The following is a 41,604-nucleotide window of genomic DNA, read 5'->3' as shown; positions in this document are numbered from 1 at the left end:
GCCTGCCGCCAGCGTTCAATCTGAGCCATGATCAAACTCTTCACTTTAATGATTCGTTTGAAGTTGTAGCTTTAAACTAAGCTACTAAGTATGTGGCTAAACTCAAAGTCCTTAACTAAAGAACTCACACAGATTGTCTGTACTTATCAATTTTCAAAGAACTACAAAGCGCTTGGCTTTGTTTACCGAATCGCTTAGTGCGTTTCAGTGATGACGTATTTTAGCGATCCAAAATCTTAGGTCAACACTTTTTTAAAACTTTTTTTAAGCGCGGATCTACAATTCTACTTAAATAACACTTAAAGACCAGCATATACATCGCATTTTGTGAAGCAAATCACGCCAAAAACTTTTTATTAAACACCGCTATTAATATGGTCTTAACAACCTATTTGCAATAGTTTTAACACCATATTTTACAAATTAGCAGCAATTGCTTTGATTCAAATCAGCCAAAATTCCACCAAAATAAGACTTTGTCATCCTCAGACAATCCACTTCACCACATACAACCACATAACTATGCATATTGTGACCAAGCAATGCTGCATAACCTTTATATGTGGGATCGAACTTCAGAGTACAGTCAATCTAGCTAAAAGCTCTCAATCACAAGCAGCCTAACTCTTATATACAAATAGCCACGAAGCTACATGCACTTAAATAGATGAAACAACCTTCCAGTTCCATCTACATCACTTGCAGCAAACGTGGCTATGAGCACTAATGGGTTTTACCTTGCGATGATCTAAAAGTAGCCTTTAATGTGCCGTAGTGTTGGTTGTGCAAACCTTTTACAGGCAATTGTTCCGTGAAGTTCTGTAACAGCTGATTTGCTTAAGATGCTACTTTAGATGAAAGTAGCTAACGATCTTAGATTGTTGACCACTCAAGTGCAGTGAAGTTAATAAAGTCTCTGTACAGAGCGACTGCAGCTTTGGCACCCTCCTTTCCTTTCATTAGAGGCTTAACTTGTCTAATTAGCTTTTTGAATGAGTCACGCAATGCCTTTGTTTCTAAGACTAAGTCATGTGCATCGCCAACGTGATTGCTTTCATCGATCTTAACTTGTGCTTGTTCTTTATCTAAAACAGCAAGCAACTTATCGGTACTGCCTAGTAAGGCAGTCTTGTACCCTCTTGTGCAGTATCGTGTAAAAGGCTCGTTTATTGCCGATAACTTGCCTGCAAGTGCGAGTACTTCCTCTAGTTGAGCTCTATCTATTTGCTTAGCAAAAAGAACGCGTCTTAAGTTCTTACCCTCAATTGCATTTAGCAAGTTCTCAATCTCGGCATCTTCTATATCTGTAGCTGACGGTGCTATAAGATCTGCCCTTTTATCCTTAGCAGTCTTCTCAAACTTGCTTTTGTAATAAGCCTCTAACTCTTCTTTAGTAAGATATTGCAGCATCAACCACTGAGCATAGTGGTTTGCAAAGTCTTTGCTAGCGTTGTAGCACTGTCTTACGAGCATGAAATCATTCCACTCTTTGGTCTTTTGACAAATGGCTCCAAGTGCACTGATCCAGTACTCGTAGTAATACTTGCCCTTAAGATCCCAAGGCTCAGTTTTTAGATCACCAAGCTGCTTAAGCGCATCTGTATTATTTGTATCTGAGCTATTTGCTTCTAATAAAGGTTCACCAGCTTGTGACTTCATATATGAAGGAACCTTAAGGGCTAACTTTTCACCCAAGTAATAAATAACATTATCTTGGTAGAGCTCATCAGATATGAACGAAAGCTTTGTCTTGAGCATGGTAATCCCTCATTGTCTTAATAGTGTGGGGCCTGAATTTGTATACGCTTACAGATTCAAACTAAGGTCTAGCATTTAAGATCTCTATTAATCCTAGCTACACTGTGAACGTCGAGATCTAGCGCTTTTTTGTGTATGTGTCTGTTAACTAAGCTTGAGTACGATTTGACTTATTTGACTGGGTTAAAAAAATCCTTATAAAGAGGACTACATCGGAAGATATAAATACCACTCAAGTGCGGAGAAATTTACAAACCTGTTGTACAAAGTTTCAATACGCTCTTGGGCGTGTTGTTCGGGCATTAAAAACTTGGCCTCACTCAGTAAATCCTTGTATACATTTCGTACTTCTTCATTTAGCCTATACTCAAGGCGTACTGTTTTTTCAAAATTTCTAAAAAAGTCGAAATGAGGACCATGTGAGCGCTTCCACCAACGTACATATGCCTCCTCATCAACTTTCTTCATAACACTTTTGAACCCTCTCTTAACGTAAAGCTCTTTCTCTCTAGGCCAATCGTTTGGTGAGCTAAAGTGATACTGAAAGTTACGGTTATAGCGACAAATCTCAAAATAGCTAGTTCGGATATTACGATCATTAGCAATTGAGATAATTTCAGTGTTAAGAAAACTCAGATCTTCATCTAGCTGCTCTTTTTCAGGTGCAGAGGCTTCATTTAGTGATTTCTTAAGCCTACGCATATGCCTGTTTAGCTTTTGTATGTCTGAATCTTTGTAATATGGCTCAAGAGACCATTTAACAAAAGCTGATGCAAACGCGTTAGCGGCATGAAGCAGATCTTGATACTGTTGCTCATCACATTGAAAGTATTGGCAAAATAGCTTTTCAGTTATGTCTTCTGGTAGTTCGTTAAGCGCAATCACTTTAAGCCAGTACTCAAGTTCAAATTTAGCTGATTTATAGGAACAGTCGTCACAATCACTTGTATACAAACTTACCTCACAGTCTCTATCAGTTGCTTTGATACAACCACCTCTAGCACTTGTATTTGTCTTTTCAGCACTAAACAAGTCTGCAATAGGTGAACCTGCAAAATGGAAAGCGGGGTCTAAGAAGCCGAACACACACCCAAGATCTTTGAAAAAAGGCCCCTCGGATAAGTTAGATACGCTCTTGTGAACCACAGACTGATGCTCCTTGAAAGATCATGGCTTATGCCTAAATTTTATTGCCTATGATTAGCCACTATACATGATCATCTGTTGCCATGATCGACTATTGCGATCTAAAAGTATGAGCCATTATCTTTATCGTTTTTCACCTGAATATGTCACTCGCTTTGACCTTACTTGAGTAAAGATGTTACGGCCAGGGGTCTTTCTTTTTCTTTAAAGTGCCGCGCTTAATATTGCTTAAGAGTGCATCTTGTTCTGACGATTTGATTATTGGTTTGGTAGCAGCGATTGCTGTGGCCATGATCTTTTGTGGCGTGCTATTGGCTTTGGATATGATCTTTTTGGGGGCGTGCTGTTGGCTGTGCATTATGTTTTTTGGGGCATGTAAGAAAGATCGTGTTGATAGTCTTGTAGTGCGACATACAGCAAAGAACAGAGCTAGAAAACTTGCTGTTTCACTTAACTTAATTGTGCAAATCAGGCATACTTATGCAAATTGGCGGTAAACTAACAATTTATTACTTGCTTTGAGCTTGGGGCAAATTAACAGATGCCCAATAGCCTTAAGCTTGTGCCAAATGTGTGGTGTGAGTATTAAGCACTATGTGCTAGAGGCGGAAGTATCACTTCTAAGCCAAGCTTAATCTTTTTGCTAGCTATGCTTTTTATCTTGGCAGGTATTTATTGCATTGCTCTTATGTCCTGCTAGAAAGGATAGATCATTACTTCATCTATTTTAAGAGCTTTTGGTTGACTAAGTTTTGTTCAATGCCGATCACTAAGACAATGTGGCAGTATTCATATGAGGCATTCAAATATTGGTCTTAAACCACCTTGCTAGCATTGAGCCGTATTATGGCTTGTACGTACATGCTTATAGAGCATCTTTGTTAGTACTTTTGCTTGAGCTACGCTTAGAGTGACTATATTAAGAGAGGTTGTCGATGATTTTTAGAGAGTCAGGCATGGCAAGACGTGCTTTGCGTTATGCAACTATCACGCTCTTCTTACCTCTTATCTTTCTGCTGATCTTCACCTGGGCTTTCTGGAGCAACGTGCATCTCAATCAAGAGAAGCTGGTGCAAAACAATGTTGCTCAGCTTTTTAATAAAGAGCTTGATAATGCTTTCATCTTTAATCAGATCTCACGTCACTCAAGCCTTACATTAGTGCGTAATGAACTGCAGCGTTTGCACCGCATGGTAGATATCTCTATTTACGACATGTTAGATGAGAGCACAGCATCTGACAGCGGATCATTGCTCAAAAACTTATCTACCTCGCTACGCAATATTCAAGAGCGCAATGCCGCTGCACCAAAGAATACGCTTGATACCTTTAATACCAAGAGTGAAGATAATGTCTCTGGATCTTCTTCACAGCAGAGCATTACATACAATCAAGATGTGCAGGATGTACTAAATAAAGACAGAGCAAAGTCTGCCTTTGTGGTTGATGCTGCTATCAATCCAACTAACAATGCTACCCCAAACATCGCATCTGAAGATGATGCTGCTGAGCTTGAAAGAAGGTATTCAAGAACCGAGTCTGCCACCACAACTCGTGATGATCTTTCTTTAATTAATGCTGCTTTAGATAAACGAAACGCTGTTGATGGTGTCTCAGGTGCAAGCAAGAGTACTCAAGCTAGCGGTCAATCAAACAGCTTAGCTGTAGATCAAAACCATGGCATTGCATCTCATGATGCGGCCTCTACTATTATTGAGAAAAGCTCAGCATATAAAAAGGCTCAAGATAACCCAAAAATTCCTAGTACCAACGCTGCTAATGCATCTAAGGAAAGTGAAGATGCATCAGTAAAAGAACTCATTGCATATGCTAGTGGTGATGTTTCAAGCACACCTGAAGCGCTCTTGGGTAAAGTTTTATCAGACGAATATCTTGAAGATGAAAATAAAAAACACGCTGATACTGTTACAGAGAATAAGCGCAACCTTACTAATGTAAACAAGCGCAACTATAAATTATTACAAGAACATCTGAAGCCAACTTATAACCATTCTTCTAAGAGCAATGGTCAGAGAGAATCGCTTTTCTTTGCCGAGTCTAACCCTCATGCCTATTTAGATCATGACTATCAAGACAATACTCATGCTAAAGCACAAGATCAGAAGCTTTATAAGTGGATTCACATGCATCTAGAAGAGCTCCATCGCTTAGGCTTTGAAGCATTTGTTATCAATAAGAACAATCCATCTGAGGATGTTTTCTTAGATGACTCACATCGTTACATGCTCTCTGAGCTATATAACCAAGGGTCTAAGCGCAACCTCTTTAGTTTTATTGTTGATGCATCTGACAAGAAAACCGATAGTTTCTCGGTTATGTACCGTGACATCTCAGATCAAGAGTATGAGATGTTTATGCAGTCATATAAAAAGAACCATGATCTTAGGATTCTTGAAAATGTTCAAAATGAGCAATCAATCGAGGATAACGATAAACATGATTTTATAGCCTCTGAACATAAGTTGTATGTAGACGCCATGACCGCAGCATCAGCTTTAGCTACACGCGATCATAAAGAGGCTCAATACGTGGATGCGCAGCATATTCATACTGCTCATGTAATACAGCCACGGCCACCAGCAAGCATTGCTCCAGGCAACTCCTCTCCTATTGTTCATGATGAGATCAATATCAATAAGAGCGATGTAACTCGTCGTGCTGCCTACTTAGTTTCTGCCTCACCTCTGAGCAATTTAGGTAACCTGCAGCTAGTACTTATTAGTGATATCTCTAGACTGCACAAGCAGGACATTGTCTTAAAGCGTTTGATCGCCTATAGCATCAATGAGACAGTTAAGTATGCTTCCGAATCTACATCTTTACAGATCTTACTTATTGACTCTGACTACAATTCATTAACCGATACAGCGATCCCGGATGAACTCATTCGCTCTATCCCTGAGAATGTGTTAAATGATGCAAAGGTCACTGGCATCTCACAGCATTTCGATCCGAATATTGATGGATACATTACGATTAGACACTTTGCTCCTGCAAATTGGTTCATCATAGTAACTGGTGGAGATAATAACAACCATACTAATCTGACTCATTATCTGCTTATCACTGGTCTAGTTGGCTTATTACTATGTTTTACTGGTCTGGCGCTGTTCTTAAAGCACTCTAAGAAGGATGCTGCCGATATTGAGACCATTAATAACAAGCTCAGACACATGGCTGGCCTGCTTCAAGATAGCGATCTATTGGATCGTATCTCTAAAGATCTGCCAGAGCGTAATGATGAGATTGGAACACTCTCAAAGCGCGTCTTGCTCATGACCAAGTCTCTCTATCAGTACACTCAGTCGCTGCAGAATGTCTCTGGTGACAAGCTTAAGACTTCAATTAAAGAGCTTAAGTTACAAAAGGTACAAAATGAGTCTGAGAATAACTTAAACAAACTTAAGTTAAAGCTGCCTGAGAACATGGCTATTTATAGCAGGCGTGCAGATAGCTACACTGGTGACTACTTTGACTACTTTAAGCTAAGCAATGACTTTAGCGCGGTTGTGATCGGTACGGTTAACCGTACGGGTAAGATCGCTTACGATGCAGCTAGCCTCAATCTTATGCTTACAAGTCAGCTAGTGGAGCTGTGCTCACGCAAGCTCATTAACTTAGGCGAGGCTGTTACTATCCTTAACAAGCAGCTCTTTAGTAAGTATGAGGGTAAGACTCTATCTTCAATGTGTATCATGCTCATTGATAAGAACACTAACTGCGTATCCTTACTCAACGCAGGTCATACACTGCCAGTAATCAAGCGCAAGGATGAGACCTTTGGGTACATCGATATCCGCTCTGATGTCGTTTTAGGCAGCGATAAAAACCAGTGCTACTCAAGCTACGACATCTATATTGATGAAGGCGATAGCATCTTGCTCTACACTGACGGTATCCTCGACTTCGTTAACCACCATGGTAAGAAGCTTGGTGGAGAAGGCTTTGAGGAAATGCTTTCAGACGAGAGCTTTGATAGCGCTAAGGACACTGTCCATAATTTAAAGAAGAAGCTATTAAGCTTTGCCAATGACGTTAAGCAAGAGAATGATTGCACCATCATTTGTTGTAAGTTCTAAAGCTTAATCAATACTTAGATATGCTGCCTGAAATTACAAAAAAGTAAGGCAGCTTATCAAGCTCAAGCCTTAAGTAGCTACTATGTCTACTTGCAATTTTTACTGCCTAAAATGGCGCTTTCAGTCAAGACTCCCTTTGATTTGCCCTACTCTAAGCGCATTGTATCTTGCTTTCTTTAGCACACTCTAAGCGCAGCGTATTTTGCTTTCTTTAGCCTACTCTAAGCTCACTTTATCTTGCGGTGGGGTGGCATTTTCGTCGTTTTTTTGTCTGTTTTGCTTAATGGGGTGAGGGTGCATCTTCTCTTGCTAGATCAGATGGTGGCTGCTAAGGCGGGTAATAAAGAGGCAGGATCGCATTTAGGATCATGGCTCGTATCAGATCGCGTATAAACGCAGCTCTGATACGAGAGGGGTGTCAGGTGCACAAGAGCGTCTTGTGCATTTTAGTGGAAGTAGTCGCTAATCTGTTCTCTTTCTAAAGGAGGCAGACCTAAACGAGCACGCTCTTGATTGAGCATATTGTCTTCCTCGTTCTCTAAATCGATACGCAGCATAAAGCCTTTTTCATCAAAAGCCTTTATCAGATCTTCAGCTGTGATCTTTTGTAACTTACGCTCTTTATGGAGCTTAAACACCATAACAAACTCAGGAGCGCCAAAAGCATCCATTAAACCTGATGGGATATGAGAGAACACATCCTTCTCAGGTATATACAGATAAGTGCGCAACTTCTTGCGGCTTTTGTATACGTAAGCCAAACGTTCCATTTAATAATCCTCTAGTTGTGCCACGAAACATTAGGCACGTATGTTTGCACTAGCTGTGCAAGATATCTAGGCTAAGATTAACGCTATAAAGGAGCCTCTTTAGCCTAAAGCATGGCCGAAAATCTTATGCTAAAGACTCTTTGCAATCAAGCTTATATCTTTCAAGCCGTGACAACTGCCATATACCTAAACAAAGCTAAGTTCACTTAAATGCATTACTCTCTATTGTATTGATACCGTTTTGTAGTCGCTATGCAAGCATACTGTTCTTGATAATCTAAGAGATCGTTTCTTTAGTATAAATTGATGCACAACATGGCACTAAATGTTTTAAACCAATGCACAGTTGACTTTATTCTTATAAAGAGCTTGCTCATATTAATGATTATGCTTAGTGCTCAGAGTAAATGCTGACATTCATAGTTACGGATGACATATCATTTGCGGTGCTTTTGCTAATAAGAATCAGCTTATGTGTTAGAATTGTCAGGTTAATAGTTTTTCGTGGCGATGAGTTAATTAAATCGATCAGCAATCTAGTGCAACCATAGTATGTTCAAGTGCTCTATCGATTAGCAATTCTGGCAATCAATTTCACTAACAAGCGCTTGTAATAGCTAATAGCGTTTGCTTAATTGCTTATGGCAATCTCAAAGCTGATCGCTCATCAGTCAAAAAAGGACCTGAAGAATGGATTCGGCACCACAAGTGCAGCACAATTCTTTGCCCGTCGGCGATATTTCTCATACGGGCTTTTCTTTGGCCGCAATTAAGATTCAAAGTGGATCGGTCGAAGAGTTAGAGCAGATCCTATCTTCTAAAGTTGATCGTGCTCATGACGCATATAAGCATACATCTGTAGTACTTAACGTTGAAAATGTAGGAAATCTCAACTCCTTTGATTTCCTTAAGCTTCAGGATGTTTGCCGTGCTCACGATTTGTTTTTAGTTGGCGTCACTGGCGTCATCAATGAAGATCGATATGAGGCTTTAGTTCGACGTCGTATTCCGGTGGTTAATTCCAACCGCTATGCGCGAATTAGAGAGGAGAATCTCAAGCCAAAGATCATCACCAAATTTATTGAGGTCAAAGTGCCTGTACAGATCCCGGTACCTTACGAAGTTAAAGTACCGTATGAGATCCCTGTACCTGCTCCTGTTCGTATTGTGCGCCGCAATGTCCGCTCAGGCGAAAAGATTAATGGTGACAATGCCTCAATTGCAATCTATGGTTCTGTAAGTACGCATGCACGTGTTGTTGCATCTCACCATGTTTTTGTCTTCGGCAACGTCAATGGTGCAGATATCTTTGCAGGCGCACCAAAGAACGATCAAGATCCTGGTTTAGAAGATGCGATTATTCACGTGCAAGGAAACTTTAATCCTGGCGTGATCTCCATTGCCGGTAACTACCGTACCGGTGAAGATCTTGATAACGATAAAGAACTATCGAAAGTTTGTGCGAAGAAAGAAGGGCTTGTAATTACCCTCAACGATGGCAATTTGAATTATTCAACCTTGCCTGACTTCCGCAACTAAAGAAAAGTTTTACTTATCAATGAACTAGAACTCTAGAGTATTGATAGTCACGCTGTCTAAACAAGATTATTGAAGGTTTAACAAGAACTTTAATATATTTTGTCATGGCAGATACAAAATTTACCGCTACAGTCGGTTTACCCCAAACACGCAAGTTTAATGCTCAGCATACTGACTGGCAAAGGTTACAATCATGGCCCGTAAAAAGACTACATCAGCTAGCAAGACTACTAAAACCACAGCTGCTGCTGATAACAAAGAAAAGTTAATTAAGAGCGATGAGGTTGAGACCTCTAAGAGCGAAGAGAAGATAAGCACTAATGAGACTTCTTCAGATTGCTCTACAGAGACTCAAGTTGACGCTAATGCCAAGGTAGATAGCTCAGAGTGCACAGACAAAAAAGAGTCTAATGAAGAGTCTAAGGATGAGTGCACTTCTGATAAGAGCAATGAAGAATCAAGCGCTAAGGACGAAAAGTCTGAAGCATCTAAAGAACAACCATCACAAGAGAAGCTGGATCAAGTGGCTAAGAAAGATACATCCGACAAGTCAAAAGCAGCTGATGTTAGTGCTGCTTCCGAAGAGGAAGTAAAGAGCAGCTCTGTTGAGCAAGAAAACAGCACTGAAAAGTCAGAAAGCAAAGACAACATTGAGACCAACGAACAGGAAGCTAATGCTGCAGACGTAGCAACTAGAAATGACGAGGAAGATAAGCCTGTTGATGATATCTTCAAGGCTCACATCATCGTTGTTACCTCAGGTAAGGGCGGTGTAGGCAAGACTACCACTGCTGCTTCTATTTCAACTGGTCTGGCACAAAAGGGTCACAAGACTTGCGTTATCGACTTCGACGTCGGTCTGCGTAATCTTGACCTCATCATGGGTTGTGAGCGTCGTGTTGTTTATGACTTCATCAATGTATTACACGGTGAGGCTCGTTTAAACCAGGCTCTGATTCGTGATAAGAACACTGAAGGTGGCAACCTTTACGTTTTAGCTGCCTCTCAGACTAAGGACAAAGACTCCCTTACTTATTCAGGCGTAGGCCGTGTGCTTAAGGAGCTGTCTGACATGGGCTTTGAGTACATCGTCTGCGACAGCCCAGCTGGTATTGAGTCAGGTGCTTTAATTGCCCTGTACTATGCTGATACTGCAATCGTTACTACCAACCCAGAGATTTCATCAGTTCGTGACTCTGACCGTATCATTGGTATTCTCGATGCTAAGTCACGTCGTGCCGAAAATGGTTGGAAGCCAGTAGATCACCGCTTATTACTCACCCGCTACGTGCCATCTCGTGTACGTAAGGATGAGATGTTATCTCTTGATGACATTCACGAGTTACTTACCATTCCTCTTTTAGGCGTAATTCCTGAGTCTGCTGATGTCTTAAAGGCATCTAACAAGGGTCTGCCTATCATCATGTTTGATAAGTCTGAGGCTGGTATGGCATACAAGGATGCCGTCGAACGTCTCCTCGGTGATGACGTTCCATTACGCTTCATGACAGAAAACAAGGGCTGGTTCTCCAAGCTCTTTGGTAAATAGTTCTTACCCTAGCCTTAATTTAGCTTGCAGTTAATAAGGTCTAAGAGCACTTTTACTCATACTCTTGAAATAAATCTACTCTCGTAACTTGATTAATAGGCTTTTAGCACAAAGTGCCTAAGCCTCATTTAACATGTGCTTGTTTGCTCGATGAATCTCATCAATACATGCACATAATAATGCTTATTCAAAAGCTACAAGCTGCAGCTACAACACGAGATGTGGGCTTAAAAAGATAGTTCGTGCATAAACGAACACAGCGGCAATGCTCAACAGGACTGCTGCGCTATCTAAAAAGGATATGAGACTCAACAGATTTTGATGCTGTTATTGGACTTTAGTCTACTAACACAAGATAGGACGAATATATGTCTTTAATGTCTTCGTTAATGAAAATCATTAACTCAGATAAAGAAGAGCAGAGCAGTAGCGAAACAGCTAAGCAAAGACTGCGTATCTTGCTCATTAATGATAGAGCTGGTATCAACAGCCCAGATTTTTTACCTCAGCTCAACGACGAGATCTTAGCTGTTCTGAGAAAGTATATTCCTCAGGCAACTCAAGAAAATGTCGAAGTGAAGTACGCTAACACTAATGAAGCACACATCATTGAAATGTCAGTTTCATTAGACGCTGAAGAGTACCGCGATCTGCAGCTTGCTGACGTTAAGCCAGCTGACGACAAATAAGTATGGTGCCCTGACATAACGCCCATGCTTTATGTTCATGCACATACTTACGCTCAAGGCCGCTACTGCGGCCTTTGCTTTTTGCGCCCCATTAAGCCTCTTAGCGCCTACGCCAAAAGCGCCACCACTGCCCACCTCATCTCATAGCATAGAGCATAAGATCATGAGCAAGGACAAGTAGCATACGCTCGAATAAGATCGCCAGCGTAAGCATTGCTAGGCATATAAAGATATGCAGCGAAAGCGGCAAGGCTTACAAGCAATGGCCAAAATGCTTATGCAAAGATCAAAGCTTAGCCGAAGGCTTATGCCTACTCTTCAAAAATCTCTATCTTTGCTTTTGTAAAACTCTTCAACACAGCCACAGATATTGGCTATTAAGCCCTCAAAAGTTAAGATTATTAGCATTCATACCATCAGACGCAAAGACAAACAAACGGCTTAAATATCAGCATCTTACATACTCTTATGATCTTTTTTACAAAAAGTTCATTTAGATGCTTGCATAGGATGTGAAAATCCTTATAATGAGCCACGTTGTCAGCGACCTGATAACAATAAAAATTGATTGCCCAGGTGGTGAAATTGGTAGACACAAGGGACTTAAAATCCCTCGGACTAAACATCCGTGCCGGTTCGACCCCGGCCCTGGGCACCAATTACAAGAAAGATGCGTAAGCATCTTTTTTTGTTTCTGGGCTATGCAAAATCTCACCTTATGCCCAGTAGCTGTTCAGCACCTTCTTGCTAATACCACAAAAAGCTTCTTAGCATCACGTTAACCCCCCTCAAAACCACAGCAACCAATCCTTTTTCTACAGGCTTCTTCTCCGTGCCTTGTACACATATTTTGCTGTACTTTGTCTTATTGTTGCCATGGTCTTGTATGAAAGCTCATACAAAGCGTGTCTAGCAAAACTTTGATTTAGTAAGCAATCAGCTTACAAAAGCTTGCTGTAATCAATATCATCATCCACATAATCGCAGTCAACCTCAGTGAGGTAATTGATCATGCTATCAATACTACCAGCTGAGAGCTTTGATACTTCCTGCAAAGATATAGGCACCTGACAATGTATTGCCTGTAACAACTTGGCTAGATGTGCATCAATTGCTTTTTAGTAGACGCCATTGTCATGCCTTTCAACTACTATCTTATCAAGATTATTGAACAGAGCATCCAAAGAGACCAAGGCCTAAGCAAACTAGCCTGTGTAATCGTCTCTAGCAATTGCAAGTCGGTCGCTTGATCGCTATCGTCTAATATAAGAGGTATTGCTTGAAGCACGCCTAAACGCTGCTCAATACCCTTACGGTATGGCTTTTATACATAAGAGATTTGCTACATAAGAGATTTGCTGACTATCACGAGCCGAGATTGTATTAGATTTTACGTCCCCTTTTGCTACAGGCTGCATTTCCTTGTGAGTAATTGAGTCTGTTTTCTTCTCAAAAGAGTATGAGGCATCCGCGTTTCTAAACACTACGTAGTCTTTGAGTTCTGTATAATCCTGAAAAAACCACTCTCTCAAGTCTACATAGCCTGAACGGCCATTACCCCTGATACTACCGACAATACGTCTGTCATAAGTACGGCAATGCGCTCTTTTAACTATCTCGCCTTTGTCGTTCTTAACAGCAGGAATCCACTCAGACTTGTATGTAACAAGGTAAGCAACGCCTCGCTCAACAGCTAGTTTGATTAGCGGTAATACAGGCTGCATTGCATGTTTCCTAAATCTAGGCTAGATAGGCGTATCAAAGATACTTTCCTAAACCCCAAACTAGGCTAGAACTATGTGTTTGGCAATTATACCGGTCATTAACGCCAATCCTGAACTATCTCATCAGCTACAACTCAGATTCACACAGCACCACAAGCTGATGCTACCTGAACCATGGATACGCATTAAGATGGCTTTTATACACTCAATACTTGCATGCGTGCATGGCTTGTTTAAGCGCTTTTAATAAAAGCTCAACAGATTTTTTAAAAACATCTTGCACTAGGCTGCAAATTCTATATAATTAGCACCGTTGTCAGCGACATGACAGCAACAAAAAATTGATCGCCCAGGTGGTGAAATTGGTAGACACAAGGGACTTAAAATCCCTCGGACTAAACATCCGTGCCGGTTCGACCCCGGCCCTGGGCACCAATTACAAGAAAGATGCGCAAGCATCTTTTTTTGTTTCTACGCTCTGCAAAATCATCTTCACGCCCAATCTCATCCAAGTGCACTTTAGCACAGCCTTAACTCAAAGCATCCATTCTCAATCGCGCTATCTTTAGCAACCTAATTGCATCTTAACGAGTAGCTCAGCTAAAGAAGTCTCTCTACTAATATCTGCTACAAAATGCTCATAGGCTAATGTCGTCGACAGCCTAGCTGAGCACCATGCACTCCTGCACCTAAACGCACTCACTTAGGCACACAGGCATTTTGTGGCTATTCGTGATGGCATTTGTTCAGGCAGTAAAGGATCGATATAGAGCTTAGTCTATGGAATAAGGCCAAAAGAACGCTGCCACATATTATCGAGCATCTTTAGGCATTGCCTAATCTTTTCAATTGCTAATTGCCTAGTCTTTAGGCATCATGCGAGCCTATTAATAGAACAACGTACGGAAGCTGATAATTATTTAGCTCCATGGCCATAGTTTTACTGAGGTTAATAGCTGCTATTTTTGGAAAGTTACGACTTCTTTGCTTGGTCTAGTGCAACGGTGGCATTGATTGGCTGTCTTCTACAATGGCCTTATGCTGTTAATACTCCTCATTTGGGGGCAGAAGCAAAACTTTTTTTGTAAAGTGCTTGCACCTTGAGTAAAAGTATATATAATAGTCCTCGTTGTCCGCGACCTGACAACAAAAATTGATCGCCCAGGTGGTGAAATTGGTAGACACAAGGGACTTAAAATCCCTCGGACTAAACATCCGTGCCGGTTCGACCCCGGCCCTGGGCACCAATACATAAAAAGATGCGAAAGCATCTTTTTTTGTATCTACTCAAAATTAACCACATCTATTTTTACATAAAACCTCAACTCTAATGGTTTTATCTAAGGTCGTTGTGTAGCATAAGCCTAATTAGCTATCCTCCCTGCCATCTCATGTCAGTGCTATTTTCTCGATTAAGCATTGCGCAGAATCATGCCACCTAGTTTCCTTAGCTTACAGCTCTGGCAAGCACGTACTGCCGTTTATGCTTTGGTTTGGTGGTTTGGAATACATGGCCCTGCTTTAATCATTCGCATTGCAGACTATTTAACCACTTGCTGCTAATTCAGTGATAGCTTGTGGCTGTGTCTTACTTTCCTTTGTGTCGTTACTGCTTTAGAGCGTCGCTTCGCAGACGGTTTCGCATCGTGCCTATAAGTTACTTGCGGCAGGGCACTTACCAGGGGCTGCAATCGCTAGATTATCGGTGTCTGCAAGCGCTAGCTTGTCTGTGACTGCCTAAGCAAGGGAGCAGCTTAGGATGGCATCAGCGTGGCATTGGTTTGGCTTTTGGGGCTGCGCATATAAGAACGGCCGCATAAGCGGCCGTTCAGGGTATGAGTATATGGTGGTACTCATATTAGTTTAGTTGTTTCGTTCTAAATAATCTTAGAAGATGTCAAATGCCTGGTTTTCCTCAGGAGTTGGAGCAGGAGCGGCTGGCTCAGCTGCTTGATCATTTTGCTGAGGAGCAACAGGGCGACCATCTGGACCAATCTGCATTGGGCCCTGAGCGGCACCAAATGACTTATCTACAGCACCACCTTGAGTGCCTTGTGCAGCAGAACCATTTGCGCCTACTGGACGGCCATCAGCACCGATAGAGGCTGGACCACCACCTGGAGCAAAAGGCATGACCTCAGGAGCAGGTGCTTGCTTTGGCTCCTCCTTTGGAGTCTCCTTTGGAGGCTGTGGACGTGGTGCGTTTGGATCGATTACCTCTTCCTCTTCTTCCTTTAATGAGAAGTCCTTAACTGCATAGCCTTCAGGCTCTTTTGACATGTAATCAGGCAGGTAATTAGGCTTACCTTGATAGAGCACGTTATAGTCGGTGCAGCTCTTCATAATCTTGTCAGAGTAATCAATGAAGCCAGCTAATGGGACTTCATAAATACGCGCCTTAGTGACATCACCCTGCAGCATAGCAATCTTAAGCTCACCGCCCTCACGCATCTGTAAGAACAGGTCGCTTAATGAACGTTCTTGGGTCTTGGTGATAGGACCAAAGATAATACGGTTTCTACCAGAGAGCTCACCACGCAGTGAGTACTCTTGATTGTTGTCGACGATGAAACGAGCAAAAACAAAGTCGTTCACACTGTCAAACAAACGGATGTCGAGACTATTAACCTTAATCTCAAAAAGAGGGGTTGGATTTTGTAAGATGCAGCCTACCTTGAAGGTATAAGAGTCAATCATGTTCTTATTGATCTTAATCATCAAAGCGTGGTGCAGAACAGCCTCTTTTAAAGATAAAAGCTTAGAGGAGCTGCCCTTTGCGTAGGCGTACTCTGGGTCTTCGACAAAGCGCCAGCTGTTAGCTGTTGAAACAGCGATATCACTAGATGCAAGTGCATTAGCACTCATCAGACTGCAGTATGCACAGCCTAAGGCTGCAAGTGTCAATCGAGTAACTCGGTTCAACATATAACTTCTGATCCGCTCTAAAAACAAATGTGCGTATATCTTACACCGTCATACGCATCTAACCTAATTTTGCACCCATTAAGAAGAATAGAATCTTCCATTATTGCAAGTTAGCTCTCGTAAAGTAGTCAAAAGATCAAAGCTAGGTAATGTGAGCTTATACATAATATGCTTGCGATGTACATAACAAGCTTGAGCTGTCACCTTCTCTTACTTTTGAGACTCAAGTGCATAAATTAGGCTTTGACTGCTAGGTCACACCTAGGCTTAAGGACGCAAATACATCACGTGCTTTAAGCCTTAAAAACAAAAAAGCAGACCTTGTGGGTCTGCTATTCGTCTACATGACAGTGTCAAAAGCGCTCATCACATCTTCACATACAGGCAAGTGAATGAGAATAGTCATACACATGGTTTGTTTTTAACTGATGGCGCTTGAAAACCGTCACTCTCTTAAACTAATCAGCTAAGATTAGTAGAGGATACGGCACTTTAAAGTACCTGGAATCTGCTTAAGTAATGGAACGATGGCCTCTGGTTCGTTAGAGTTGATGTCCATTACTACATAGCCCACATCACCTGAAGTCTGCAAGTACTGTGCCGCAAGGTTGATATCCTTGGATGCAAAGACCTCGTTGATCTTCTGCATGATACCTGGGGTGTTCTTGTGAACGTGGAGTAAACGTGAGACGCTCTCGCGCTTAGCTGGCAGGGATACCTCTGGGAAGTTTACTGCAGTTAAGGTTGAGCCATTGTCACTGTATAAAGCGAGCTTCTGAGCAACCTCAATACCGATGTTACGCTGAGCTTCCTCAGTAGCAGCACCAATGTGAGGAGTTAAGATTACATTGTCAAACTCACGCATTGGAGAGACAAACTCGTCGTTGTTTGATGCAGGCTCAACTGGGTGAACGTCTAAAGCAGCACCAGCAACCTTCTTGGATCTTAAAGCATCAGCTAAAGCATCAATATCAACAACAGTACCACGTGAGGCGTTAACAAAGAAGACACCGTCTTTCATCTTAGCAAAGGCAGCAGCATCAATCATATTCTTGGTGTCATCGGTCTCTGGTACATGCAGAGTAACGATGTCAGCCTTCTCGTAGAGCTCATCTAAGCTATTAACCTGCTGAGCATTGCCTAAAACTAACTTGTTCTCAATATCGAAGAAGATAACCTTGAGACCTAAGCTCTCTGCAATGATGCCTACCTGAGTACCAATGTGACCGTAGCCAATAATACCTAAGGTCTTACCACGTGCCTCATAACAGCCATGAGCTACCTTATTCCAACCACCACGGTGTAAAAGGGCATTACGTGCAGGAACGTCGCGCAGTAACTGTAAGTATTCACCAGTTACTAACTCAGCAACAGAACGAGTGTTGGAGTATGGAGCATTGAAAACTGGGATACCCATCTGAGCGGCAGCTTCAAGATCAACTTGATTAGTACCGATACAGAAACAACCAACGCCTACTAAACGGCTTGCGTGCTCTAAAACTTCACGAGTAAGCTGAGTACGAGAACGAATACCAAGGAAGTGAACCTTCTCGATCTTGTCGAGTAACTCTTGGCCATCATAGGCCTTCTTATCATACTCAACGTTGGTGTAGCCTGCCTGATGCAGAACATCAACCGCACTTGGATCGACACCCTCTAAAAGTAGGATTTTGATCTTGTCTTTGTCCAGTGATAATGCGTGCATATTTTCCTCTCTCGACCTTAACTGAAGTCTAAGCATTGCTTAGCTCCAAGATAAAGCGATGTGATGAGTTAAAGCGCTACCAAAGCAGGTCACTGCGCTTCGAAGCTAAAAGAAAACGGGTTGTAAAGGCATCCTAATTAGGATGTCTGCATTTTAACGCAAAGTACATTGCAATGCGCCATCTAGTGCAAAAAAGCTTGCAAGCAAGCTCTCGTATCAAGCAATATCTTAATCTAATCCCTCACAAACTTTAGACACCGTCAAACTATGGTCATTGACCATGATCTTATGGCAAATGAGCACCTTAGCTACGCTGCACTAATAACTGAGTTACTGAGCGCACTACACGAGTAACTAAGCTACTGCGCTTTGCTACATGAATAACTGAGCTACTGCGCTTCGCTACTCGAGTAACTGAGCTACTGAGCAACTGAGCGCACTACACGAGCCTGTATCGTAAAAATAGTAAGGACATGCAATATCTAACAGCTATGTCTAGCTCATGCACGTAATAGTTTAGTTTCGGTGTTGTGGGGGAGTTTAGTTTGGCAGTATTATCGATGTGTAAACCAAGCACTGCACAAACTGAGAGTTTTGCTACCACCACTGCCTTGTAATTGAACATACGACAGTGGAGGTGCTAGAGGAGGTAAGACTTGTCGAGTATATCGATTAAGCCTTATTGTTACGACGGGCAATTACTGCGTCGTTGAGCTGCTTTAACATGATCTCGGTATCTTCCCAACCTACGCAAGCGTCGGTGATGGACTGGCCGTAATTAAGCTTAGAATTGTCATCGCAGAGATCTTGACGACCTTCTACTAAGTGACTTTCGATCATGATGCCGAAAATGCTGTGTGAACCTGAAGCGATCTGATTGCAAACATCGGTGCAAACATCTAACTGCTTCTTGAACTGCTTTAAGCTGTTAGAGTGTGAGAAGTCAATCATGACGCGCTCTGGGAGCTTAGCCTTGCCAAGCATAGAGCATGCGTCAGCAACTGCCTCAGCTTGGAAGTTAGGAGTCTTACCACCACGTAAAATAATGTGGCAATCCTCGTTACCACGAGTATGAGCAATAGCTACATGACCCATCTTAGTAACAGTCATGAAGGTGTGCTCATGCTGAGCAGCGACCACTGCATCAACAGCAATCTTAGCAGAACCGTCAGTAGCGTTCTTAAAGCCAATTGGGCAAGACATACCTGAGGCAAGCTCACGGTGAATTTGGGACTCGGTAGTACGTGCACCCACAGCAGCCCAAGAGATGAGCTCATCGATGTACTGTGGAGAGATCATGTCCAAGAACTCAGTAGCTGCAGGCATACCGATAGCGTTGACATCAACTAAGAGCTTACGAGCGATACGCAGGCCGTTGTTAATGTCGTATGAACCATCCATGTTAGGGTCATTAATAAGGCCCTTCCAACCTACAGTGGTGCGTGGCTTCTCAAAGTATACACGCATGATAACTTCGAGCTGATCCTTGTACTTTTCACGCAGTGGCAGTAAGCGCTGAGCGTATTCCATGGCAGCCTTGGTGTCATGGATAGAGCATGGACCGGTGATAACTACTAAACGGTCATCAAGACCCTGCATTGCGTTGTGAATGGCTTGACGGGTCTGAAGTACTAAGCTGTCGGCAGCTGGAGTGGTCGGAAACTTTTCGATAATGGCCACTGGAGGGAGCAGAGGTAACACGTTGTTAATCCTTGTGTCCACAATACCGTCGCGGAATAATGGCGGCTGTGGGATCATTGGTTCGTTAATCAGGTTCATAGAAACCACCTTTTTTTCTTACTTGTTGGTGTAGGTTAGGTAGTAATAGTAGAAGCGAACTGCAACAGTTGAGAGGATTGATAACGCTGTGGTAAATCGCTCAAAGAGCTTACCGATCTTCGGTAATACTTGAATTACATTCATATCAATTGCTGGTCTATGTTCATAAGCTCATGCCTACTTACAAGACCTTTCCTTTGTTTCTGTTGTTGAATAACAAGCGCACGCGCTTGCAGTTCGGTCTAAACACTATGCCACCGTCAATATTTCTATAACGCGAAGAACGTGTGACCTAAAAAATACTAAGCTAAGCACTTAACAAGGCGGTAAACAAAACAACCGACATTAAATAAAGATAATGTGGCATATAAGTTTTGCTTGAGAACCTTGCATCAAGAGATGCACACGAGATTAACAAGAGCTATCCCCGAAGCAGAACGAATCGGCCCCCATCAGCCTTAAAAATCGTCAGTGCTAATCGCTTAATACTCTTTGCGTGCCGTATTTATGGCACAGGCCAAAGTGTTACAAGTGACCAATTAATAATCTAAGACAAGCTCAGATTCGTGTCTGACATTGTATGGAGTGATCTAATTAGTTACAAGCACACTACAGTATAGATAAGGCTTTACAGGTCAATTTGCTCACATTTGAAGCAAGTCAGATGCTATGCCCCATATATACGCACCATATTGGCGCGCTTGTACATCATCCTACTTTACACGCCATTTGGCAAATGGCTTTGACTGAAAACCATCATATTCTGACATCCTCTTTACACTGAAGACGCCCCCAAAAAGAAGCTCACCCCGCAAAAACCTAAGCCCACCATGAAACTCCACTCCAACTTATATAAAAGCTCACTAACAGATCCCATCACAGCAAGATATAGCCTGACAACAATGGCGCGTACTTCAAAGCATACAAAAGTAAAGGACGTATCCGAAGAGTTGAGTTAGCCAAGATCAAAAACAGCGCCCACACCCTACCTAAGATCTTAAGACTGGCCATAAATCCAAGATCAAAAAAGGGCAACGATCAAAGCAAGGCTGTCTTTCCTGAGGCAAAAATAAGACGGGGTAGATCTTTAGTGAAAACCAAAGCACTACCCCGTCTGTGATGAATAGTTGAGGAAAGTAAGAAGAAAACTTTCAAGGACGAGCCTTGTTAACAGGCTATACCTCGAGATCAGCTAAGCCTTGTAAAGAGTCGCCTGTGAAACGATAAGTTGTCCAATCATCCATAATGGTTGGGTTGTACTTCTTATAAAACTCGATGGCATTGGTATTCCAATCTAAGCAATCAAGTTCTAAACGGCCGCACTTACGCTCAATAGCAATGCTAGCTAATACATGCAGTAAAAACTTACCATAGCCAAGCTTACGGTACTCTGGGATTACGAACAGATCCTCAAGATGAATACCACCCTTGCCAAGGAAAGTAGAGAAGTTGTGATAGAACAGAGCAAAGCCAACTTCGTTGCCTGATGAATCTAACGCAAAAACTACTTCTGCAGTTTTGCGAGCAAATAACCAGTCCTCAAGCAACTCAGGTGTGGCAGTAACCTCAGACTCAAGATGCTCAAAGTGAGCTAGATCTTTAATGAATTTGATGATGAGCGGAATGTCAGCACGCTCTGCAAAACGATAATTCTTAGTTGCCATTTGTAACTCCTTTGTTCTTGAGATCAAATGTACATTTGTCTCGCCTCATGACAGTGAAGAGCAAGCTTAAAAAAGCCTAGCCATTTACACCCAAAGCCCATAAACACTATCACGCACCTTTAATCATACGCCCGCCACAAACTCTAGGCTTACTTGAGTTTAGTTGGTTGTCAAAAATGAGATTGAAATCATACAAAAGCCATGTCAGAGCTAGCTACAGCATAACTTGCCGACACTTTAAATGCTCTAAAAACAACAAAGGCACAGCCGCTACACCATGAACAGCTATGCCTTTGTAGAACCTAAACCAAACTACTACCCACAGCGCCCAATAAAAATCAATCGGGCCAATAAAGCTGCAAAATCAAGCTATTAAGCTAAAGGTAGAGTCTTAGTTTTTGCTTGTTTAGATGTCTAAAGTTAATGTAACTGGGCAGTGATCAGAGCCAAATACATCCTTTTCGATAGTGGCATCTTTGATGTTGTCCTTGAGCTCTTCTGAGACGAAGAAGTAATCGATTCTCCATCCTACGTTCTTCTCACGAGCACGCATCTTATATGACCACCATGAGTACATCTCTTCAACATTGCCGTGAACATGACGGAAGGTGTCAATGTAGCCGGCCTGAGTGAACTTATCTAAGAAGTCACGCTCAATCTGTAAGAAGCCAGTATTGTATACATTGGTCTTAGGACGGGCTAAGTCGATAGCCTGGTGAGCAATATTAAAGTCACCACAAACAACAATTGGCTTAGTCTTACGCAATTCCTGAGCATACTTAAAGAAGCTGTCAAAGAAGCCCATCTTATATGGAACGCGCTTAAACTCGCCCTTAATTGGCTTACCATTCTCGTCTAAGACTTCACCACCGCCATTTGGGAAATAGCCATTGAAGAAGTGGAACTTCTCAAACTCTAAGTGAACAATACGACCTTCACCTTGGAAAGCCTCTTCAGGGAGCTCTAACTCTACGCTCTTAGGTTCGATCTTAGAGAAAACAGCAGTACCTGAGTAACCCTTCTTAACTACTGATGAGCAGAAGTATGAGTGATAGCCTGGCTTATTAACGATCTCTTCAGGAATCTGCTTTTGCTCAGCCTTAGTCTCCTGAAAACCAATAACATCGTACTTATCCTCGGCAAACCAATTGAGCCAAGCCTCTTTTTGAGCTACAGCACGGATGCCGTTTACATTCCAGGATGCAAGCTTAATTTCCATTAGTGCAAAATTCCCTACTCTACCAAATCATCTAACGCTAGCAAGCAATGCCCAAGCACTAGCCTATACGAGAGCTAGGCTAAAAAAGCACCAAGGCTTAATAGCTGCCAGTCAAACCATCATAATAACCGACCTTGTTATCTTGGCACAAACAAACATGACTCTTATGCAAAATTTAGTCGGACAAACCATAGCGCTCGCCTCTCCCTCATTGCAAAACAAAGCATGGCAAGCCAAGCTAGTCTAAGCAAAGACATGCCAAGATAAGCCAGCCTAAGCAAAAACATGTCAATCCAAGCCACACTAAGACATACTATTTTTCATAGTAAAAAAGCTTCAAAGCCACAATCACATACGCTCCACGCAAATTTTTTAGCATGAAGTCATCATCAAACTATGCAAGTGGTATGATGCCAAAAGTGCAGAGCCTATATGCTCTAAGGAGGTTGAGATGAAGACACCTGCATTGGACTTTTTGGCCAAGAACAAGGCTAGCTACAAGGTTTATGAATACGAAGCTGATACCCACGACTTTGGTAAGCATGCGGCCCATGCTCTCAACATGGACGAGAACAAAGTTTTCAAAACTATCATCCTCAACCACGATAAGACATACGTTACCTGCATTGTGCCGGTCAGTGGCCGTATATCTTTAAAAACAGCAGCCCGTGCCGTTAAGCTCAAGGAATTACAAACAGTAGATCCTGCTACTGCGCAAAGAGTTACTGGCTATGTTGTTGGCGGCATTAGTCCCTTTGGACAAAAACGCCACTCCATTACCATTCTCGATGAGTCAGCACTCAATCAAGAGGAGATATTGGTATCTGCAGGCAAACGTGGCATGTCTGTGGGCATGAAACCTCAAGATATTGCCTCGCTACTTGATGCAGTCATTGCTGATGTAGTCGAAAAGACCTCTCACGACTAAAGACCCAAGAGATAGCAAAGATATTCCCTTAGCCACATGTACAAGCTAAGCTAAGCTAACCGTGCAAGCACATGTGCAATAGCCATCATGCAAATGATAACAAGGCTAGCCTAGCAATACACTCTTGAACTGTTCTTGCCACAGCGGCATGGCTTTGTTGCAACAAAACTTACTAAGCGGCAATAAGACACATTCAATGATGCTAATGTCTTTGATAGGTAGATACATACTAAGAAAAATTTCTTGCTGCACAATCAAGCAACAAACAGCATATACATGCGGCTTAGCGATATCAATGTACCTGCAATTGATTGAGACTTGATCACGTTATTGTAGATTTTAGCTATCTTGGGTATAAGCTTTGCGTGTATGCTAACTAACAAGTCAGTGAATAACTGACCAAAAGAATCTTGCCTAGTACAAATGGAGATGACTTATGGCAGTCGAAAACATCATCAACTTCTTCAACGCATTAGACACCAACGAAGCTCTGAACTATGAGTTCTCTGCTATTCCAGCTTGTGACACCTTCAAAGAGCAGCTCGTTAAGTTAGCTTCTAAGTACCACTACGACTTCACCTTAGAAGAGCTCAACGAAGTTGCTGAGGCTGCTAAGCGTCTAGCTGACGGCGAAGAGGCTAAGGACGCTGAATAAGTCCATCTCAAACAAAAGCATTACTGCATGCAAATCGCTCATCAGTGAGTGCTTTTGATCGAGCATTTTAAGCAAAGCTAAACTCAAGCATCAAAGCTAAGTTTGGCTTTGTTTGTTTTTGCGGCCCCCAAATAATCAAAAGCAATCTACATAGCACTACAAAAACGAGTTGTACAACCACGACCTACCTCAGTGCACATCCCTCTTTATCACCATTGTCACTTAAGCAATTTTTCCTGCCACAACTTAAACATATCCCTCAGTGCTGCACTAAAGAGTCTTTAACGCAAGATAGCGAGCAACTGCCTCACACCGCTATAGCACATCTATTCAAATAGCCTATCAAATGCAGATTTTTGCACCGACCACCACGATTGAATAGATAACCTAAACTCCTATTTCATAGAAACTCAAATGATCATATTTTTATGACAATTATCTCGTGCTAAATTGGCCTCTAAATGCACTTGTACGTCAAATTATTTGCACAGCTAATGCGCGTCTTTTGCAAAATAAGATCTAGATTGCAAAAGCTTGCACAGCTGCAAATTGGCTTTCTACCGACGTTCATAAGCCTTATGCGCTTAACACTAGCTCAATGCATTCAGATAGCACTTGCAATGACATGCTAAAACTTATCAAAATGCTGTATCATAACTATCATTAATTCGCTGAGTGCAAAGCTTTTATGCTTAAGCTGCATCGTACTAGTCGCAGGCGCTTAACGATGATTCGTACATTTTGATTTGGAGACCGATCATGAGAACACCTCTTGTAATGGGCAACTGGAAGCTCAATGGTACCAAGGAGTCCGTTACTGCTTTGGTTAATGCTTTAAAGGAGCCAGCAAACAAGGCTGCAGGCATGGCTGAAGTTGCAGTATGTGCCCCTGCCGTTTTCATTGGCATGGTAGAGCAGTTATCTGCTGGTTCTAAGCTTGCCTACGGTTCAGAAGATTGCGATATCCACACCTCTGGCGCTTACACTGGTGAAAACTCTCCTGTAATGTTACGTGAGTTCGGCTGCACCTACGCTATCGTTGGTCACTCCGAGCGTCGTGACTACCACAAGGAGTCAAACGAGTACGTCGCTCAGAAGTATCAGGCAGCTCAGCAGAACGGCCTTATCCCTGTTCTTTGCGTTGGAGAGTCCGAAGCTCAGTTCGACGCCGGTCAGACTATGGACGTTGTTCGCGATGAGTTAAAGGCTGTTATCGACCTTTGCGGCATCGATTCTTTCAAGAACGCAGTTATCGCTTACGAGCCAATCTGGGCTATCGGTACCGGTAAGACTGCTACCCCTGAGATTGCTCAGAAGGTTCACGCTGACATCCGCGCTTACTTAGCAGAGTTCTCTAAGGAAGTTGCTGACGGCGTACGTATCCTCTACGGTGGTTCTTGCAACGCTAAGACTGCTCCAGAGTTATTTGCTCAGGCTGATATCGACGGCGGTCTCGTTGGTGGTGCCTCTCTGAAGGCTCCTGACTTCACTGCTATCATTGAGGCAGCTGTTGCTAACGCCTAATAGCGTTAAATAGCTTTAATGAGGGTGGCAAGCAAAGCCTTCACTTTTAAAAGTCGAGTTTTCTTGCCATCTTCTTATTAAGTAAGGGGCTGTATGCTCTTGTTAGCATCAAGATCACGCTCCTTACTTAACAAGATATCAACTCATAACTAAGAGTAGATTACGCCATGCAAGTATGTACATGTATTACATCTGAACAAGCTAGCGCGATCATGCTTAATATTAGTTATCAGTGCTTATCTTTATTAGCGTTTAAACCATTGTTACAAGATAATTTTAAGAGCTAGGCAACCGTCAGCTCTTTTTTCGTATCTAAAAAATACTGTGTGATCAGTATCACATTGATTCGCAAAGATGTACAATGGTAGGTAAACCAAGCTACTTTAAGTAACTGCTTACAAATTCTCTAAGCAGCCACTTAGCAGCTTTAAGATGAGTCGATCTTGCAGATGCAATAGCGTCTACAAGGTAATTAGCTTGAATGCATTAAGGTATACCCAAAATCATTCAGGATGTTTGTTTTACTAAGGCACTCTTGCATTAGCATGCAAATCCTTAGTCGATAATTTGCTGTAGCAGGGCTTTGTTACGGTGAATTATGAGTGTGATTGCGACTTATCTTACCCACGAGTTCTTTTTTGCTTTTGTCCGGCTCGGGAAACAAAACATGGCTATTAAAAAGATTGGTATTTTAACCTCCGGTGGTGACGCTCCTGGTATGAACGCTGCAGTTCGTGCTGTTGTACGTACCGCTTTAGATTACGGCTACGAGTGCTGTGGTATCCTTGATGGTTACTTAGGCCTTCACGAGGGTAACATCATCCCATTAGAGCGCGTCAGCGTATCTAACCTGCTCAACCGTGGTGGTACTTTCTTAGGTACTGCTCGCTTCCCTCAGTTCAAAGAAGAGCACATCCGTAAAGAGTGCGTTGAGGTAATGAAAGAGCACGGTATTGATGCTTTAGTAGTTGTTGGCGGTGACGGTTCTTACATGGGTGCAAAGCTCATCTCTGAGCTCGGTTTCCCATGCATCGGTCTTCCTGGCACTATCGATAACGATATTGCCGGTACCGATACCACTATCGGCTTTGATACTGCTCTTAACACTGCTGTTATTTGTATCGACCGTTTACGTGACACCTGCTCTTCCCACAAGCGTATCGCTGTAGTTGAGGTTATGGGTCGTCACTGTGGTGACTTAGCTGTTTCTGCAGCTATCTCCTGCGGTGTGGAAGCTGTTTTAGTTCCAGAGAAGCCATGGGATAAAGAGACTGTTTACTCCTCAATCGAGAAGTCCATTGCTGCTGGTAAGCGTCACGCTATCTTAGTTGTTTGCGAGAACCAGACTGACGTTCACGCAATGGCTAAGGAGCTTGAGGATCGTACCGGTCTTGAGACCCGTGCTACCGTTATCGGTCACATCCAGCGTGGTGGCGTTCCATCAGCTGCTGACCGTGTATTAGCCTCTCGTATGGGTGCTTACGCTGTTGAGCTTCTGCACCAAGGCCACTCCGGCCGCTGCATCGGTATTCAGCGTGGCGAGCTCGTACACCACGACATTATCGAGTGTATTGAGCACATGAAGCATAAGTTCCGTGATGATCAGTATGAATTAGCAGAGGCTTTAAGCTAGTTTATTGGCCCTGTAGGACTTGTAGAGCTGTTGCTCACAAAGCAAATCGGGAGGCTTTCGCCTCCCTTTTGCTTTTCTACCCACAAAAAAAATCTCAAGCCATCTAAAAAAATCTCACGCCCCTCCAGCGAAGCACTCTTCTCAAAACAAGACAATCGACAAGGCCATTAGAAAAAGCCACCATCTTAAACGCTCGTATAACGCAATATGCGCCTCATACAGCCACATCATTAAGAAAAAAGCATCAGCCCACGCCAATCAAAACAGACGTCTCTAATAGCACTCTACGCTCGTCTATGCACCTCACAGCACATACACAACAAATTAAGCTGCCCAAAATAAGAAAAGGCAGCCACCAAGGACTGCCTTCTCAAAAAACTTAGTGAATCCTCACTCTAAGCTATTAGCCAAGTAAGCTTAAGCCAAGCTGAGGACGGGTATTAGCCTGCATCAGCATAGAAGCAGCTGCCTGCTGAATGATGGACTGCTGTGACAGGTTTGCAGACTCTTCAGCAAAATCAGCATCGCGAATACGGCTACGAGCATCAGCCTCATTAGCTGCAACGTTTGACTGGTTGCGGATAGAGCTCTCAAGACGATTCTGGATGGCACCTAAATCGGCACGCATGCCATCAACCTTAGCAATTGCGCTATCCATAAGGGAGATTACATCACCAAGGTATGCACCTTGAGCACCTGCAGCAGGTGGGGTTGTGCTAATTTTATCCCATTGAATGCTAATAACACCGTTGTCGCTCTTAAAGAACTTATCAGCACCATCGAATAAGTTAGCATTGCCTGCTAACTTAGAGAACATAACAGACTGAACAGTAAAGGAGATGGTGTCGCCCTTATTTGAACCAACCTGCAAAGTCATAGTTCCATCTGGACCAGCCTTTGTCTTATCACCACCGTTTTGGGCAGCTTTACCGAAGAGTGAAGACTCATCAGCACTTTGGCCATTTAATACTGTCTTACCAGCAAAAGTGGTTTGAGTGGCGATACGATTTACTTCGTTTGCTAAGGAAACGATCTCTTTACCTATTGCAGTACGGTCTTCACTAGTGTTAGTGCCGTTAGTAGCCTGAACGGTCAGGGTACGAATCTTCTGGAGCATGCCAGAGATCTCATCCATACCTGCTTCGATGGTCTGAGCTAATGCAATACCATCTGCAGCGTTACGGTTACCCTGGTTGAGTCCATTAATCTGGGATGTTAAACGGTCAGCGATCTGAAGGCCTGCAGCGTCATCTTTTGCGCTGTTAATACGCATACCGCTTGATAAACGCTGATATGTAGTAGTCAGTGAGTTCTGAACATTGCCTAAGTAGCGCTGGCCCTGAAGAGCTGAGTAGTTTGTATATTATGTAACCCCCTGCTTTTTTTCTCGGGAAAGGTCGTATTTATGCCGTTCAGTATTTTGGGATGTCTTAAAGTATCTAGAATATAGCAGCATGCTGATTCGGAATTATACTGACATATTGGCATGCAATGTATGGTATTGAGTAAAAAGAGAGAATTAATTCGCATCAAAACTAAGTTTGGGCGTTGATATCAAAAAGTAGGTAGCGCGAATATTGCTGTTTGCTTAGGTTGGCTCGACAAATTTATCGAAGAATGCGATATATATCAGGGATCGTTAGTGGGGAATAGGCTTTTATACAGGCGAAAAAAAACGAAGGTAGTTAAACCCCATATTGCGGCAGGTGCAATAGATGTTGTAAAGTTAGTTAAAGGTCCGGATGTGAGTCTGTAGATAGCTCATCAAATTCTGATAACAGAACTGTGCTCTGACTATCTTTAGCATCGCTCTTCTTTAGCAAAGGAGCTGCTGAAGCGATTTGTGACTCTACATGGCTAAGAATACATTTCGAACTGATCTTCTTAGCTCCATCTACAAATACTTTAAACAAACTCAGATTCGGATCTATGCAGAATGATTCGCCGTCGCTTGTAATTTGAGTGGCGTGTAGCCCATTTGCTGGCTCTGCCTTGACAGCTTGTTTTGGCGGATTAATCGGTTTGGCAGTAGACTTTGTTAAAAGGATAGTGTCTCCAGTATTGGAGTTAGACAACTTAAACTCTGTATTGAAACCTACCTCAGAAAGGCTTCTTGTTGCTTTCAATGCACGAGCCACGCGTTGTTTGGCAAGGGAACCAACACCACTATCAGCAAACTCTGTGTTATCGCGAACCATTGCAAACATGATTCGTATAATGCGATGACCAGTAGCAACAACAGCTTTGTTGTGACCACAACGTTCCTTAAGAGCTTGGAATTTCTCGAAAAAACCACCTGTTTTCATTCGGCTGATAGCATTTCCAGCCTGAACAAGCTGTGTGCGAAGATACTTATTACCTTTAGTGGTTCGTGAAAGGCGATTTTTTCCCGCTGACATCATATTTCCAGGTGCTAAGCCAATCCATGCTGCCAGTCTGCGCGGACTTTCAAATGAACTCCAATCAGAGCCTAGTTCACTAACAACAGTTCTGGCAATTACATGACTTACGCCAGGAATTGTCTCTAACCTATACATGAGATCACGGTGAGGCGCAAGCAACACCTCAAGCTGTTCCTCTGTATCAGCAATCTGTTGATCTAGAAATTTGCCGATATTACCAAGGCGTCTGATTGCACTCATGATATTTGGATCATTGTTAACAATCTGAACAGCCTCAAAGATCTCATCAGTACTTTTCTTGATCTTCTTGCAGTTTTCCTCAATGAAGTTGTACAGCTCAGTACCGTCCATGCCAGAAAGAATTGCTCCTAAAACTTTCTGTGCAGAAACGCCAGTTAACTTACTGAATACCTGTTTTAAATGAGCTCCAGCAGTTACTAGTACCTTATGCATGCGATTAGTAGTACGTTGTCTGTCATGAACTAGCTGTGTAAGTTGACGGCTTAGCAATTTAGTCGTTCTAACCTTTCTATTTGGAATGAAAGACTTATTAAAAGAAGCAACTCTAGCCACGACAGCAAGTCTTGCCGCGTCAATCTGATCAGTCTTTTTACCTTTGATTGCTTTAACGTCTCTTGGATTTACAACCACAGTGATATCGCTAAGGCCATTATCTTCCAGTAAATCATAAAAGCTGAACCAGTAAACGCCCGTAGACTCCATGAGGATAATCTCTGGATTCAAAGACTTAATCCAGTCGATAAGTTCATTTAGATCCTTCTTAGTAGTTCCACTCTCAAATTTCTCTTCATATACTTGTCCAGTTAATGGATCAGCTTTCTGATATACACAAACCATTAGGGCTTCGTGCACATCTACACCGATAGATGAATTATGGACAAATGCATTAGAGGAAGAATTTGATGACTTACTACTATTCAAATCGCGTGTATTTACATCTTGAAGCTTGGTCCCCTTATCACCAGACTCAGATGGCAATACATTACGATCAGAATTGATAGTGCATGTATGCATTACATTTAGCCTTCATCAAAATTTAGATATGTACAAAGATAGCAGGCTAAACATGGTCATTACGATAAAAGAATCGCTACAGGTCTTCCTGTACGTTCGGGTTTATTATACGGATTTATGAAATGCCTGTTTATGGTTCGAAAATAGACCATGTTCCTTAATTTTTACTCGAGCTTTTAGCATCTAATACCAACACAAGGTACCAACGCCTGCTAACTAAGAACAGTATTAGCAGAAAAGTGGATTTGTGTAAATGTTGAAAGAATGATAAGAAGGACAATGGGCGGGAAGGAAATAAGGGGATGTAAAGCCTAGGAAAACTGATAGCTATAAGTGATCCTAGGCTGTTAAGATAGAGACTACGAAAACAGCATAAAAAGCTGTGCACAGCAGTAATTTGTTAATACCTGCCAAAGTGGGACAGCACGGCCCCGGGTTTCATACGTGTTGGTGTCCACTTAAATTGCCATCAGGGGGCAGCGGCCGGCCGCGCGTTTTGGTCATGGGATATTTACATATACTGCCATTTTTGTAGCTCCTCAGATTAACCTAATAGGCTCAGACCGAGCTGTGGACGAGTGTTAGCCTGCATCAGCATGGAAGCGGCTGCCTGCTGAATGATGGACTGCTGAGATAAGTTTGCAGACTCTTCTGCAAAGTCAGCATCACGAATACGTGAGCGGGCATCAGCCTCATTGGCTGCAACGTTAGACTGGTTGCGGATAGAGCTCTCAAGACGGTTCTGGATCGCGCCCAAATCGGCTCGCTTAGCATCGACATCGGCAATCATTTTATCCATCAGAGCTATAGTGAGTGCTGCACCAGAAGCTACGGATAAGCCAAAAGTAACAGCGCTGTTCTGAATCTTGATAACACCGTCATCATTAGTCTTCTTAAAACCAGTGCTGTCAGCTCGGCTACCAATTTTTGAGAACTGCATGTTATCAATGGAGAACTTAATTACGTCGCCCTTGTTGGATCCTACTTGCAGAGTGATATTACCTGCTTTACCTTTATCATTAGCTTGGGCTTTAGAAAAGATAGTTAAATCATTTTCTTGTTGTCCATTAAGAACAAGCTTGCCACCGTAGGTTGTTTGTTTAGCAATACGGCTGATTTCATTAGCTAAAGCGGTAGCTTCTTTTGAGAGTGCTGCTTTGTCTTCGCCAGTATTTGTTCCATTTGCTGCTTGCACTGCAAGGGTACGGATCTTCTGGAGCATGCCAGAAATTTCATCCATACCTGACTCAACTGTCTGGGCAAGGGCGATACCATCAGATGCATTACGGTTGCCCTGGTTGAGGCCGTTAATCTGGGAGGTTAAACGATCGGCGATCTGGAGGCCGGCAGCATCGTCTTTAGCGCTGTTAATACGCATACCGCTTGATAAACGCTGATATGTAGTAGTCAGTGAGTTCTGGACATTGCCGAGGTAGCGCTGGCCCTGAAGGGCTGAATAATTGGTGTTTACATATACTGCCATGGTCTATCTCCTAAATCTAATTATGCTCGCTACACAATCAAACAGGTGATAGTGGCCTGTTTTGCAAGAGCATGTTTATGATCTGAGGTACTTCATAGCGAAGAGACCTCAAAGATCTCAAGCTATCGCGAGAAAGCGTTGCTTCTCTGCTTACTTTTTCGATATGACCGCGCAAAGCACAACATACAAAGCCTCGTAAATTGTTTTGTAGCCTCTACCTTCGGAACATAATGCTATTCCTATAGATACACCAAACAATTTAACAAAAAGCATACATAAGTCATTTTGCTTTCTATTATGTGAGATCCTCTATGGTTTTCATAATTTGTTAGGTAGCATTTGGCGCACAAGCCAAATATGAAACGATCCTATTTCAGTCAATTAGCCGTGCTATAACTAGATACACTAGACAAGTATTTAAGCATTGCATATATGAGATTTGTCGACAGTGACTGTAAGTGTAGATGTCAATATCTACTATGAAACACTAACCGTTGATGGCTTGCATGGTTGCTCTGATCTCAGAGAGATTGGTGCATGGGTTGGAGTACTCGTCTGCACCTGGTATACCCATGTGCACGCACGGGTTGGTGAAGACCATTTGGGATTTAACCACGTCTTTTGCAGAGAAGTGGAATTGCTCAATCTTGGTAGTATTGGCGATCTCAGCGATATTAGTCTTGTTAACACCGGCTGCAGCAATATAGATAGGATGATTAGGCTCGGCATTAAGCTCTCTGAGCTTAGCCATGCCCTTATGAGCAGATGCTTCACCACCTGATGTGAGGATGTAATCAACGTGGTAGCTGTGGAGTAGCTTTGCAGCGGCATTCAGATCTGCACACATATCAAAAGCACGGTGGAAGGTTACAGTCATGCCTTGTGCTCTAGTAACAGCTTCTTTGATGAAGCTTTCATTAATGGTGCCATCAGCGTTCAAGGCTCCAATAACTACACCTTTAGCGCCTAAAACTTTGGCCTGCTCAATGTCTTGCAGCATCATCTCTAAGTCATCTTCATCGTACAAAAAGTCGCCACCGCGTGAGCGAATCAAGACATTCACAGCTAAAGCATCACCGCCTATCTCAACTGCTCGCTTAATCAGCGCATAAGATGGAGTTAGACCACCCTCAGTTAGACCTGAGCACAGCTCCACACGATCAGCGCCCGCCTCTAAAGCAGCGTTAACTCCTTGCAAAGAGGTTACGCAAATTTCGAACTTAGCCATAGTATGCCCTCAATAATTACTCACTAAGTTAATCATAGCAAAGCAAGTTAGGCATAGATCGTTTAGTGCAAACTGAAAGTTCTAAGAGCAAGTACTCTGCATTTTTGGAGCTTATAAAACGCACAAGGCCCGAGTATAAAACTCGGGCCTTGTGTATGGCAGTTTAAGTTACTGCCATGAGAAGCTTGGCTCATCGTGTAGATACGATGCACTCTTTGCCTTATCGTGGATTAGACGATACGGCGTAAGGACTCACCCTTGTGGAAAGCCTCAAGGTTCTCGCCAAACTGCTTAACTAAAGCGATTAAGCAATCGTGAGACATCCAGGCCTGGTGAGGGGTTAATAAGAAGTTATCGTTCTTCTGCAGCTGAACATATGGGTGATCTGAGGTTAAAGGTTCTACAGATGCAACGTCAGCAGCTGCACCAGCGATATCGCCGTTTAAAACAGCCTTAACTAAGTCCTGCTCATTTACTACACCACCACGTGCGTTGTTAATGATGATGACGCTCTTCTTCATGGTAGCGATTTCTTTTGCAGTAATGAGGTTCTCAGTGTCTGCATTGAGAGGGCAGTTAACGGTTAAGAAGTCTGCCTGAGCAATAGCCTCAGCAAAAGCAGTGTAGCCTGGACGAACAGCGCTAGCATTACGACGCTCTGCCTTGATAACGTTCATACCAAATGCCTTAGCGATCTCACCAATACGTGAGCCAATAGAGCCTGAACCACAAATAGTTAAGGTACGGCCCTTAAGATCAACGATTGGGTATGGTAGCTGGCAGAAGCAGTTAGCGTTAACCCACAGGCCATCTTCCATCTTCTTACGGGTCTTAATCATGGAGCGGGAGAGCATTAACATCATAGTGATAGCGTGCTCTGCAACAGAATCAGTGCTGTAACCCTGAATGTTTGCTACACCAATACCGTGCTCTTTGCAGTAGTCGATATCAATGTTGTTATAGCCAGTTGCTAACTCAGCAATGAACTTAAGCTTAGGGCACTGAGCTAAAACCTCAGCGGTAAGCTTGCTCTTGTTGGTCACAATGATGGTAGCATCCTTAACGCGCTCAACTAACTCCTCAGGAGCAGTAGTTTCATAGGAAATCCACTCGTGCTCAAATGATGGGCGTGGGAGTGGGTACTCTGAAGGAATAGCAATGGCATCAGTGTGAACAATCTTTTCCATGACAAAATCCAATAAATAAAAATGAAACAGACAACCTTGTATTAATCATGGGAGAAAGTACTATGCCTAGTACCTTGTGTACAAAGACCATGATAAAGGTGATTTGTAAGATTTTAGCATCTAGCAAAAAGTAAAAGCGGGGCATAGCGCTCGATTTTGACTAATACATGATTTATTGCCGAGATAATATAGCAATACTTGTCTGTGAGTCTTGTTGGTTTTGCCTAAAAACAGATGAGGCTACATCAATAAGATGCAGCCTCATCATAAGCCTTAGGATTTAGGCAGCATGAGCTGCCTTGAGTCACGCTATAAAACAGACTTCATTATTTGATACTTACGTTATCTACTTTCTGTTGGCTAGTCTTAATGGCCTCTTCAAGTAAACGAGCGTGCATAGCAGTGATGCTTAAGATGAGCTCGTCAGTCTGAGCAATGCCTTTGTCATTGGCATTTGGATTAAGGGTAGTGAAGACTACACGCATCTCATCATAGTAGTAAAGGTAAGCATCGTGAGCACGCTTTACTGAGAGGTGGCAAGCATTTGGATCGTAGTAAGTATCGCAAGCCTTTAAAGCGGCGCTGTAGTTGCTCTCAGCTAAGTTATTGAGGTTCTCCTGAGCCATAGCAGTACAGTCAATCTTAGCATCAGGAGTCTTTGCTAAAGATAAGCACTGCTTAATGCTCTTATCAGTCTCTGAAAATACAGGAATAGTCACGTCAGACTTGTCAGCAACAACGTTAGAAGCAGCTAAAGCGTTGCTTGAAAAAGTAGTAATTGCTAAAGCCATACACATGGCAACTGAACTTTTAAAATACTTGCTCATAATAAGTACCTTTTACGTACATGAATGTAGTTCTACACGGCTGCGTGGGTCGCCTGACTGTTAATAAATGCGAAGATCGCCGTTTTCGTCTAAATCGTCAAAGTCGCCTGCCTCATCTTCAAAGACCTCATCGTCATCAAAGACTTCAGCATCCTCAAAATCCTCTTTAGTATCTAAGTGAGTTTGATGGGCGTCCTGAGTGCTAGAGATAGCTGCAGTTGCAAGTGCGTCAGTATCGCTAGCTGCAGCACCTTGCTTGTTAAACTTAAATGAGTCTGGCTGGAAGATAACTTTAGAGCGCTCTAAAGAGCTCTTGTACTCTTTAAGTAAGTTCACAAGCTCTTCAACGCTAAACTCTGATTTTTCAAAGAGCTTCTTTTGATCCTCTACATCTAAAGCAACATAGTCACCTAAGTTAAGCTCACTTGACAGGGTTAAAGAGCCAACTGCAACACGCACTAAGTCCTGCACTTCACAGCCGACTACCTCAAAGAGGCGCTTAACCTCATGATAGCGTCCTTCAGTTAGCTGAACCGCAGCCCAATGTTCGCCCGCACAATCAAGATCGCTAGTATCAAGAAGAGTTAAAGTTGCAGCCTGATAGCGCTTTTTCTCCTCAGGGTGCTTAATACCTGAGGCAAAAGCCTTAATAGCACTTTCTGGAACAGCTTTATCTAAACGTGCTAGATAGACTTTGGAGACTTCTTTTTTAGGAGAGGTAATCTCATGGTTAAGATCGCCATCATCAGTAACGATCAGCAGACCAGTAGTGTCGATATCAAGACGACCAGCGCTATGTAACTTCTCTAAATTAAGCTCATTTCTAAACAAAGAAGTAACAATGGCGTGGTTCTTATCGCGATCAGCGCAAACGTAGTTATACGGTTTATTGAGCAAGAAGACGCGCTTTTTAAACGCATCAGATGCTCTGACGAGTTCAACATCACCATCGTCATCAGGCAAGGAATCATTAAATCCAGCGATCACGATGACTGAGTGCACGCAAATCTTGGCAGCTGAATCAGTAATGACCTCATCATCAACGGTTACATCGCCATTCTTAATTAGCTTGGACACATTAGAACGGGACATACCAGTAAGATGGGAGACAACCTTATCTAAACGCTGAACTTCTTTGCCTGCTTTGGCCACATTGGACTCCTATACATAAATCATCATCTAGGCATTTCAAATAAAAGACGTGCTCATATGGCGATGTTTCTCTACTGATTGCAAAGCACTTTAGAGAAATGCCTAGGCACTTTCTATATTCTTTGTATCTGAATGCTTAGAAAGTGAAACTGTCATAACTGAATAATGGATTATGGCACAACCTAGCGTCAAGAAATCACAACCTGTAAATAAAAACATACAAAGCTAATATTGTGTCTTCAAAACTCTGAAAAGATGTCAGTCAACACGGATAAGACTTGCTGTGCTGTGCTTTATGGTGGGCTGAGTCGCTATGATTGATGATGGGCTTTATGGTGAGCTTGGCAGCTACGATTGATGATGGGATTTACTGAGGGGCTTATGAATTGCAGCGTTTGGAGGTAAAAACAACAAAGGCAAATCCATTGTGGCTTTCATGCCTTGGATTTGCCTTTGGGGCTATTAGGCTCGATTAATTGAGCCTAGAGCTTAATGGTGTTTTTGCTTGATTAAGCGCCGTACTTACGCATTACGAGAGTTGCGTTAGTACCGCCGAAGCCGAAGCTATTTGACATAACAGTCTTCAGATCAGCCTGACGAGTCTCAGTTACAATATCAAATGGCTTAGCGTGCTCATCCATCTCAGTGATGTTGATAGAAGGAGCAATGAAGCCATTTTCTAACATGAGTAAGCTGTATATAGCCTCGTTAACACCAGCTGCGCCTAAAGCGTGACCAGTCATGGACTTAGTTGAGGAGATTGGAGGGCACTTCTCGCCAAATACGTTGCGGATTGCCTCTAATTCCTTGTTGTCACCTAAAACAGTTGAGGTGCCGTGGGTGTTGATGTAGTCGATTGGACCTTCAACGCCATTCATAGCCATCTTCATGCAACGGAAAGCGCCTTCGCCTGATGGAGCCACCATGTCAGCACCGTCAGAAGTAGCACCAAAGCCAACAATCTCGGCAATGATGTTAGCGCCACGAGCCTTAGCATGCTCTTCTTCTTCGATTACCACGATACCGCCACCAGCACCGATAACGAAGCCATCACGATGAGCATCGTATGGACGTGATGCAGTTGCTGGGTTGTCATTGTAAGCGGTGGACAGAGCACCCATTGCGTCGAATAAAGAGGCAATAGTCCAGTCAGCAGCTTCACCACCACCGGCGAAGATAATGTCGTGACGACCTAAAGCGATCTCATCACAAGCAGCCTGGATACAGTGAGCTGAAGATGCACAGGCAGAGCTAATGGTGAATGATGCGCCCTTAATCTTAAATGGAGTTGCCAGACAGGCTGAGGTGGTTGAGCTCATGGTCTTGGTAACAGCATAAGGGCCAATACGCTTTACGCCCTTGTCGCGCAGGATATCAGCTGACTCAACAGTAGTACGAGTAGAACCACCGCCAGAGCCTACGATAAGACCAGTACGAACGTTAGACACATCAGACTCTTGCAGACCTGCGTGCTCAATTGCTTCTTTCATAGCAATGTAAGAGTAGGCAGCAGCCTCGCCCATGAAGCGCAGATCGCGACGATCAATGTAGTCCTTGAAGTCCACGTTGACCATGCCTGCAACTTGTGAGCGCATGCCCATAGCTGCAAACTCTTCTTCTCTGACGATACCTGAGCGGCCTTGCTTCAAGGACTCAAGTACGGCGGTCTTTCCCACACCAATGCCGGAAATAATTCCGTAGCCTGTAATAACTGCTTTACGCAATGCCATCTGGTTTTCTCCCGGAAGACGATCCTTATAGAATTCTTGTGTATTGTAGCTGCATGGCTAGTGTATCGATACTAAAAGCTTATGTTTAAGGCAAAAGGAGCAAAGTACAGCCATCTGTACAAACATAAGTTTTAACTATCAGCATTGGTTAAAAGCGTCTTAAACGGTCATTAGACCATTTTCGTAGCCGCTTTTATAGCCATACTTTTCCTGACAAAGCAAAGATCAGGAAACATCAGCTACTTACAGCTCAAAGATAAACACCCAAGCAACTGATGAGCAAGTCAACTTTTAGCCAAAATCTCTTTTTGTGAAGTTATTTTTGCCACATTGAGACCTTATAAATCACTTTATAAAGCACTATCCCAACTTAATCATTGGGGCAAAAAACTTTGGCTAAAACTTCTAGCAGCCAAGATAAAAACATCTTAGCCACAACTGCGTTTAAATGATATCACAGCGCTAATTGCCCATTTACGTGCCTAGTATTCCTAATATACCAAGCAAAACAGCATTCAACTTATCTAGCTATCCTTAACCTCAATGGTCTTAGCTAAAGGAGCAAGCTGTTGCACTTAAGCTTTAAGAACACCACAAGCATGTACTGACTAAAGATTCAGCATGCTCGCTCAAGCTTTATATGAGTCATAGAAGCTGATGAATGTCATCTCGCAACTTTCTAATTATACGATGCACATTTATAAAAATGATGACTCTGATTGTATTTCTGTAGCATAACTCGCAACAATTGAAAGTGCTTTAGTTAGCAAAGATGCGCTATCTCATAGATCATCACAGCTGCAATACTTATAAACAATTGGCTTATTTATCGGCATTAAATGCCAAAAACACTCAAGTATCATGTAAATACAAGGGAGTCTCATCTACATAAAGTTATATGAGTTTATGAGTTTGCTAAACCACCAACTTTTATTGGTTGTTGTGCCATTGCTAAGCACCATGATTGAGCCTAATCCTTTACCAAAGCGCCTACTTTAGAGTTACAGACATATACACATAGCCATAAGCTCTTGCTGTTTATAAAAAAAGCACCTGCCACTAATGCCACTAAGAGATAGAAAACTACTCCTAAATACACCCAAAGCCTATCTCAACCCCAAAAAATCATCGTATTTACGCAAGAGTATGCGCAATTACTTGCAGCTTAATTAGCTTAGGCATACTCAAATGAGCTCTAGCAAAATACATGAAGTTGCTAAAAATTTGCAACAAGTTTTGCTACAATGGCCGCCGCTCTTTTCACAAGCACAAGCAAACCTAACTTAGGTTCATATAAAAGCTTGGTGGTGAGCAAATGAACAGACGCGACAGTTTAATGGTGCGGCATGACGGGCAACTAACCTAAAGCCTATAGTCTTAGTCGTATCAGCTATACAGTCATGTTGCCTCAAAACTTGTATTTGAGGGATGTAAGGCTGGCAGAGCATTAATCTTTTGCTGCAGCTTTTACTAACTAGTCTCTGTCGTGAATTGCGCTTCTATTGTCTCTTGTCATTTAGTACTTGTTAGCTATGTTAATGCAATCTACTTTCTATCAGTTTACCGTCAAGTCTTTACTCGCTGGTGTTCTTATTGGCCTTGGCTGTGTTATCTACGTGGCATCACCAATTAACTACGTAGGTTCCTTCCTCTTCTCTTTAGGCCTGCTCACCATCATGGTAAAGGGCTTATATCTGTACACTGGTAAGGTTGGCGACTGGAACGTCAGCTCCACTTTCCGCCTCATCTATATGTTTGTACTCAATGGCATGGCCTGTGGTGCAACAACCTACCTCTTCTCCCTTACTCGCATCGACTTAAGCCACATCCATGATGTTGTAGAGCACAAGTTAGGCGATCCATCTATGCTCTCATCCTTTATCCTGGCAATCGGATGTGGCGCAATGATGCATATTGCCTACTCTGGCTTTAACAAAGGTAAGCATCCTTTATATGTCATCATGCCAGTTATGTTCTTTATGCTCGCTGGCTTTGAGCACAGCGTTGCAAACTGTGGCTTCTTTGCAATGGCACAAGTTGACATGAGCTTAACTGACTGGACTCGTCTTGCTCTAATTGTTCTGGGCAATGGCGTAGGCTCTTGGGTATTTACCAAGTTCTTACATGATCCAGATGCTCACGGTGTTCCACCTTGCTTTGGTAGCGATGAAGAGCTCCACCACATCAAGCAGTCATTAGCTGACCATGCTTCTGGAACATTATCTAGCGACAAGCGCGAAGTAGCTAAGCGCATCTAAACACGCCACTCCCTAAACTATCGGTGTAAAAATCTAATCCAAGCCCAAAAGTGGCCCGGGGCGCTCTACCAACCTAGAGCGCCCCATTTTTTTTCAAACCAACCGTCCTAGCACGCATCATCTGCCAGCACCAGCATCGGATGCACAGCTCTATCTGCCAGCACCAGCCTCAGATACACTGCTCTATCTGCCAGCACCAGCCTCAGATACACTGCTCAATCTGCACGCAACATCAACAGACGCACAACGCTATCTGCCTGAACAGTCTCTCTCATAGCAATTAACAGCCACTCATCAAAATATTCACGATTTGAGCGCCTTTACTCACATGGCATAGAACATTGCCAGTGCCCTGCCATTAGCTCAACTGTAAAGGTGCAAAATACTGCCTGCATCAACCAAAGCCAAAGCTCTCATGCATAAACTGAAACTATCTACAACTGCGGTAACGATTCATACGCTGCTTGGGCAAGTGCAGGATGAGAGCAATAATTGTTGTGCTTAGTTTATTGAGTCTTCAAAATGTCTTACGCAAGTTTATGCCTATTAAAGGTAATACAAGTAAATGACAAGGCTTTGCGCATAGTTTGAGTGGATAGCGGCGCAATTACGGATTTACTAGGCTTTAGTGGGGGCCTGTATTAAGCGCGTATCATGCATTAAGTTATGCGTTGAGGGGCATATAAAACGCGGTTGCGGCACTTGCAATTTGCTTAACTTTTGGTCAAACATGCTGAAAATCAAGTTTGATAGTGTATAATAGCCCCGGCTTTTTGGCGTTCAGGCCCACTTAGAGCTGTTATTTATGAGCTTTTAACAAATAGGCGTAATTCTCCACCTATAACTTCAAGAGTTTAGGTGGCGATGTAAGCCTAAATATTTCTAAGATTAATATCATTAGAAAAGTATTCAAAAATGCTTCTGTAAAGAAGCTATTTGATAGCGGCTGCGTGTTTCAGCCGATATGGGTAACTTGTTAACCGTATGAGATTTGG

General features: G+C 42.7%; 27 protein-coding genes, 3 tRNA genes and 1 pseudogene. 12 read left to right on the top strand and 19 right to left on the bottom strand.

Features of this window, described 5'->3' with window-relative positions:
• Nucleotides 1–873: 873 nt before the first annotated feature.
• Together RDO37_RS08715 and RDO37_RS08710 are read right to left on the bottom strand one after the other, a co-directional pair.
• Nucleotides 874–1,758, bottom strand: a complete 885-nt coding sequence (locus RDO37_RS08715; RefSeq protein ID WP_308498803.1) for a hypothetical protein — start codon at nucleotides 1,756–1,758, stop codon at nucleotides 874–876.
• Between the two features lie 207 nt (nucleotides 1,759–1,965).
• Complete coding sequence (locus tag RDO37_RS08710) at nucleotides 1,966–2,904, bottom strand: hypothetical protein (protein ID WP_308498802.1); 939 nt, start codon at nucleotides 2,902–2,904, stop codon at nucleotides 1,966–1,968.
• A 935-nt stretch (nucleotides 2,905–3,839) separates the two neighbouring features.
• Between RDO37_RS08710 and RDO37_RS08705 the strand changes: the two genes are divergently transcribed.
• Complete coding sequence (locus tag RDO37_RS08705) at nucleotides 3,840–7,004, top strand: PP2C family protein-serine/threonine phosphatase (protein ID WP_308498801.1); 3,165 nt, start codon at nucleotides 3,840–3,842, stop codon at nucleotides 7,002–7,004.
• A 446-nt stretch (nucleotides 7,005–7,450) separates the two neighbouring features.
• On the opposite strand, the gene RDO37_RS08700 is transcribed toward RDO37_RS08705, so the two are convergent.
• A complete protein-coding gene (locus RDO37_RS08700; protein ID WP_308498800.1) occupies nucleotides 7,451–7,774 on the bottom strand; it encodes a YcgL domain-containing protein in 324 nt (107 codons plus the stop codon).
• 690 nt (nucleotides 7,775–8,464) lie between these two features.
• On the opposite strand from RDO37_RS08700, the gene RDO37_RS08695 reads away from it, so the two are divergent.
• From RDO37_RS08695 to RDO37_RS08680, 4 genes are all read left to right on the top strand, one after another.
• Nucleotides 8,465–9,313, top strand: coding sequence for a septum site-determining protein MinC (locus RDO37_RS08695; RefSeq protein ID WP_281710495.1), 849 nt, complete (start codon nucleotides 8,465–8,467; stop codon nucleotides 9,311–9,313).
• 727 nt (nucleotides 9,314–10,040) lie between these two features.
• Nucleotides 10,041–10,862 (top strand): septum site-determining protein MinD, encoded by an 822-nt coding sequence (gene minD, locus RDO37_RS08690; protein ID WP_027940271.1) that lies wholly within the window; start codon nucleotides 10,041–10,043, stop codon nucleotides 10,860–10,862.
• Nucleotides 10,863–11,230: 368 nt separating this feature from the next.
• Nucleotides 11,231–11,551 carry a cell division topological specificity factor MinE gene (minE, locus tag RDO37_RS08685; RefSeq protein WP_044122179.1) on the top strand — a complete coding sequence of 107 codons (321 nt, stop codon included), beginning with the start codon at nucleotides 11,231–11,233 and terminating at the stop codon, nucleotides 11,549–11,551.
• 570 nt (nucleotides 11,552–12,121) lie between these two features.
• Nucleotides 12,122–12,209, top strand: a tRNA-Leu gene (locus RDO37_RS08680).
• A gap of 652 nt (nucleotides 12,210–12,861) precedes the next feature.
• On the opposite strand, the gene RDO37_RS08675 is transcribed toward RDO37_RS08680, so the two are convergent.
• Nucleotides 12,862–13,275, bottom strand: coding sequence for a hypothetical protein (locus RDO37_RS08675; RefSeq protein ID WP_308498799.1), 414 nt, complete (start codon nucleotides 13,273–13,275; stop codon nucleotides 12,862–12,864).
• 347 nt (nucleotides 13,276–13,622) lie between these two features.
• Here RDO37_RS08675 and RDO37_RS08670 point away from each other — a divergent pair.
• Nucleotides 13,623–13,710 (top strand) — tRNA-Leu (locus RDO37_RS08670).
• 724 nt (nucleotides 13,711–14,434) lie between these two features.
• Nucleotides 14,435–14,522: transfer RNA gene (locus RDO37_RS08665), tRNA-Leu, on the top strand.
• A gap of 640 nt (nucleotides 14,523–15,162) precedes the next feature.
• Here RDO37_RS08665 and RDO37_RS08660 read toward each other — a convergent pair.
• The 6 genes from RDO37_RS08660 to RDO37_RS08635 form a co-directional block, all read right to left on the bottom strand.
• A complete protein-coding gene (locus RDO37_RS08660) occupies nucleotides 15,163–16,200 on the bottom strand; it encodes a hypothetical protein (RefSeq protein WP_308498798.1) in 1,038 nt (345 codons plus the stop codon).
• 472 nt (nucleotides 16,201–16,672) lie between these two features.
• Entirely contained in the window at nucleotides 16,673–17,905 is a 1,233-nt protein-coding gene (gene serA, locus RDO37_RS08655; RefSeq protein ID WP_308498797.1) for a phosphoglycerate dehydrogenase, read from the bottom strand.
• Nucleotides 17,906–18,577: 672 nt separating this feature from the next.
• A complete protein-coding gene (gene aroG / locus RDO37_RS08650) occupies nucleotides 18,578–19,684 on the bottom strand; it encodes a 3-deoxy-7-phosphoheptulonate synthase AroG (protein WP_084281723.1) in 1,107 nt (368 codons plus the stop codon).
• An 18-nt stretch (nucleotides 19,685–19,702) separates the two neighbouring features.
• Nucleotides 19,703–19,828 carry a hypothetical protein gene (locus RDO37_RS08645; RefSeq protein WP_308498796.1) on the bottom strand — a complete coding sequence of 42 codons (126 nt, stop codon included), beginning with the start codon at nucleotides 19,826–19,828 and terminating at the stop codon, nucleotides 19,703–19,705.
• Nucleotides 19,829–20,859: 1,031 nt separating this feature from the next.
• Complete coding sequence (locus tag RDO37_RS08640) at nucleotides 20,860–21,348, bottom strand: GNAT family N-acetyltransferase (RefSeq protein WP_027939904.1); 489 nt, start codon at nucleotides 21,346–21,348, stop codon at nucleotides 20,860–20,862.
• Between the two features lie 406 nt (nucleotides 21,349–21,754).
• Nucleotides 21,755–22,567, bottom strand: coding sequence for an exodeoxyribonuclease III (locus RDO37_RS08635; RefSeq protein ID WP_027939905.1), 813 nt, complete (start codon nucleotides 22,565–22,567; stop codon nucleotides 21,755–21,757).
• Between the two features lie 451 nt (nucleotides 22,568–23,018).
• Between RDO37_RS08635 and ybaK the strand changes: the two genes are divergently transcribed.
• The 4 genes from ybaK (at nucleotide 23,019) to pfkA (ending at nucleotide 27,307) form a co-directional block, all read left to right on the top strand.
• A complete protein-coding gene (ybaK, locus tag RDO37_RS08630) occupies nucleotides 23,019–23,495 on the top strand; it encodes a Cys-tRNA(Pro) deacylase (protein WP_308498795.1) in 477 nt (158 codons plus the stop codon).
• A 436-nt stretch (nucleotides 23,496–23,931) separates the two neighbouring features.
• Nucleotides 23,932–24,150, top strand: a complete 219-nt coding sequence (locus RDO37_RS08625; RefSeq protein WP_027939907.1) for a Nif11 family protein — start codon at nucleotides 23,932–23,934, stop codon at nucleotides 24,148–24,150.
• A gap of 759 nt (nucleotides 24,151–24,909) precedes the next feature.
• Nucleotides 24,910–25,674 carry a triose-phosphate isomerase gene (tpiA, locus tag RDO37_RS08620; protein WP_308498794.1) on the top strand — a complete coding sequence of 255 codons (765 nt, stop codon included), beginning with the start codon at nucleotides 24,910–24,912 and terminating at the stop codon, nucleotides 25,672–25,674.
• A 667-nt stretch (nucleotides 25,675–26,341) separates the two neighbouring features.
• A complete protein-coding gene (gene pfkA, locus RDO37_RS08615) occupies nucleotides 26,342–27,307 on the top strand; it encodes a 6-phosphofructokinase (RefSeq protein ID WP_273326682.1) in 966 nt (321 codons plus the stop codon).
• Nucleotides 27,308–27,710: 403 nt separating this feature from the next.
• On the opposite strand, the gene RDO37_RS08610 is transcribed toward pfkA, so the two are convergent.
• The 9 genes and pseudogenes from RDO37_RS08610 to fabB all read right to left on the bottom strand — a co-directional run bounded on the left by RDO37_RS08610 (nucleotide 27,711) and on the right by fabB (nucleotide 38,345).
• Nucleotides 27,711–27,965, bottom strand: a complete 255-nt coding sequence (locus RDO37_RS08610) for a flagellin (RefSeq protein WP_308498805.1) — start codon at nucleotides 27,963–27,965, stop codon at nucleotides 27,711–27,713.
• Nucleotides 27,966–28,271: 306 nt separating this feature from the next.
• Nucleotides 28,272–28,655, bottom strand: a pseudogene (locus tag RDO37_RS08605) (flagellin); the annotation flags it as partial.
• A 382-nt stretch (nucleotides 28,656–29,037) separates the two neighbouring features.
• Nucleotides 29,038–30,744 (bottom strand): IS110 family transposase, encoded by a 1,707-nt coding sequence (locus RDO37_RS08600; protein ID WP_308498793.1) that lies wholly within the window; start codon nucleotides 30,742–30,744, stop codon nucleotides 29,038–29,040.
• Nucleotides 30,745–31,288: 544 nt separating this feature from the next.
• Complete coding sequence (locus RDO37_RS08595) at nucleotides 31,289–32,227, bottom strand: flagellin (RefSeq protein WP_281710499.1); 939 nt, start codon at nucleotides 32,225–32,227, stop codon at nucleotides 31,289–31,291.
• A 487-nt stretch (nucleotides 32,228–32,714) separates the two neighbouring features.
• Entirely contained in the window at nucleotides 32,715–33,455 is a 741-nt protein-coding gene (locus RDO37_RS08590; protein WP_308498792.1) for a copper homeostasis protein CutC, read from the bottom strand.
• Nucleotides 33,456–33,685: 230 nt separating this feature from the next.
• The gene (locus RDO37_RS08585; protein ID WP_303073785.1) at nucleotides 33,686–34,642 is read right to left on the bottom strand and encodes a D-2-hydroxyacid dehydrogenase; all 957 of its coding nucleotides are present in this window, start codon (nucleotides 34,640–34,642) and stop codon (nucleotides 33,686–33,688) included.
• 326 nt (nucleotides 34,643–34,968) lie between these two features.
• On the bottom strand, nucleotides 34,969–35,469 hold the full coding sequence (locus RDO37_RS08580; RefSeq protein ID WP_027939915.1) for a hypothetical protein: 501 nt from the start codon (nucleotides 35,467–35,469) through the stop codon (nucleotides 34,969–34,971).
• Between the two features lie 60 nt (nucleotides 35,470–35,529).
• Nucleotides 35,530–36,621: a pseudouridine synthase gene (locus tag RDO37_RS08575; RefSeq protein ID WP_308498791.1), complete on the bottom strand. Its 1,092-nt coding sequence runs from the start codon at nucleotides 36,619–36,621 to the stop codon at nucleotides 35,530–35,532.
• Between the two features lie 509 nt (nucleotides 36,622–37,130).
• Nucleotides 37,131–38,345, bottom strand: coding sequence for a beta-ketoacyl-ACP synthase I (fabB, locus tag RDO37_RS08570; protein WP_308498804.1), 1,215 nt, complete (start codon nucleotides 38,343–38,345; stop codon nucleotides 37,131–37,133).
• Nucleotides 38,346–39,889: 1,544 nt separating this feature from the next.
• Here fabB and RDO37_RS08565 point away from each other — a divergent pair.
• On the top strand, nucleotides 39,890–40,609 hold the full coding sequence (locus tag RDO37_RS08565; protein ID WP_308498790.1) for a formate/nitrite transporter family protein: 720 nt from the start codon (nucleotides 39,890–39,892) through the stop codon (nucleotides 40,607–40,609).
• Nucleotides 40,610–41,604 lie beyond the last annotated feature (995 nt).

It is taken from the genome of uncultured Anaerobiospirillum sp., assembly GCF_902485895.1.
GTDB lineage: Bacteria > Pseudomonadota > Gammaproteobacteria > Enterobacterales > Succinivibrionaceae > Anaerobiospirillum > Anaerobiospirillum succiniciproducens.
This window is presented reverse-complemented; position numbering and strand designations above follow the sequence as displayed.

Excerpts from the sequence above, each read along its gene's own strand:
- RDO37_RS08715 (WP_308498803.1), bottom strand. The coding sequence starts at position 1,758 with ATGCTCAAGACAAAGCTTTCGTTCATATCTGATGAGCTCTACCAAGAT.
- RDO37_RS08705 (WP_308498801.1), top strand. The coding sequence starts at position 3,840 with ATGATTTTTAGAGAGTCAGGCATGGCAAGACGTGCTTTGCGTTATGCA.
- RDO37_RS08700 (WP_308498800.1), bottom strand. The coding sequence starts at position 7,774 with ATGGAACGTTTGGCTTACGTATACAAAAGCCGCAAGAAGTTGCGCACT.
- RDO37_RS08695 (WP_281710495.1), top strand. The coding sequence starts at position 8,465 with ATGGATTCGGCACCACAAGTGCAGCACAATTCTTTGCCCGTCGGCGAT.
- minE (WP_044122179.1), top strand. The coding sequence starts at position 11,231 with ATGTCTTTAATGTCTTCGTTAATGAAAATCATTAACTCAGATAAAGAA.
- RDO37_RS08675 (WP_308498799.1), bottom strand. The coding sequence starts at position 13,275 with ATGCAGCCTGTATTACCGCTAATCAAACTAGCTGTTGAGCGAGGCGTT.
- RDO37_RS08660 (WP_308498798.1), bottom strand. The coding sequence starts at position 16,200 with ATGTTGAACCGAGTTACTCGATTGACACTTGCAGCCTTAGGCTGTGCA.
- serA (WP_308498797.1), bottom strand. The coding sequence starts at position 17,905 with ATGCACGCATTATCACTGGACAAAGACAAGATCAAAATCCTACTTTTA.
- aroG (WP_084281723.1), bottom strand. The coding sequence starts at position 19,684 with ATGAACCTGATTAACGAACCAATGATCCCACAGCCGCCATTATTCCGC.
- RDO37_RS08645 (WP_308498796.1), bottom strand. The coding sequence starts at position 19,828 with ATGAATGTAATTCAAGTATTACCGAAGATCGGTAAGCTCTTTGAGCGA.
- RDO37_RS08640 (WP_027939904.1), bottom strand. The coding sequence starts at position 21,348 with ATGGCAACTAAGAATTATCGTTTTGCAGAGCGTGCTGACATTCCGCTC.
- RDO37_RS08635 (WP_027939905.1), bottom strand. The coding sequence starts at position 22,567 with ATGGAAATTAAGCTTGCATCCTGGAATGTAAACGGCATCCGTGCTGTA.
- ybaK (WP_308498795.1), top strand. The coding sequence starts at position 23,019 with ATGAAGACACCTGCATTGGACTTTTTGGCCAAGAACAAGGCTAGCTAC.
- RDO37_RS08625 (WP_027939907.1), top strand. The coding sequence starts at position 23,932 with ATGGCAGTCGAAAACATCATCAACTTCTTCAACGCATTAGACACCAAC.
- tpiA (WP_308498794.1), top strand. The coding sequence starts at position 24,910 with ATGAGAACACCTCTTGTAATGGGCAACTGGAAGCTCAATGGTACCAAG.
- pfkA (WP_273326682.1), top strand. The coding sequence starts at position 26,342 with ATGGCTATTAAAAAGATTGGTATTTTAACCTCCGGTGGTGACGCTCCT.
- RDO37_RS08610 (WP_308498805.1), bottom strand. The coding sequence starts at position 27,965 with ATGGATAGCGCAATTGCTAAGGTTGATGGCATGCGTGCCGATTTAGGT.
- RDO37_RS08600 (WP_308498793.1), bottom strand. The coding sequence starts at position 30,744 with ATGCATACATGCACTATCAATTCTGATCGTAATGTATTGCCATCTGAG.
- RDO37_RS08595 (WP_281710499.1), bottom strand. The coding sequence starts at position 32,227 with ATGGCAGTATATGTAAACACCAATTATTCAGCCCTTCAGGGCCAGCGC.
- RDO37_RS08590 (WP_308498792.1), bottom strand. The coding sequence starts at position 33,455 with ATGGCTAAGTTCGAAATTTGCGTAACCTCTTTGCAAGGAGTTAACGCT.
- RDO37_RS08585 (WP_303073785.1), bottom strand. The coding sequence starts at position 34,642 with ATGGAAAAGATTGTTCACACTGATGCCATTGCTATTCCTTCAGAGTAC.
- RDO37_RS08580 (WP_027939915.1), bottom strand. The coding sequence starts at position 35,469 with ATGAGCAAGTATTTTAAAAGTTCAGTTGCCATGTGTATGGCTTTAGCA.
- RDO37_RS08565 (WP_308498790.1), top strand. The coding sequence starts at position 39,890 with ATGCAATCTACTTTCTATCAGTTTACCGTCAAGTCTTTACTCGCTGGT.